The organism is Staphylococcus kloosii (assembly GCF_032139365.1).
GTDB lineage: Bacteria > Bacillota > Bacilli > Staphylococcales > Staphylococcaceae > Staphylococcus > Staphylococcus kloosii_A.
The window spans coordinates 1-57,671 of record NZ_JAVTDB010000020.1; the positions used below are offsets into that span (position 1 = coordinate 1).

Consider the following 57,671-nt stretch of genomic DNA (forward strand, 5'->3'; position numbering starts at 1 on the left):
ACTGTTTTTATAGTGTAAGTGGGTAAATATATATGATAAATATTACGATATCTATTTATTTTTAAATTTATAAAAAAGAGTGGGTTGGTTAATTCATGACTTTTAACATAATGAATCATTTCATTAACAAATATTTATTGCCAATTAGATCGATGAACTTTGACAATGAGGACCAGTTACAACAATTTTTAACGCAGCGCGAGAGACTGAATGCACAAAAACATAAACAACCCGAAAGTTTAAATATAAAGTCTAATTTAGAAAAACAAACTTTTAACGATATGCAGGTGTTTAGGTTTAATTTTAGACATAATAGTAAGCAAAAAATTTTATATCTTCATGGCGGGTACAATGTATTACAACCGTCTGTTTTTCATTGGAGATTTATGGATAAACTAGCGTTAAGTTCGTTGCATGAAATTGTTATGCCTATTTATCCTAAGGCACCGACTTATAATGCTCAAGATACTTATAGTGCAATCAATGATTTATATCAACAACTGGTTTCTGAAGTAGGGGAAGGCAATATAGTTATTATGGGGGATGGCTCTGGTGGTAGCTTGGCACTTAGTTTTGTTCAACAATTGTATGTCGAAAACCTTTCAATGCCCCAAAAAATTTATTTATTATCTCCATTGTTGGATGCGGAATTGGAAAATGACCAAATTACTGAAACATTAATAAAAAAAGATAAGTTGATTCATGTTGAAGGCGTACGTAAAGTCATGAATGTATGGTCAGGCAACTGTGCACTGAAAGATGCGAAAATTTCACCGATAAATGGAAGCATCAATCACTTACCGCCTATTTACATGTTTGGTAGTACACAAGAAGTATATTATCCAGATATGTTGAAACTTGTAGAATTGGGGGAAACGCATCAACAACCCATTCATTTTTATCCATATAAAAAGATGATACATGGCTTTCCATTATATCCTATAAGACAATCACATAAAGCAGTAAGACAAATTGTGCAATCATTAAAAGTTTAAAGTTAAACAAATGCCGTCATTTAATAATGGCGGCATTTTTAACGTGTTACTTGGAAGCAACTAACGTATTGATAGAATCTATTATTAATTTCTGACCTTTTAATGTATATAAATAAGAAATAAACACTGCGAAATTGTCTTTCGGATTTTCCATTTGAGTGAACGTTGTTGTGGTATGCGTATAATCTTCTGATATACCTTGTGCATATTCCTCATAGTGCTTTAAAAAATCTGTTTCATCTTGATAAGCGTCTAATAGTGAATTAAGTGCATCTATCGTTTGTTTTTGGCCACGATAAAAACTAATGTTTAACCCTCTGTCAATGAGCTTGTTATCAGGACCGTTAATAACAAGGGCTTTACTCTGATTAAGTTCGCTCAAAGATACTTTAACTTCATCATGATAATCATAAAGTTGCGTACGGATCATATCTATTAATGACATTGGCATATGAATCACTCCTTATTTTGGTATACCAATACGATGGCCGAGTTGTTTAGGCCATTTTATAGTCGGTTGTTGTGCGTAGTAATGATCTAATTGTTGGTAATATTGTTTGGGGAAAGGACTTACTTTATTCGTATTGCTATCAATACCTAACATCATTGCTTCGTTAGTAGCGGCAAGCGTATCATTTTGCTTATACATAAATGCAAAAAAGTGTGCTCTTTTGACATCATAGTCATACAAATATAATTTTACTTTATATGTTTCATCGAGCTTTAATTCCTGAAGATAACTTGTTTGTTCTTCAGCTGTAAACATAGTGTAATTAAGTGTTGCTCTTTCTTTAAGCGACAAGCCATGTGCGTAATTAAATTGATTGATAATATCACTAAATATATGATTATAATGTGAATCATGCATGTGATTATTATGGTCAATCATGTCAGCTGAAACTTGCTGTGAGACTGTAAATACTGTAGTCATTGTCCTTTCAACTCCTGAATTTCTATTTATAAATTAGTACCATCTACAATTATATTACTAAATATAGTTTAAACATACATCTGTCACGATTCATGGTAAAATAAAGAAAAATAGTTGAGGAGGAAATTTTATGGGGCTGACGATAAATTATCAAACTGGCGACCATCCACTTCAACAAGTTGGTGATGAACAAGCCTTACCCGATGAGGCTGATTTCACATGGTATGATTACGAAAATCCGACATCATTAGAAAATCATCAATTACAAAATGATTTTAATTTTAATAAACTTGAAATTGATGATACAGTTAACGGTACACCAAGAGCAAAATATAAAAAATATGCTTCATATCAATATATTGTTGTTCATGGTATACGTGATGAAGATTACAGACCGACGGCAATTAACTTCTTTATAAAAGATAATGTGTTAATTACATATCACCATACACATGAACAAGCTATTAAAGATATTAATCATTCTTTATGTGAGCACACGACTGACCGTTTAACTGCCAACAGCGTCATGCTATATATTATAGATCAACTTGTAGATTATTATTTTGATTATATTTATGACATAGAAGAAAAAGTTTATGATTTTGAAGATAAACACGTGAATGATACTACAAGTAAAGTCATTATGGATGATGTGTTTAAATTGCGTTCGGATATTATAAAATTAAAGCGGATAGTCTTTCCGATGCATGAACTTATAGTTACACTTAAAGATAGTAAAACGCTATTTAATAGTCATAAAGACTATTTATATATTCAACATATTGAAGATCATATGATTAAACAAGAAAATAGTATTAAAACTTCTGACGAGATGACCAATGAAATAAGAGAGAATTATGAATCATATAGTTCTTATAAAATGAATAATATAATGCAAATATTGACGCTTGTATCTGTGATTTTTTCACCATTAGCGTTAATTACAGGCATTTACGGTATGAACTTTAAATATATGCCAGAATTAAATTGGCACTATAGTTATTTCGCCGTTTTAGTCATTATGTTAATTATTACCAGTATATGTATTTGGTACTTTAAAAAGAAAAAATGGTTTTAACTGTAACTTACAAAATTTAACAAGATGAAAGTAGGGGCAATAGTGAGCGATTCAAAGCGAGAACAAAGAAAGAATGACCATGTGGAAATAGCAATGGCACAAACAGATGCGCCACAGTCAGATTTTGATAAAATAAGGTTTGTACATCATTCCATTCCAGATATAGATGTCAGTGATGTAGATTTGAGTAGTCAATTAACTGATTTTACATTAGACTATCCTATTTATATTAATGCTATGACAGGTGGTAGTGAATGGACAAAAAATATAAATGAAAAGTTAGCAGTCATTGCACGTGAAACTGGTTTAGCAATGGCTGTAGGTTCTACACATGCTGCATTACGCAATGCCAATATGGCATCTTCATTTAGTATCGTGCGTGACACAAATCCTGAAGGTATTGTGTTTAGTAATGTCGGCGCCGATGTACCAGTCGATAAAGCTGAAGAAGCAGTAGAATTATTAGATGCACAAGCATTACAAGTTCACGTTAATTCTCCTCAAGAATTAGTTATGCCTGAGGGAAATAGAACATTTTCAACTTGGATGGAAAATTTAGCATTGATTGTAGAACGTGTACCTGTTCCTGTTATTGTTAAAGAAGTTGGTTTTGGTATGAGTAAAGAAACAATTCAAAGACTACAAGCTATCGGTGTGAGATACGTAGATGTCAGTGGTAAAGGCGGAACAAATTTCGTTGATATTGAAAATGAACGCCGTTCTTTAAAAGATATGAACTATTTATCATCTTGGGGCCAGTCTACTGTTGAATCATTATTAGAAAGTACTAAATTCCAGCAAGATATTAATGTATTAGCGAGTGGTGGCGTTAGGACACCTTTAGATGCAGTAAAATGTTTAGCATTAGGGGCGAATGCAGTAGGTATGTCGCGACCATTTTTAAATCATATTGAAAATTATGGCATAACTTCTACATTAGATTATGTCGAATCATTTATTGATCAAATGAAAAAAATTATGACGATGTTAAATGTTCGAACAATTGAAGAGTTAAAACAAACGCAAATTGTTTTTAGCCCAGACCTTATTTCATGGATGGAACAAAGAGGCTTAACAATTTAAAATTCATTAAAAAACGTTAGTAAGGAAGTCTATCTACTTCTTACTAACGTTTTTTACTTACATTACTTTAAAATATTAATAAATGATGTCACGATTGGCACACCCAATAAATCTATTAAAAAGGCACCTACAATAGGGACAACAAGATAGGCTTTCGGCGAAGCACCAAATTTTTTCGTGATAACGTCTAAGTTCGCCATTGCATTAGGTGTAGCACCTAAACCATGTCCAATAAAGCCGCCGATCATTACTGCAGCATCGTAATTTTTACCTAATCCTCGGAAGACGATAAAGACCGAGAATAAAACGATAAAGACGATTTGAACAAGAACGATAATAATAAGTGGTATAGCTAATTTATAAATGTCTGTTAAATTTATACTCATTAAGGCAATGGATAAAAATAGACTTAATGAAACGTCGCTAATTTTATCGACAATTTTCATATCAATTAATTGTAAATTACCGTATTCAGATATATTTCGAATAATAACAGCGACAAACATTGCGCCAACATACATTGGAATATTAATGCTTGTTAAGTCTGTAAATGTATTGCCGATATAACTGCCGATTGCCATACAAATAGCAACAATAGTAAATTGTAATAAAAAGACAGTTGTCGGTTCCATCTTCTTATGTAAATATTCGTTATAAGCAACAGTACTATAATCTTCTTTTGTACTCTCTGCTTGAGATGGCTTTAAATTATATTTGTTAATTAAGTATTTCACTACAGGACCACCAATGAGTCCACCTGCAACAAGGCCTAAAGTTGCTGCTGCTAATGCGGCTGTAAGAGCAGAATGATAACCAAGTTGTTGAATTGTTTGCCCATATGCCGCAGCGTTACCATGTCCACCTTCCATTGACATTGATCCAGCAGTAATACCTAATAAAGGTGGTATATTTAGTACCTTTGCTAATGAAACGCCGATAACGTTTTGTAGTGTAGCTAATATGCCACAGAAGATAAAATATAAAATAAGCACCTTGCCACCTAATTTTAATAATTTTAAAGATGCACCCAGTCCAATAGTAGTAAAGAATGCTAACATAAAGAAATTTTGAAAGAAATCAGAGTTCAGTTTGATTGTGACAATGCCGAAACTCTGTAAAATCGCAACTAAGATTGCGAATAATAAACCACCTATAACGGGTGCGGGGATACATAATTTCTTTAATATCGAGACATGATTCACAATATAGACACCAAGTAAGTACAAAACACTTGCTAGTGCCAGGGTTGTAATCGCATCTATATGTAACATAATACGTCCTCCTTTTTATATGTACGAGTAACCGCTTACAAAAACACCTAAAGGGCATTATATATGTTAGTAGACAGTAATTGCAATGACTAATATATAGTTTATATAAGGAGAATGATATTTAATTTTTTTACAGTTTAATTAGATGAGTTTGAATTGATGATTTTATATTCATTTTTAGTTACCATGTAATCACGAGTAAATAGATAGAGATAAGGGGTTATGTCATGGAAAATTCACTACGCAGTCAAAAGCAATATGGTGCATTGGCTTTATTACCGCTAGTAATATTTTTAGTGTTATATATTGGCGTAGGTATTACATTTACGATTATGGGCAAAAAAGATGCCTTTGACCAATTACCACGTCATGTTGCAGTGTTTATTGGTATAGTGATTGCATGGACTTGTTATGATCGCAAAACTAAGTTTGCAAAAAAAGTACAAATCTTTACGGAAAATGCTGGTAACTCTGGTATCGTTAATTTAGGACTTATTTTACTATTAGCAGGGGCATTTTCTACAGTTACATCCGATATGGGTGGTAAAGATGCTATGGTTAATATGGGACTATCTGTTATCCCACCGAGTTTATTAATTCCCGGTATATTTATAATGAGTGGTTTTGCTGCATTAACATTGGGAACATCAACAGGGGCTCAAGCGGCCTTCATTCCTGTAGGAGTTGCAGTAGCGCAAGCGGCAGATTTAAGTATAGCTGCAGCTGGTGCGGCAGTCATTGCAGGCGCATATTTTGGTGATAATTTATCCATTATTTCGGATACGACGATAGCTGCAACAAATGGCGTAGGCGCTAAAATGCGAGACAAATTTAAAATGAATGTGCTCATTGCCTTACCGGCAGCTATTTTAACGGCAGTCTGTTATGGCATTGTTGGTGGTACAGGCACAGTGAAAGGTGATTTAAGCTTTAACTTTATCAATATATTACCTTATTTATTTGTGTTAATTGCTGCGATTGCTGGATTAGACGTTATTTTAGTGTTAATTATAGGCATTTTAATGGCTGGTTTATTAGGCATTGTGCAAGGAAATATGGGCATTTTTCAATTTACAAAAGCTATTGGCGATGGCATGCAAAGCATGTTTTTAATTTTCTTAGTTGCCTTTTTAGTTTCAGGTTTAGTTGCTTTAATTCGTTATTATGGTGGTATCGATTGGATTATTCAAGCGATGAAAGCTAAAGCAAAAGGGCGTAAAAGTGCAGAATATGTAATAGGTTTTATGTCTGGTATTTTATCAGCAGCATTGTCACATAATACGTTAGCTATTATAATTTCAGCGCCTATAGCCAAAGAAATCGGTGACGAGTATAAAGTACCGCCAAAGAGAATGGCAAGTTTACTGGATATATTTGCGTGTAGTGCATTAATGGTGCTACCACATGATAGTGGTATGTTAATGGTTGAACAATACGGACATGTATCATATCTTGATGTGTTAAAATATTCATATTATCCTGTTATCTTTATTATATGCACATTAATTACAATACAATTTGGATTATTAGATAAGAATAAAGTAAAAAACTAATAAATTAAAAGGGTCTGGGACATCATATTGTCTTCAGGCTCTACTTTTATATGGTCAGTAGGTGACTGAATTGAAAATGTGCTTATATCAAATTGCTTTCAACGATAATCATCCTTATGGGGGTGGGACTACAAAATTTTCTTATAAAAATAAGATTTTTGTCACGCTCCCGTTTATCATTGCTATTATTATTTCCAAGTTTCATCTGGTGGGAGTATAGCAGATTTTTTTAGTCGTGAAACATAAGGATTTCCTTTAACAGTATAGCGTAAAGGTTTATGGGTCCATTCCCCTTTGTTAGGTATACCAATACGTCCGTCCTCATCTATGGCTCTCGGATATTTTCTATTTTTTGTATCGATTAGTAAATTGCCTTCGTTAAGTCTACTCCCGTCGATATGTCTTGGAATATTGAACGCCTTGGTCCACTTACCCGGACCATTAGTAATTTCATAACCCGTTTTGCCACGGCGGTAAACCATTGTCTCTATACCTTCTTCAGGTTCTACTGCTCGAATAAGTACACCTTCAGGTATGTCGGCTTGTTGCGTGACGAAATTAATTAATAAATGCGTATGCATCACGTGTGCATAAATTGTACCACCTTCTTTATATAAAGATGCTACTTTTGGCGTACGTTTACCATTAAAACCGTGTGCAGCTCTATCATCAAAGCCTAAATAAGCTTCTGTTTCGACGATATAACCTGTAAATGTTTGTTGTTCATCATGATAAATTACTTTAACGCCTAATAAATCTTTAGCAATCGTTATGGTATCACGTTGTAAAAAATCCACGTTTTGTATGCCTCCTAAAAATAAATGTGAAATATAGTAAATATAAACTTTAGTTAGTTTACAAATTATATATATATATTTGTAATAGTATGTTAAACTACATAATACATAAGTTGTAGAAATATTTCGTTCATACATATAGTTTACATTTAAAAAATGACATAATAAAGGAGTTGTATTAAAATGACGTCAAAAGTAGGTTTTGGTACAGCATACAAGTTATTTTGGAAAAACTACGTTAATTTTACTGGTCGCTCGAGAAGGAGTGAATACTGGTATACGTTATTATGGCATATCATTGTTTGTATTCCAGGTATTTTACTGTTAGTTGGGGGTATTATAGGTTTAATTATGGGCCTTATTGATAGTAATGCCAGTACATCAGGAGTAAGTATTTTGTGTCTAATGATAGGTTGGATTTATTTGGCAATTTACGGTTTAGCAACGATTATACCTAATTATGCATTGTTGATAAGAAGGTTTCATGATACGGGTCGTACGATGGTCGTGCCAATTATCTTGTTCGTGTTTTCAATCGTAATTAATGTTGTACCTTCAATTATTTCTGTACAATCATCTGATAACAATAGTTTAACTGGTTCAATTGTTGTATTAATTTTATATTTAGCATACTTTGTATTAACAATTTACCAAATTGTGGTAACCTGTCTTGATAGTCAACGTAAAAGTAATAAATATGGATTAAGTCCCAAATATCAAGGTACAGAAGCTAAAAATCATAGTGGAGTATCTTACGAGAATGATATAAATAACCCATATAATAATTTAAAGTAATAAGTCAATATGAAAAGCCAATCCTCTTTTTAATTCAGTGGATTGGCTTTTATATACTATGATTTTAATCTTTAGATCAGACAGTTAATTTTAATATTTAAATGTAGGATAACGTTGGGTGTTCTCTACCAAGTAAATCATGTAGTGACTTGTATTTATTAAATAAATGTTCATAAGCTTTAACTTTTTCTTGTTCGGGTTGTTTGCGGTATAAAACAGCTTGTTTCATATTTGCTACTGTAGTTTCTAAATCAGTATAAGCACCGCCAACATTAGCTCCTAGCATCGCAGCTCCTAATGCGGTTGCATTGCTAGAATCTAATACGACTACTTCTTTATTTAATACATTGGCATAAATATCAACAAGTAGATGACTTTTCTTTGGAATTCCTCCTGAAGCAAATACTGTATGTACTGGAATATTGTTATTTTCAAATTGTTGCATGATTAGTTTTGTACCAAATGCAGTCGCTTCTAAATGCGCACGATGTACCATAGCGAAAGGTGTTTGTAATGTTAAACCGAAAATACTACCCGTAAGTTGGCTATCACTTAAAATACTGCGATTACCATTGTGCCAATCTAACACTGTTACGTGTTGATCTTCGATTGCAATCTCTTGGGCTAAGTTTTCAAGGTGTTCTAATACGGATATGTTTTGCCTTTCAGCTTCATCAACGATTGCTTTAGGCGCTTGTTGTGCAGAATAATTAAATAAGTCTCCTACGGCTGCTTGACCGGCTTCATAAGCATACAGTTCCGGTATGATCGCATCTTTTACAGAGCCTGTAATAGCCGGGATTGGCGCTTGTTTAGCGTCTAACATTAGGTGACAAGTGCTAGTACCGATGACTGGCGTAAATTCACCTTGATGAATGGCGCCTACACCTAAAACACCAGAATGTGCATCTATAATATAAGGGGAAATTTGAACATTAGCCTTTAATCCCCATAATTGTTGATAGTACGCACTAAGAGAACCGGCGCTTTCTCCGATGTTGACTACTGGTGCTTCACATTTTTCTTTAACGATTTGTGGCAAGCCACTATCTACTGCAGCGAAAAAGTCATAGTTAAATCCTTCTTCTTCATTATAAAATCCTTTAAAACCAATACCACAATTAGAACGTAAATTTTTGTTTGTTAATAAGCTAACGAGATAGTCACCAGCCTCCATGATATATGAAGTAGCTTCTAAAATTTCAGGTGCTTGTTGTTTTACTTCTAATATCTTGGGAATCATCCATTCACAGTTTACACTATGACCATAATTATCTAACCAGTGTTTATTATATTGTGCACTAACTTCATTCATTAAATCAGCCTGTTCTTGCGCGCCATGGTGTTTCCATAATTTTACATAGGCATGTGGATTGTTTTCGTATTGAGATTTAGTATGTAATGGTTCAAAATTATCATCTAAAAAGACAATAGTACAACTTGTAAAATCAATACCAATGCCAATTACCTCATTTGAATCAACTTGGCTATCATTTAATACATGAGTTACACCTTGTTCAAGAATTTGTGTATAATCCTCGGCATGCTGTAAAAAATAATTTTGCGGTAATTTTTGACCGTTTAAGGATCCAGAAATTGTACCATGTGGGTATTCTTTAATATAACTTGATATTATAGCTCCGTTTGAAGTATCTACTAAAAATACTCTTCCAGAAGCTGTGCCATAATCTATGCCAATACTGTAACTCATATCGGGTGAATCCTCCTTATAATAGGTAATTATTTATGTTTGAATTAAAGATTGTAAATTAATGATAGTGCTTACATTTCATGCTGTAAAGTTGTACAACTCGTAAACTTACAGTAAACTGTTCTTTTGTTTACTTGAAAGTGCTATGATGTAATTAGTTTAAGCAGAAGAAATACATAATTATGGACAACAATAGTCTAAAAAGATTGATAAGGAGAAGATGTGTAATGACTCTGCGTATAGAAAACGTAACCAAGAAATATAAAGAGTTTAAAGCTGTAGATAATGTCTCTCTTACACTCGAAGAAGGTAACATGTTAGGCTTTCTTGGACGTAATGGAGCAGGCAAAACGACGACATTTAGAATGATTTTAGGCTTAACGCCCATCACTGAGGGACAAATAACTTATAAAGGTAAAAAGATTGATAAAAAACAATATGATTATGTAGGCTATTTACCTGAAGAACGTGGCTTGCACCCAAAGATGAAAGTGTATGATGAGTTGTTTTATTTGGCTACATTAAAAGGAATGAAGTCAAAAGATATAAAAAAAGCCATTGATTACTGGCTTAATAGATTTGATATTGTTCAAAATAGAGATAAAAAAATCGAAGCATTATCAAAAGGGAATCAACAAAAAATTCAATTGTTAGCAAGCATGATACATCAACCACAAGTATTAATTTTAGATGAACCTTTTAGTGGTTTGGATCCGGTCAATGTTGAATTATTAAAGTCTGCAGTAAAAGAATTAAACGATCAAGGTACGACGATTATTTATAGTTCACATAGAATGGAGCACGTTGAAGAACTATGTGATGATGTGTGTATTTTAAATAATGGTCAGTTAGTCGTGGCCGGTCAAATTGATGAAGTAAAAGCGAATCATGGTAATAAGAGTGTAATGATAGAAGCTACACATGAAATGCCAGAGTTAGAAACGATTAACGGCGTATTAAATGTGGAACGAAACAAACGCGAAATTAAGGTGACGATCGACAATGAAGCAATAGCCGAAAAGGTTTATGAAGTAGTCGTAAAGTATGGTTTTGTTAAGAGATTCCAAGTCGTTGAACCTTCTTTAAATGAAATCTTTATAGATAAAGTAGGTGATTATAATGGATAGATTTTTAGCTACTTTCGCACTTACTTATCGCAACAAGGTAAAAGCCAAATCATTTCTAATTTTCACGGGAATTGTTGTTATTTTAATCTTAGCAGCAGGTAATATTAATAAAATAATTGATTTATTTGATAATGGCGGAGATAAAATAGGTATTGTTGCGAATAATGATAAATTATATAAAGCAATTAAATCTCAAGAAAAGCAACTGAATGATGATGCTACCTATCAAAGAATGTCAGAAAGTAAAGCCAAAAAAGAAATAAAAGATAAAAAGCTAGACGAAGCTTATATTATAAGTTTAGCTGATAACAAATTAAACGGTAAAATTTTAAGTCATGATACGGTATCTGCACAAAAGCAACAAAAGTTTCAGACTATGTTGACGACAATGCAAACACAAATTACGGCATCTAATTTGAAATTAACACCATCAGAATTAAAGTCACTACAAGCGCAAAGTAAAGTGTCGACAGAAATGATATCTGATAATCAACACAATAATAATTTATCAGAGGCACAAAAAACGTTTAATATCATCGTTGTGTATGCCGGAATTATGTTGTTATTCTTTATTATTATCAATTATGCCAATCAAATAGCTATGGAAATTGCTACAGAAAAGACCTCTCGTGTTATCGAAATGATTATAACAAGTGTGTCACCAATGACGCACATTCTCGCTAAAATAGCAGGCATTATAGCCGTAGCATTAACACAAATAGTGATATTCATCATAGTTGCCATTATTTCTTATTTTGCATTTGATGTTAAAGAAATGTTCAAAGGCTTCGATGTGCATCCAGGTTCATTAACTACACAAATTATTATTGTAGGGATGATTAATTTAATCGTCGGTGTATTATCTTATGTATTTTTAGCAGCTATATTAGGTGCAATTACAGCTCGAATCGAAGACATTAATCAATCTATTATGCCAATGTCGTTGTTAGGCATGATTGGATTATATGTATCACTATATAGCGTTTGGAATCCAGATGCGTTAATCACAAAAATTACGAGCTTTATTCCAATGTTATCGCCTTTTATCATGTTTGTACGTTCATCATCTCCGAACGTCGAGGTATGGGAAATTGTAGTTAGTGTCATTATTTCGCTAATTACAGCAGTTGTTCTATTATGGGTAGCGATAAGAAGTTATAAAGATAGTATATTAAGTTTTGATAGAAGTGTAAAAGCTTCAATGAAACGGCTATTAAAACGGAGTTAATTATTTGTGTAAATTTACAATATGTATAGATTTACATTTAGTAAAATTGTTACAATGTAAGTTATAAATATTAGAGTTATAAACAAAATGAGAACATACAGGCATACCCCAACAAGTTTATAATTGCTTGTATGTTTTTTTAAATTGATTGATGTTTGAACAAGGGAACAGTAATTAGCACTATCGACAATGAAATAGTTGACTTACGCAGAATTGATATAGTAAATCATTTTAGTATTTTGATATATCAATTAGCATTTCATCGGCAATATTGTTGTGTTAACAAAATTATTTGTTGATGAAGATGTTTAGTGGGAAAGGGAGTATTTGACATGTTTGCAAAAGTAGAAAAACAGCGTAACGGTATTGAATTAATAAAAATCGACAATCAAGAAACAACAATAGCATTTTCAAATTTTGGTGCGCGTATTATTTCATGGAAATATGATGATAACAGTATTGTATTAGGTAATATTGTTGAAGCGGATGAATTTTATCAAGAGAATCCGTTTAAATTTGGAGCAACGATAGGACGTTACAGTGGCAGAATTGCAAATGCTACTTTTGAGTTAGATGGAAAAACTTATACTTTAGCTCAGAATGATGGCACAAATAATATTCATGGTGGACCTTATGGCCTTGATACTAAATTTTTTGATTATGAAATCCATGAACAAGTGGGGCAAGTCAAAATCATTTTTACGACGACAATTAATAGTGAGGACGATCATTTCCCGGGGAATATTGATTTGAAAGTAACACATACATATAATGTTGAGCATAAGTGGACTGTTGAATACGAAGCTGTTGCTACTGAGAAAACACTATTTAACCCGATGAATCATGTTTATTTTAATTTGAATAGAGACAACAATATTATCGATAATCATTATATTAGTAGTGACAAATTAGCATTGTATCCTTTGGGCGAAGATAATTTAGTAAGTAGTTTAGAAACCATCGATTTAAAAGCATGTTTTGACAATGACAAAATTAAATTTAAAGATATATTTGAGACAACACACCCTATGTTACAACAACAAATGACACGCTATAATGGTTTAGATCATCCTTTTGACATTCATGATGGTCAAATGACGATCGAAAATAAGCACTTTTTATTAAAGGTAGAAACGGATATGCCGAACGTTGTTATTTTTACATTTAATGACACTTCAAGTTGGCAAAGTAATTTTAATATTTATAAGCCGCATTCGGGATTTACACTAGAAACACAATGTATTCCTAATGACATCAACTTGAAAGGTGAAAATGCCCAATCTATCATAGAAGCAAACCAACCTTTCTACTCTAAAACATCTTATAAGATTTTTGAAAAAGAAGTATAAAAAAGTATGGGCCTGCGACATCATGTCTTCAGGCTCTTTTTTATAGAGGCAGTAGATGACTGAATTGAAAATGCACTTGTATCAAGCTACTTTCAATGCTAGTCATCTTTATCGGAGAGGAGGACAAAAGTTTCTTTTAAAATTAAGATTTTTGTCCCATTCCTATACTTTTTAATTGTTATTGCGCGCGTGTTAGTAAACGCTGAAGCTTCTCTTTTCTGTTACTTGTAAGATAAGGGTTTTGGAGTGCATAACTTAGGCGTGAAGCATTTTTACGGTCATTGTAATAAACATCATTAAGTTCATAAACTGATAGTTGCGTATCTTTGTCTGCGGTTTTTATTAATTTAAGATGGTCATCGCTTGATACATATCCCTCTTTTATAACTCGAAAATAAAAGCCTGTTTTGCCTGAGGTAGACATCCGTTTAACTAAGTCGGGAATTTGATATTTCGCTTGTATTTTCCAACAAGGTTCTCTTATTTCAGATATTTCAATAATTGCGTCACCTAATTGATATTGATTGCCAAAATAAGCTTCGCGTTCATCTAAATTAGCAACCGTAAGATTTTCGCCAAACATAGCATAAGTAGGAAGTTCAACAACATCATCTTGCCACATCGTATAATTTGATTTACTAAATAAACAGACAGCTTTATCAGGTCCACCATGATCTTTATACTCTTGTTCATCTTGTGTAAAACCAGTTAGTGATAGCCACATTGAACCACTAAAAGGTGTTTTGTTAAGCGCAGAACGCATTGGTCTTTTGCTACTGTAGTTTAAGTCTTCAATTTTACCTGTAGATATTGCTTCGACTTCATAAATCATTATTTGCCCTTCTTTCCCAAGTTTATGCTAATTATATATGAAATATAATAATTATTGAAGCGTAGAAGTTGGTGATTAGGGGTGACTATTACTTTATTATTAAGTTAAAGAAGGACTTTAGCTATATATTTTTATCATTCTAATGTACAATAAAGATATTACTACTATAGTCATAAAGGGGCAGCATTATGGATAAGAAACAGTTAAAAATAAGTACATTTGACGATGCATTGCAACAAGTAAAAGACGGTATGGTTATTGGAATCGGATCAGGTTCTACGATTGAATTACTAATTCCACAATTAGCAGAAAAAGTTACAACTGAGCAACTCGATATAACGGGTGTATGTACTTCAAATAAAACAGCTTACATAGCCAAAAAGCATGGCATTAAAGTAATAGAAATTAACGATGTTACTAATATTGATCTCGCAATTGACGGTGCAGACGAAGTTGATACAGACTTAAACCTCATTAAAGGTGGCGGAGGTGCATTATTTAGAGAAAAAGTTATAGATGCCATGGCAAATAAATTTGTTGTACTAGCGGATGAATCTAAAATGGTAAGTTATTTAGGTGAAACCTTTAAACTACCTGTCGAGGTAGATAAATTCAATTGGTTACTCGTAGCAAGAAAAATCGAAGCATACGATAATCTTGAGGTAACACGTCGCATGGCAGATGATGTGCCGTTTATTACAGATAATGGTAATTATATATTGGATGTAGTATTACATAGTGGCATTAACCCAGCTGAATTTCACGAATATTTAATTCATTTAATAGGCGTATTAGAAACTGGGTACTTTATCGATATAGCAGACCAAGCAATTGTAGGTACGCAAGATGGGGTACAAATTTTTAATAAAACAAACTAAAAAAGGGAGCCGGAGAAAAATCTTATTTTTATAAGATAATTTTGTAGTCCCGCCCTGGCAAGGGTTGACTAGAATTGAAAACAGCTTGACATAAGCTAATTTTAATTCAGTCATATACTGCCCATATAAAATAAGAGCCTGTGGACAATTAAGTCCCAGGCTCTTATTATACTATCTTCTATGACGTTTTTTGAGTTTTGTAAGGAACGATGTACGGTGATAGTCATTCGTAGCATCATTTTTACGCTCATTGCTTTGTTTACTGTCGTGTGTTTCGTCTGATTCTGCAATGTTTTGAGAAGATTGTTCGTCATTAGTGACATGCTTTGAAGAAGTTGTCGTTTCAGTATCATTAGCCACATTGTGCGCTAAATTTGAATGTCTATCGGCTTCAGATTCATGGTATTCACGATCAGAGTATGAATGCGTTTTTGTTTCATTTGTTGTTTCAAGGTCGTCGTTTTCTGCTGATTCTACTTGATGATGTTTTAAATCATTGTTGTGCGTAATAGGTGCATCTTCAGTGACTAGTGTATCGCCGCTGCTCGTACTATCTTCAGTTACTGGTGTATCGTCATTGTTCGTACTATCTTCAGTAACTGGTGTATCGTCATGAAGTGTTGTATTTTCCATGAGTGGTCTGTCATCGCTGTCACTCATTTGATGAGTTTCATTCGCGCCAGTGTTAGTTGTTGGAGTATCTTCAGTAACGGCTCGTTCATCAACAGCTGTCGTAGCAGTTGCCACAGTTTCTTCATTGTGAAGTGCGTTAGTTGACTCATTATGTTCATTAAACGTAGCTATTTCGTCTTCATCATTAAGATGATCCATGTAGTTATTATCTTCAATTTCATCAAAGTTGCGTCTTGTAAAGAAGTAAAGAATCGCTCTAATAATCATACTTAATATTAAATAAACAAGTCCAACTGCAACAGTTGAATACGCTATAATCTTCATTGCAAAGGTATTACCCAATTCTTCATTAAATAAGAAGACAAGACCAAATGACATAATAAAATGAAAGGCCGTTGCAATATAAATTGTACGTCCTCTCATGCCACGAATGAGTTCGCCAACAATTATAGAAAATGCAAAACCATATAAGAAGCTATATATTCCATAAGTTAAACCGAAACTAAGATTCACATTCCATAGCGCATATAAAAAACCAACTATAATAGATGCGAATAAATTATATACACGGTTTTCCACTATATTTTGTAAATATGAACGGAATGCAAATTCTATTAAAAATGCCATAATCAGCTGACCAATAATTACTGTAATGATTGACACTGATAAATCTTCAGCTTGTAATAAGATAAAACTATCTGCAAATACATTAAAGCTAGTCATTGCTACAATAAAAATCACTAATGGAATAATTAATGCTAATAAAATTCTAACAATTGTATCTAGCCCCAATGTGAATTTTAAACCACTTAATTGGATTCTTCTGCTTCCAAATATAATTAGACATATAAATACTGCAACAAAAGGTGCAATAAAACTCAAGTCAAAAACGAAAGATTTATACGGCACTCTGCCTTGAAAATCTTTAAGTATCGTAGGTAATGCATAGGAAATGATATAAAAGATGAAAATCATCATTGCCCATCTAAAACCAGGAATACGTTGCTTATCCATTTACGTAACCTCCATCTAGGTTTTAAATATTTCATTCGCACCTAATTATACATTTTACATATGTAGAAATAAATTAAATATAGTAAATATCATTGAATTGTAATAGTATAGGGTTAAATTTCACTAAAATTGAGATAGTAAATTGTTATGACCTAATTATTTAATTAATATAGGGGTAATAAAGGAGTATGAATTGAATTCAAAATTATGTAAGCGTATACTTTAAGTGTTCAATTAGGATTAAAGGGGGAAGAGTATGCATAATTTACCAAATGCTGAACTTTGGACAGGTAGAGTTGATAGCGAAACGGATAGTAGCCAGTTTCGCCATTTTCAAACAATTCAATTCGGTAATTTAAATGAGAAGACATCAAAGTCACAACGTGAAGGTGTAGGTATACTCGGTTATGAAGTAGACAAAGGAGTCGAATTAAATAATGGTCGATTAGGCGCGAAAGAAGGTCCAAATGCTATTAAAAGTGCATTTGCGAATTTACCAGTACTACGCGCTAGCCCAATTTATGACTATGGTAATATAGCCCATGATCACGAAACATTAGAAGAAACGCAACAAGAATTTGCACAATATGTAACGCAATCGGTTAATAAACATAAACAAACATTTTTATTAGGCGGAGGGCATGATATTGCTTACGCTCAATACTTAGGCGTTAGGGCGGCAAATCCTGATTCGTCTATAGGTGTCATTAATATTGATGCACATTTCGATACTCGCATTGCTGATGGCTCTACGTCAGGTACAAGTTTCCGACAAATATTAGAAGAAGATGAAAACACTTCATACTTAGTATTAGGTATCCAACAAGGGGGCAATACACAGGCTCTATTTGATTATGCAGAAGAACGAAACATAGACTATGTCTTTTCAGATGAGTTATTGCATCAAGTCTCACCACCAATTAAAGATTTAGTAGATCGATTTGTACATGACCATGACGTTATCATGTTTACAGTGTGTATGGATGTCATTGATAGTGCTTATGCACCAGGCGTTAGTGCCCCAGCAGTGTTAGGCTTATATCCAAATATTGTGTTGGAATTGGCTAAACGTATTATACCAAATGATAAAGTGTCTACAATAAGTATAGCCGAAACGAACCCAGCATATGATATTGATAATAGAACTGCAAAGTTGACAGCCAACTTTATTCATCATTTTTTACGTTAATTTCCCAATAATTTAAAAATACAGAGATTAAAGAAAGTACTCTAGCCGAGTGCTTTCTTTTTTTTAGGTAATTAAGGTAAATCGTACGACCTAATTTGGGTTTAAATTTGACGGCATCTAATTGATTTGTGTTAAATGATTGATAATAAAATCTCGGTATAATGGCATAGCCTAAACCTTTATGGACAAAATTCGTTGCCGCTTCAAAGCGATCAACTTCTAATATGATATTTGGGTGGAGATTTACTCGCTTAAAGTAATCGTCTAAGTGTTGTCTTACTTGTGAACCTTTCTTCGGTAAGATTAAGGGTAAATCATCTATTGTAATATGTTGCTGATTGAATGTATTGCGTGGTGCTAACAGAACGTAAGACTCATCGTATAATGGTGTGGATTGAATCGCTTCGTGTGTAATATTTTCATTTGATAAAGCGATATGCTCTTCAAAATTTAATAAGTGTTCTAAGATATCGTTTTGGTTATGTATTTCGGAAATTAAATAAGTTTGATCGTCGTAAGTTTTACGATGCATTGCTATAACTTGTGACACCCATTGATTGGTTGATTCTAGTATAGAGATTTTAATTTTAGGGGACTCACTCATTTTTAAGTCATGCATTTTTTCCATAGTTTGATGATATTCCTGCACTAACTGTACTGCATAATAGTAAAACTGAATGCCTTTTTCTGTAATTTTGATATCTTTTGTTGTACGTGTGAATAAATCATAACCTAAAGTATGTTCGATTTTTTTGATTGTTGCCGTTAAAGAAGGCTGGCTAATATGTAAAAATTTAGCAGCTTGTGTAAAGTTGTTATATTTAACTACTGCAATAAAGTATTCTAACTGAATAATTTTCATAAAAAACGCCACCTTTGCTATTTATAGTTTTATCCTATTAATGTTTAGTTTATTTATATTGGTAAGTTATAACTAAGCATAATATACTTACACTATAGCGTAAACAAGCAAATGCTTAATTTTATTTAAGTCATGTTAAAAAAGTGAAGTCAGTTTGAGATTTATATCGTATATAGCAATTAAATGAAGGGATGGAGTGATTGTTAATGAGACAAATACAAGCCAAAAAAGGATTAGATATCGAGTGTAAAGGATGGGAACAAGAAGCAGTTTTAAGAATGCTTTATAATAATTTGGATCCGGAAGTAGCAGAAAGACCAGAAGATTTAGTCGTATACGGGGGCATTGGTAAAGCGGCTAGAAACTGGGAGGCTTTCGAGGCGATTGAAAATACATTACGCGATTTAGAAGCGGATGAAACTATGTTAGTCCAATCTGGTAAACCAGTTGCAGTATTTAAAACGCACGAAGAAGCCCCTCGTGTATTAATATCAAACTCAGTATTAGTGCCTGAATGGGCAAACTGGGATCATTTTCATGAATTAGACAAAGAAGGTCTTATGATGTATGGGCAAATGACTGCAGGTAGTTGGATTTATATCGGTTCACAAGGTATCGTCCAAGGGACTTATGAAACTTTTGGAGAACTAGCAAACCAACATTTTGATGGTAGTCTTGCGGGCACTGTGACGTTGACTGCTGGTTTAGGTGGTATGGGTGGTGCGCAACCACTTGCTGTTACGATGAATGAAGGTGTCGTCATTGGTGTCGAAGTTGACGAATCAAGAATTGATAAACGTATTGCTACTAAATATTGTGATGTAAAAACGGATAATCTGGATGAAGCATTGAAATTAGCAGACGAAGCAAGAAAAGAAAAACGTCCTTTATCAATCGGTCTTTTAGGTAATGCGGTAGACATACACCAACAAATATTAGATAAAGGCTTTAAAATTGATATTATTACAGACCAAACAAGTGCACACGATCCGTTAAATGGCTATGTACCTCAAGGTTATTCAGTTGAAGAAGCCAAAACTTATCGTGAGAGTAAGCCGAAAGCATACGTTAAAGAATCTGAGGCTTCTATGGCTAAACATGTTTCATTAATGTTAGATTTCCAAAAGCAAGGCGCTATTGCATTTGACTATGGTAATAATATTCGTCAAGTTGCTTATAATAATGGCATAACAAATGCATTCGATTTCCCAGGATTCGTACCAGCTTATATTAGACCACTATTTTGTGAAGGTAAAGGTCCGTTTAGATTTGCTGCATTAAGTGGCGATCCTAAAGATATCGAACGCGCAGATGAAGAAATGAGAAAATTATTCCCAGATAACGAAAAACTAAATCGTTGGTTAGATTTAGCATCTGAAAAAATTGCATATCAAGGTTTACCATCACGTATCGCTTGGCTAGGTTATGGTGAAAGGGCTAAGATGGGCTTAGCACTTAATAAATTAGTTAGAGATGGTGAAATTTCTGCACCTATCGTTATTGGACGTGACCATTTAGATTCAGGTTCAGTAGCAAGTCCTAACAGAGAAACAGAAGGTATGAAAGATGGTTCAGATGCAGTAGGTGACTGGGCTGTCTTAAATGCCTTAATTAATACAGCAGCAGGCGGTTCATGGATTTCATTCCACCACGGCGGTGGCGTAGGAATGGGGTACTCGCTTCATGCTGGTATGGTAGTTGTCGCTGATGGCTCAGAACGTGCTGATAGACGCTTAGGCAGAGTATTAACTACAGATCCAGGCATGGGTGTAGCACGACATGTTGATGCTGGGTATGACTCAGCAGTAAAAGTTGCCAAAGCGCAAGGCGTCAAAATTCCAATGATAGATAGAAAAGGTGATCAATAATGAATGATTTAATTATACAAAATATTAAACAGCTAATTTTACCTAAATCTACCGATCGACCATTAAAAGGGACAGAATTAGATGAATTGACTACAATTAACAATGGGACTGTTGTAGTTAAAGATGGGAAAATTGTCTATTCTGGTAAGTACACTGATGAATATGAAGCTAAAGAAACAATTGATGCAAGCGATAAAGTTGTATCACCGTCTTTAGTCGAAGCTCACACTCATTTAGTGCACGGTGGTTCAAGAGAACATGAAATGGCACTGAAGAGACAAGGCGTGTCATATCTTGAAATATTAGAACAAGGTGGTGGCATACTTTCAACAGTTGAAGCTACACGTAATACTTCAGAAGAAGACTTACTGAAAAAGGCAGAAAAGCAACTATTAACTATGATGCAACATGGTGTGCTAACCGTAGAGGCTAAAAGTGGATATGGATTAGATAAAGAAACTGAATTAAAACAATTACGTGTTTCTAATCAATTAGCCGACAAGTTTAATTTAGAAATGAAACATACTTTTTTAGGACCTCATGCTATTCCTAAAGATGCTACATCTAATCAAGCCTTTTTAGACGAAATGATTGCTATGTTACCGGAAGCGAAACAATATGCAGACTTTGCTGATATTTTTTGTGAAACGGGTGTCTTTACGATAGAAGAATCTAAAAAGTATATGCAAGCTGCAAAAGAAGCTGGCTATAGAGTGAAAATACATGCAGATGAAATTGATCCACTCGGCGGATTAGAATTAGCGATAAATGAAGGTGCAATTAGTGCCGATCACCTAGTTGCTTCAAGTGAGGAAGGTAAACAAAAATTAAACGACAGCGACACTGTTGCAGTGATTTTACCTGGAACGACTTTCTATTTAGGTAAAGAACAATATGCGGATGCGAGAGGCATGATAGACAATAATGGTGCGATTGCGATTGCAACTGACTTTAATCCGGGTAGTTGTGTCACAAATAATTTACAACTCGTAATGTCTATTGCATCACTTAAATTGAAGTTATCATCAAATGAAATATGGAATGCTGTAACTGTCAATGCAGCCAAAGCAATAGACAGTGAAGCAGGTACAATTAATAAAGGTGATAAAGCGAATATTGTCTTATGGGATGCACCGAATTACGAATATATTTTATATCATTTTGGTATTAACCATGCAGATAAAGTAATCAAAGATGGACGTATTATTTTTGATAATGCGGTATCAGATGCAACAATTAATGTATAACATTATCAATGAGAGCTTGGGACATTGTCTTTAGGCTCTCATTTTATATGGGCGGTCGATGACTGGATTGAAATCGCGCTTATATCAAGCTGCTTTCAACGCTAGTCATCTTTGCCGGGTGGGACTGCAAAAGTTAATAATAAAAATTAGATTTTTGTCCTGACCCCTATTTTGCTTAATAGATTTTAGTTGTCTCAAAAATTCAGAAAATTATGATACGATAGACCTAATGGGGATATTTAAGGGGGAACACTTATGATTAGTCTTGATTACTTAAGACAGTGGCAAGCAAAATATTATAGTAATGATATTATCATAGGTGTCCTTTTAGCATTAGCACTTCTTCCCGGGGCTATCGCATTTTCTTTTATTGCTGGGGTTAGTCCGTCGATGGGGCTATTAAGTACTAGTATGATAATGCTTGTCATTAGTATTACGGGAAGTCGAACAATAATGGTAACTGCGCCTAGCAGTGGTGTGTCATTAGTTGCAGCACCAATCGTAGCTCATCATGGTGTGAAATATTTAATATTAGCCACCCTTGCAATGGGGATTATTCAAATTATTTTTGGCCTCTGTCATTTAAATAAAGTACTAGATTTAATTCCTAATACAGTCGTAATTGGATTTATGAACGCATTAGGTATATTGTTATTTACCTCTCAATTATCAAACATTTTTCATATTTCAAGCATGACCTATGTGGTTGTTATAATTTCATTAATCATTATTTGGCTTGTACCTAAATTCACTAGAATAATACCGTCATCTTTAGTAGCAATCATTGTCTTAACTTTATGTGCTTGGTATTTTAAGCCAAATATTAAATACGTAGCAGACTTATCAACCGTACATATAATGCTACCTAAACTATATCTTCCATTGGATATTTTAACTTTACATAGCGTAGGAGTAATTCTTTTTTATGGATTAATGATGGCAATAGTTGCTACAGTTCAAACTACACTTACTGCACGTTTAATAGACGAGCTCACACATTCTACTAGTAATAAAAATAAAGAATCCATTGGGCAAGGTATCGCAACAATAATTACCAGCTCACTAAGTGGTATTGGAGGGAGCGCCTTAGTCGGCCAGTCTCGATTTATCGTGTCTATGGGTGTAACTTCAAGAATAACAACATGTGTGGCAGGTGTTTTTTTATTTATCAGCCTATTTGCTTTTAGTAATATTATTGGCAAGATTCCAATGGCAGTATTAGCAACGGTACTTATAACTATTTCATTAACTACTTTTGACAGAAGAACGAAATCATATATCGAAGCGGCACCTTTTAAAAATGGAACTGTCATCATAGTAACAATGATTATTATACTAGCAAGCAATAATCTTGCTTACGGTGTTTTATTTGGCACTATATTTTACTATACTTTGAATAATATATTTAAAAATAAAAGGAGTGATACGTAATGCCTAATTTTGACGATTACGTACAATGGAGAAGACATTTTCATCAATATCCCGAAGTGTCTAAAAATGAATATGAAACTACAAAGAAACTTAAAGAAATTTTAACTGCTTATGATATTAAAGTGCTTGATCTACCGTTAGAGACAGGATTAATCGCAGAGGTAGGTCAAGGTGATGAATTTGTAGCAGTGAGAACTGATATCGATGCATTGCCAATCACTGAACAAGTTGATCATGCTTTTAAATCAACAAATGAAGGTGCAATGCACGCATGTGGTCATGATATGCATATGGCAAGTATTTTAGCTGTGGCGACTAAACTTAAAGCAAATGAAGCCGATTTAAAGGGGAGAGTTAGATTATTATTTCAACCCGCAGAAGAAATTGGTTTTGGCGCGTTAAATCTTGTGGATACTGGCGCCTTGGAAGGTGTTAAAGCAGTGTTAGGATATCATAATTTCCCAACGTTAAATATAGGTGAATTTATGGTTAAATCTGGACCAGTCACATCATCTGTTGACCGTTTTGAATTTAAGATTAAAGGTAAAGGTGCACATGCGGCAAAACCAGAACAAGGTAATGATACCGTCATAGTGCTCGGTCAACTTATTAATAGTTTACAGTCAATAGTAAGTCGAAATATATCGGCTTTTGATAATGCAGTTTTAACTATCGGAGAAGTTTCTTCAGGTAATACTTGGAATGTAATCGCCGATGAGGCATACGTGCAAGGGACAGTACGTTCATTTGATCAATCAGTGCGTCAGAAAATTGAAGATAGAATGAAGCAAATTGGTGATGGTTTAGCACAAGCATTTGATTTAGAAATTGAAACATTATATCACCACGTTACCGCAGCCGTAAATAATGACACAAAACTAACAAACGACGCAGTTGAAGTCGCTAAAGAAGTTGGTTATGACGTCTCAATCATGGATGAACCATTGACGATTGGTGAAGATTTCTCTGGCTATTCAACGCATTATCCTAGTGTGTTTGCTTTTATTGGTTCAAATAGTGAATATGACTTACATCATCCTAAATTCGATCCAGACGAGCGTATTTTAGAAACAGTGCCAGATTATTTTGTTACTTTTGTTAATAGATTATTTGATGCGTCATAATTTATAATTATTAATGTGTAACTAATGGTGCTTCTTGGGTATTTATTAGCATAACTTGAATTAAAGGAGTTTTGATTATGCCAAATATAGATCCTAGAAGTAAATATTCAAATGCAGATTTTCCAAAGCAAGAGCAACCTATCCCAGGGTTACAGAGCGAATTAAATCCTCAACCCGATTGCGGAGAAACATCATATACAGGTCATAATAGATTATTAGATTACAAAATGTTAGTAACTGGTGGCGATTCAGCTATAGGTCGTGCTGCGGCTATCGCTTATGCGAAAGAGGGCGCGGATGTAGCTATAAACTATTTGCCAGCTGAAGAAGAAGATGCGCAACAAGTTAAACAAGTCATTGAACAAGCTGGCAGAAAAGCTGTCTTGATTCCAGGTGATTTAAGAAATGAGCAATTTAATTATGATTTAATCGAACAAGCCCAAAAACAATTAGGTGGCTTAGATAATGTAACAATCGTTGCTGGGCACCAACAATACCGCGACAATATTAAAGGTTTTGACACACCTTCATTTACTGAAACTTTTGAAACTAACGTATACCCAATATTTTGGTTGGTTCAAAAAGCGGTAGATTATTTAAAACCAGGCGCAACGATTACAACCACATCATCAGTTCAAGGTTATAATCCTAGCCCAATTTTACACGATTATGCAGCTTCTAAAGCAGCGATTATTTCTTTAACTAAAAGCTTGTCAGAAGAACTAGGTGGCCAAGGTATTAGAGTTAACTGTGTCGCACCAGGGCCATTCTGGTCACCATTGCAAATTTCTGGTGGTCAACCTCAAGAAAAAATACCTCACTTTGGTCAAAAAGAAGTGTTAGGCAGAGCTGGACAACCGGTAGAACTTGCGGGGACATACGTACATTTAGCAGCTGAAGAATCTAGTTATACCACTGGCCAAGTGTACGGTGTTACTGGTGGTACGCAGTTAGATTAATTCAACATTACTTTGTCTGTTAAAGGTAGTTGACGAAATCATCAATATTTTTGTCAAACAATTAAGGTCTTGAATAAAGTAACAGAATGTCATAACCCCATTAAGAATAAGCAGTGGCTAACAGCATTGAAAATGCGCTAATATTTTGCGTATTTTCAATGCTTGGCTTATGTGTAGGAGTGTTATTATGAAACAATTAAATCCACAAGATTTATCAAAACAACAAAATTATAAATTATTAAGTGGTAGTGTCATACCGCGTCCAATCGCTTTTGTAACGACGAAAGATAATTCGGGGAATATAAATGCTGCACCGTTTAGTTTTTTTAATGTCGTTAATAGTGCACCTCCGATGATTATGATTTCAACGGGTAGAAATAATGGAAAGCGTAAAGATACTTCATTAAATATAGAAGAAACAGAAAACTTTGTAGTGCATATTACTGATAGTGATAATGTTGAAGACGTGAATATTACAGCGGCACCTATGGAACGAGAGGAAAGTGAGATTGAGCGTACTCAAATGGAGTTGATAGACTCTATAGTTGTTGATACACCAAGCGTAAAACATGCTAAGGTACGTATGGAATGTAAACTTGAGCGTCTTATTCAGTTAGGAGATGAACTTGAAGGGTCAGATTTAATAATTGGCGAAGTCGTCATGTTCCACATAGATGATCAAGTTTATTTTGAAGATAGTAAAATAATTGCAGAGGCTCTACAACCCATTGCTAGGTTATCTGGTAGTGATTATACACGTCTTGGAGACAAATTTACGCTTGAACGTCCAACTGAATAAAAAGAAATGCTATATTTGCAAACCATTTATTTTTTATGTCAATTTGACTTATAAGTATAAATAGTGTAACGTATACACGAATTTATTTAATTTACTTATAAATGCAAAACACGCAAATGCTTGTAATATGATTTTACAACTATTTAAATGCGGTTCATATTGTAATAGCATGATATAAGTAAATATGACTAACTAGACACTCTTTTCTTCATAATTAAGAAAAGAGTTTTTTATTTTTAAGGGAGTAGGTTGGATATGAAAGAGACACAAAAAGGTAGTTTATGGGCATTATCGCCATTGTTATTATTCGTCTTACTGTTTTTAGGTATAGGTATCATTTCGGGTGATTTTACTACGATGCCACTAAACGTTGCTATAGTGATTGCCTCGGTATATGGATTATTGTTATATCGTAAAGAAACGTTTGCGAAAAAAGTGGAAGTATTTACTAAAGGTGCCGGTCACTCAAATATTGTATTAATGATGATTATCTTTATTTTGGCTGGCGCTTTCTCTCAAACTACTGAAGATATGGGAGGCGTCCAATCAACTGTTAATCTAGGATTGACGTTAATACCACAAAACTTATTGATAGTCGGATTGTTTATTATTTGTATGTTCGTTTCTATTTCTATGGGTACTTCTGTAGGGACAGTTGCAGCAATTGCACCAGTTGGCTTTGGTTTAAGTCAAGCAACAGATGTTTCTGCTGCACTAACGATGGCCACTGTAGTTGGTGGTGCTATGTTTGGCGACAATCTATCAATGATTTCTGATACAACGATTGCTGCCGTTCGTACTCAAAAGACTAAGATGAGTGATAAGTTTAAAGTTAATTTCAAAATTGTCTTACCGGGTGCGATTTTAACAATTATTGTATTATGGTTTATGACGCATGGCACACATATTGATAGCACGAAAAATTATGATTTTAATATCATAAAAGTCATTCCTTACTTAGTAGTGTTAATTTTAGCCCTTATTGGTATCAATGTCATACTTGTACTAATTGGTGGTACTGTATTATCAGCGATAATCGGCTTGATTGACGGTTCATTTAATTGGGTTCACCTATTGAAATCAATATCTAAAGGTATAATGGGTATGGAAGACATTGCTATGATTGCTTTATTAATTGGGGGGCTAGTGGCACTGATTGAATATTACGGTGGTATTGCATGGCTACTGAATTTTATCAGAAGCAAAGTTAAATCTAAGAGAGGGGCCGAATTTGGTATTGCCAGCTTAGTAAGTGTTGCAGACATTTCTACGGCTAATAATACAATATCTATTCTTATGGCCGGAACGCTTGCTAAAAATATTTCAGATGAATTTGATGTCGATCCAAGAAAGTCAGCTAGTATATTAGATATATTTGCGAGTTGTTTCCAAGGATTCGTACCATACAGTCCTCAATTAATTGCAGCTGCTAGTGTAGCAAAAATATCACCAATAGAACTAATGGGCTATAGTTTTTATCCAATTTTATTAGGGATTTGTGGTTTAATAGCGATATTCTTTAAACTACCTAATTTAAATAAAAAGAAAAAACAAAATACAGCATATTAATACAGCTAAAACTGACTAATGATTATATAATTATTTATACGTAATATTGACGTGAGAGAAAAATTTCCAGTAAAGTTGTTAGACGGTATTTTTTATCTAATTAAAGCAATAATTGTTTAGCATAGTTAAATAATAAGTTAATATAAATACAAGAGGGAAAGTAGGTGACGAATATGGCCAAATATAATATAGAAAACGATAACGTTAATGTGAACCTAGAAAGGTTATTTAAATCTTCTCCCGAGCTTTTATATCGTGCATGGACGGATGAAAGATTACTTAAACGTTGGTTTATGACTTCAGAAAGAACAAATCAACTTATTAAAATTGATGCTCAAGAACAAGGTTCTTATGAAATTATAGATATACGTAAAGGAAAAGAGAATAAAGTGCAAGGCCGATTTGAGTCATTAGAAGAAAACGAATATATAGAAATGACGATAGGCATGCCTGAAATTAGCGAAGCGGAAGATAAGATTAATGTTGAAATTTTTGAAAGAGAAGCCGGTATTACACAGATGATTTTTAATTATAATGCGGTAGTACCTAAAGAAAGAAGACTTTCAAATTTAGAATATAAGCAAAAGAAAAAAGAATATCATGATTCAACTGCACATGGTTTTGAAATGATGTTCGATAAATTACAACAAGTTGTAGCAGATGAACGTGAAAATGGTTCAAATTAAATAATTAAAAGCTAGGATGAAGCAATTGCCCATCCTAGCTTTTTTAATTGCTAATTTTAAATTAAAGCGTGCCAAATTCGATACGTTCATTAAACTTTCTTACAACAGTTTCGAAAAAGATATGATAACTAATGAAACTTGAATAATCAGTGCCATCATGTAGATAAAATGTATTACTAGAAACATAAACATTATAATTAGCTTTTTGAGCTAAGTTGTTGTCCTTTAATGTCGTTACTGAAATAAAATATTGTTGTTTAAGTTGTAGCGCGTTTGTGATTTCCGGTATTTGATAAGATTCTCCAGATAAAGAAATAATGAAGAATAAATCTTGAGGCGTCGACTTGTTTAATATCATTTTTAATTCATGTACATCGTGTAGAACGATAATATTTTTGTGTATTGTTAATAATACACGTTGTGCTTCTTGAGCGACATTTAATTGCGCTAATCCCGTGCCGTAAAGATAAATTGTCTCTGCTTCTAATAATTTGTCCGTAATGAGCTTATAGTCAATACGTTCTAAATAGGCGAATGTATTTTTAATTTCTTGTTGAAATCCTTCGATTGAATCTGAAGGTAATTGTTTCACTTGTTCAGTTTCAAACTTTATGTATGATTTAAAATCGCTATAACCATCGAAGCCTAATTTTTTAGTAAATCGATGTATAGATGCATTAGAAGCATGTGTTTGTGCGGCAAGTTCTTGAATTTTCATCGATTTACATGCGTGAATATGTGTATTAATAAATTGGGCAATATGTAAATCATTATCGTTAAGCTTATCGAAATTTTTATTTAGCCGTTCATCTAAAAACAAGTTAGCACCTCATTTACTTGAAAACATTTTCGGTTTTTGAAAATATAATCTGATTATACAAAACATTTCAAAATAACGTCAAACTGTTGTTTAAATGTAAGCGTTTACTATAACATATGATTAAGTAAAAAATTGAAAAAATAGCTGTAAAGCATTATACAATCAATTTTTATAAAAAGTATTGGGGTGTCTATATGAATGCAATTAAACGTTTTGGTAGTGCTATGATTGTACCTGTACTTATGTTTGCTTTCTTCGGTATAGTTTTAGGATTTGCGACTTTATTTAAAAATCCAGCTATAATGGGAAGTATTGCGGATAGTGGTACGGCTTGGACTAAAGTTTGGACAGTAGTTGAATCTGGTGGTTGGACCATTTTCAATCATATGGAAATCGTTTTTGTGGTAGGATTACCCATTTCTCTCGCTAAAAAAGCATCGGGACATGCGACATTAGCAGCATTAATGGGATATTTAATGTTCAATACGTTTATTAATGCCATATTAACGCAATGGCCACATACTTTCGGGGCTAACTTTAATAAAGGTGTAGAAAATGTTACAGGATTAAAAGCTATTGCCGGTATTGATACATTGGACACTAATATTTTAGGTGCTATCATTATTTCTAGTATAGTAACTTGGATACATAATAAATATTACAGTAAAAAATTACCTGAGATGTTAGGCATTTTCCAAGGATTGACTTTTGTTGTAACGATTTCTTTCTTTGTAATGTTACCTATTGCGCTAATTACATGTATTGTATGGCCAACAGTGCAAGATGCGATTTCGTCACTACAAGGTTTCATTATAGGATCTGGTTATATAGGAGTTTGGCTATATCACTTCTTAGAAAGAGTACTTATACCTACAGGTTTACATCACTTCATTTATGCACCAGTTGAAGTTGGACCAGTAGTAGTCAATGATGGCTTAAAAGCTGAATGGTTCAAACATGTAAATGAATTTGCTAAAAGTACTAAACCGTTAAAAGAACAATTCCATTATGGCTTTATGTTACAAGGGAATGGTAAAGTATTTGGTGCTATCGGGATAGCATTGGCGATGTATTCTACTACGCCTAAAGAAAATAAGAAAAAGGTTGCAGCATTATTAATACCAGCAACATTAACTGCAGTAGTCGTAGGTATTACTGAACCATTAGAGTTTACGTTCCTATTTATTGCACCATATCTATTTGTAATACATGCGATCTTATCTGCAACAATGGATACTGTAATGTATGGATTTGGACTAGTAGGTAACTTTGGCGGAGGGCTAATCGACTTCTTTGCCACTAACTGGATACCGCTAGGACAAAACCATTGGATGACATACATAATCCAAATTATTATTGGTGTAATATTTACTGGTATTTATTTTGTAGTATTCAGATTTTTAATTTTGAAATTTGATATACCTTTACCTGGACGTAAAAAGGAAGAAGAAAATGTGAAGCTTTATAGTAAAAATGACTATAAAGAAAGTAAAGGTGAAGCGGCTACTACTTCTAGCGGTAACGAATATGAAGATAAAGCTGTCTACTACTTAGAAGGTTTAGGTGGAGCTGAAAATATTAAAGACGTGACAAATTGTGCAACAAGATTACGATTAACTGTTAATGATCCTGAAAAGGTTGAAGGTAATGATTACTTTATTCACAATCAACAAGCTCATGGATTAGTTAAAAGTGGTAAGAATGTACAAGTTATCGTTGGAATGTCAGTGCCACAAGTCAGAGAAGCATTTGAAGAAATATTAAATAGTAAAGAAAGTATTAATTGAATAATATTAAAAAGCATGCATAAGCTGATTACGTCTTATGCATGCTTTATTATATTATTTCAATAATGACCGTAATTAAGATATACGCTCTTTACGAATACTAGCGACTTTAGGGCAATATACTGCATTAAGTATATCGACATTTTTTGTTGCTAATTGGAAGATGAGTTGGCCAAATGTTGCTACAGAGCAGTTAACATTTAGTGTGTTTCTAGACATAGTATATACGATAGACTCAGATGTAGATAGCATATTCATGATGTCGATGATTTTATCTTTAATAAATGCATCGCTTAAACCGTCTATGTGAATTTCAAAACGTTTAGATGCTCTAGGTAATTGTTCTGAATCAATGAGTGTGCTAACTTTCGAAGATTTAACTACTTGATAAATAGTATAATTATTAAAACTTAAAAAACTTAATAAGAAAGGTAATTGTTGTTTCGGTAGTGTAGTTTCTAAAGCATAAATATGTTTATACTTTGCAATTGTATAGTTTAAATCACTACAAAAGTTAATTTGACGACATAATTTTAAGAGTTGTTTACGGTTTTTTCGTTTATTTAAACCATCAATATTTAAAATAAACGTTTCTGTTTTATCAATAAACATCTGAGTCCTCCCATTCTATATAATAAATTTTAGCAGTACATTGACGTTGGTAATGTTAGGCTTGTTCTAATTCTATTAAATTGTACCACTCTTTTTTTGTAATAGCACTAGGTCTTTGGGATGAACCGTTAGTATTTTAAGAAATAAAAAATTAATTAAGTAATTCTTTAGAATTTTCTGAAAATATATTGAGGTCATTACGAAAGTGTGATACATTTTTCTGTATTACATAATTAAGGGAAGTGTTTAAAGATGTTAACAAAAGTAAGCAGATTTGCAACAAACACATTCTTGTTTTGGATGTTAGTCGCAGCTATTATTGGGTTTGTTTTTCCAACTGAATTGGCTCAGATAAGTAAATATGTACCCTATTTATTAGGTATTGTGATGATCGGAATGGGTTTAACGATTGATCCGAAAGATTTCAAAATAGTGTTTCAAGCACCACGTTCAGTTATTATTGGGGTTATTTTACAGTTTACAATTATGCCAGTTACGGCTTTCGTTATCGCTAAAGTTTTTCAATTGCCACCTGAAATTGCAATTGGGGTTATTTTAGTAGGATGTTGTCCGGGTGGTACGTCTAGTAACGTGATGAGTTACTTAGCAAACGCTAACGTAGCGCTTTCTGTCGCAATTACAAGTGTTTCTACGTTGCTTGCGCCAATCGTTACACCAGCGCTAATTTTCTTATTTGCGAACCAATGGTTAAAAGTTTCTTTTGGGAGTATGTTATGGTCAGTAGTCCAAGTGGTGCTAATTCCAATTATCATTGGTTTTATTTTACAAAAAGTGTTTAAAAACTTTGCCGCTAAATCTGCTACGGCGCTACCTATAGTATCTGTCATTGCTATTTCATTGATTCTAGCCTCTGTTGTAGGTGGTAGCAAATCTCAAATTTTACAAACAGGTTTGTTAATATTCGCGGTTGTTATTCTACATAATATTGTTGGTTACACTTTAGGTTATGTCTTAGCTAAATTATTAAAATTAGAAAGAGCCGATAAAAAAGCTGTTTCTATTGAAGTGGGTATGCAAAATTCAGGTTTAGCTGTTTCCTTGGCAACCGTGCATTTCAACCCTTTAGCAGCTGTTCCTGGAGCTGTGTTTAGCTTAGTGCACAATATTACAGGACCTATTCTTGCTAGATACTGGTCCAAAAGGTGACAACATAGAAACTGAGGGACGTCAGCGTATCTCAGTTTCTTTATGTCTTATAAAAATATTATGTGATAAACTGTGTAGTAATAAAATATAGTAGACACAGGTTATGGGGGATAAAAATTGTATAAAGCGGTAGTATTCGATTTTGACGGGACAATTATAGATACTGAACAACATTTATATGACATCATAAACAAACATTTAATCAAGCATAATCATGAACCTTTATCGTTAGATTTTTATACAGGCTCAATTGGTGGCGCTGCCAATGATTTACACGAATATTTAGAGGATAAACTAGGTAAAGAACAAAAAGAAGCAATCTATATTGAGCATCATAATACGAGCAAAGATTTACCAATATTTGTAGAGATAAAAAAATTAATGCAATATTTAAAACAACGCCATATTCCTATGGCAATAGCAACAAGTAGTTATAGATCTTCTATCGAGCCTGCATTTCAACAATTAGCGCTAGAAAATTATATTGATGTAGTCGTAGGTAGAGAAGACGTCAAAGAAGTAAAACCTAACCCAGAATTATATTTAACAGCTGTACAAGCTTTAAATTATAACCCAGTTAATTGTCTGGCATTAGAAGATTCTGTGAATGGTGCGACGGCAGCAATCACTGCAGGTCTTGATGTGATAGTTAATACAAATAAAATGACTGAAAATCAAGATTTTGCAAATGTGGCTTATTTAAATAAAGATATGAGTACTGCAAACATTATTGCTAACTATTTTGCAGTATAACGTAAAGAAGGGTGCTTAATATGACTGTAAATTTAATATTATTCTTTTTAGCAGGTCCTATTATTTTAGCTATTGGTAACCTTATACTTGGACCCATTTTTAATAAGAAGATACCTTTTAGCATTCAAGTAAGGTCATTTATAGTAAGTACAATCATTTATTTGATTTGCGCCGGACTACTTTATCATTTTTTCTTATCTAGTAAATTTTAAATTTAACAAGAGATTGTTTTAGGCACCACTTTAATTTAGTAATGTTTATTAAATTATACGTGCGCGTCTTATTTTTTAGTAGTTTAATGTAAAATCATATATGAATATGAGATATTTTAGTGAGACGCATGACTCTAAGAAAGAGACCAAAAACACAAAGTATTGAATAAAAAAGAAGCACTTCGATGAATTAAATGCAATTCATCTGAGTGCTATTTTTCTAATATATATGTCCCAAACGCTTTTAGAGATGTTAACTATTTTAGAAATTGAAAAATTAATGTTGCTATGACTAATACAAGCAAAAGGGCGTCAACACCTATCATCATTTTGAAACGCGTGCTTTTTTGACCGGCAAGTTTGCTTTTTTTTGCAGCGCGCATGTTTGGTATTAAACTCACTAATAATAAAATAATTATTACTATACCTAAGAAGATAGTCATTTAGGGCCACCTCCTTGTTTGAGTTTATCGATATAAACCCATATATAACCAGCGATAACACCTAAAACAAGACCTGCAATAATCGCTATTTTTAAAGCGGATAAAATACCACCAATAATTACACAAATAAGCATTGCAATCGGAATAGTCGTTCCAAATTTAAATTTAAGTTCAGGCGTGTGCATCATCGCAAATAAAGTGAAATATAGCACACCTAAAACGACTGCAGCTAAAATAGATTTACCTACTAAATCAGGAATATCTCTATCATGTTGACCGAAGTAATTTAGTATAAAAAACAAGATGCCAAAAATAATAGTAATAGTAATGGTACGACTGAATAAATTTTTGTTCATAGTGAACTCCTTTTTGTAAATATAGAGAAAATTATAGCATATTGCATTATTTTATTATAACGAGAAAACAATAGTGCCATAAAGGATTTGATTTTTTGACAACATAATAATTTTAACTAAAAAGAAAAATACCTTTTGCAATTTTAATGAAAGTATCATAGAATATATAAGGGGTTTTGAAAGCCCTTACATTTTGAAAACTGTGTTTTTTATGAAAAATTTATAGTATAATAACCAGATATAACATTTAAATGTTCGTTTATTTTCAAGAGAGAGATGGGGTTAGAATTAAATGAATGATGAAACAGAATTACATAGGGGGCTGAGTGCTCGTCAAATTAGAATGATTGCACTTGGCGGTACTATCGGTGTCGGATTATTTATGGGGGCAACGAGTACGATTAAATGGACTGGACCTTCAGTTATATTTGCTTATTTAATTGCAGGTTTATTTTTATTCTTAGTAATGAGAGCGATGGGTGAGATGGTTTATCTATATCCAACAACAGGCTCGTTTGCTAACTTTGCAAGTGATTACATACATCCAGTTGCTGGTTACTTAACAGCATGGAGTAATATATTCCAGTGGATTGTCGTCGGTATGAGTGAGGTTATAGCCGTCGGTGAGTATATGAATTTTTGGTTTCCGAATTTACCTCAATGGATCCCAGGTGTTATCGTTGTTTTATTATTATTAGGAGCTAATTTAGTTTCTGTAAAAGCATTTGGTGAATTTGAATTCTGGTTTGCTATGATCAAAGTAATAACAATTATTTTGATGATTGTCGCAGGTTTAGGTTTAATATTCTTTGGCTTCGGCAATGGTGGTCATGCAATTGGTTTATCTAATTTATGGTCAAACGGTGGCTTCATGCCCAATGGTTGGTTAGGCTTCTTCTTTGCATTATCAATTGTTATTGGATCATATCAAGGGGTTGAACTCATCGGTATATCTGCCGGTGAAACAAAAGATCCTCAAAAAAATATAAAAAGTGCAGTTAATGGTATTATTTGGCGTATTTTAATTTTCTACTTAGGTGCAATTTTCGTTATTGTTACTGTTTATCCTTGGGATGAACTTGGTAATATCGGTAGTCCATTTACAGCTACATTTGCTAAAGTAGGCATTACATTCGCTGCAGGATTAATCAACTTTGTAGTATTAACAGCTGCTATGTCTGGTTGTAACTCAGGTATTTTTAGTGCAAGTAGAATGACTTTCACTTTAGCTCAAAAAGGGCAAATGCCTAAAGTATTCTTAAAAGTAATGAAAAATGGTGTGCCAGCATATACAGTAATTGCGATTGCGATTGGTATTTTAATTGGTGCCTTATTAAACGTAATCCTACCTTTATTTATTAAAGGGGCAGATAGTGTCTTCGTATATGTATATAGTGCATCAATCTTACCTGGTATGGTGCCATGGTTTATGATATTAATTAGTCATTTAAGATTTAGAAAATTATATCCTGAAAAAGCAGAAGGACACCCATTCACAATGCCAGGTGGTAAATTTGCTAGCTATGTGACTATTTTATTCTTTTTATTAGTACTTATTGGTATGTTATTTAATAAAGAAACTGTAGTATCCGTAGTTATCGGTATTGTATTCTTAGCATTTATGACAATTTTCTATTTCGCAAAAGGTTATCATAAATTAAATAAAAAAGATCAAATTTAATATATTTGATTATAAGGACATGTTCAATTCAGTTTGAATAGGTCCTTAGTTTAATGTAAAAAACACTTCATAGTAGCCTAGACAAGGCTTCACTATGAAGTGTTTTATTAATGCTTAAATTTAATATTTGATAAATGTTTATGATAATTATCTAAAGCCATTTTGGATTGCGTAATAGAGTCTAACGCTTCACGATAATGTAGTGATATATAACGATAATATAATACATCAACAGTAAAAAGTTGTGCAAACAATGAAGTGGTAGCTGCCATACGTAATTCATTTTCATCCGTTGAACCATAAACAATTGTATGGTTCGACATATTAGCTATAGGGTTAGAATGTGTGCTCGTTATTGTAACGATAGGTATTTGATAGTCGTTTGCTACCTTAGCCATAGATTGCATTTCACTATGATGACCTTGATTCGTCACGAAAATAATACAATCATTTGCGTCATGTGTTGCTAGTGTAGTCATAAATAAATGTGTTTCTTCCATCAAACGAACATTCAAACCAATTCTAGATAACTTTTGAAATAAATCATTCACGATAACTGAAGAAGCACCATAACCAAAAAGAAAAATCGTACGTGACTGTTTTAATACATTACATACATCATCAATAGTATCATTGTCGATTTGTTGAGCTGTATATGTCATTGTGTCCGTGGCACGTGTTAACATCTTACTCTTTAACGTATCGACTGCTTCGTTATTAATAATTTCCATGTAATTATTTTTCGTCGTATCCGATGGTAAATAGCGGGATACGTAAATTTTTAATTCTTGAAAACCTTGATCCGTAATCTTTTTGCTGAAACGAACGATTGAAGCGGTACTCGTATTTATTTCTTTGGCTAAATCTTGCACTGACATTTTTATAATAAGGTGCGGACACTTTAATATAAAATCAGCAATTTTCTTTTCACTTTTTGTGAAATCTTGATATTTACTCTCTATTTGATGAAGTACATTTTTCATAGTTAATCACCTAAATGATCAGATTCTCGCATAGCTTTATTTGTACCAAAAAAATAAGTGAATACAAAGCCACCTATATATGCTGCGAGTAGTCCTGCAATGTAACCTAAATACATATGGTCAGATATTAATGGTAAAAGTGATATACCACTAGGTCCAATTGCAGTAGCGCCTATATGTCCGATACCGCCGACCACTGCACCTCCAATGCCACCACCGATACAAGCTGTAAAGAATGGTCTGCCTAAAGGTAAAGTGACACCGTAAATAAGTGGTTCGCCGATACCTAAGAAACCTATAGGTAACGCACCTTTAATTGTATCACGTAATGTTTTATTGTTACGACATCTAAACCATAACGCAATAGCCGCACCAACTTGGCCAGCACCTGCCATTGCTGCTATGGGTAATAAATAAGTTGCTCCTGTTTGGTTTATCATTTCGATATGAATAGGGGTAAATATATGATGCAATCCTAACATAACCAATGGTAAGAAAAAAGCGCCTATAATAAAGCCACTAAAGATACCACCGATACCAATCACCCAGTTTATAACTGAAACAAGTCCTGTTGATACAAATCCTGCTAAAGGCATTATGATAAATATAGTCATCAAACCAATGACTAACAGTGTTAAAGTCGGCGTAATAATGATGTCTATAGCGTTGGGTACAATTTTATGTAATCTTTTTTCAACTAAACTAAGTAACCAAACTGCAAAAATTACACCAATAATACCCCCTTGGCCTGCTTGTAAATGTTCACCAGTAAATATATTGGTAATTGCATTTTTATCAGTTAAACCAGTTAACAATGTAGTACCACCAATAACGCCGCCTAATCCAGGTGTTGCACCGAATTCTTTCGCTGCGTTAATACCTGTAAAGATGGCTAAATAAGCCAACATACCGTCTTTAATCACGTTAAAGACAGTTACAAGTTGTGTAACCCATTCTCCGGATATTTGACCACCCTGCATTAAGTTGCTTAATACTGCACCAATTCCTCCAATTAAACCGGCACCGATAAAAGCAGGAATTAAAGGAATAAAAATATTAGCAATTATTTTTAATAATTTATTAAATTTACCACGTTTTTGCTTACTTTGAAATTCTGATTTGTTTTGAGCAGCTTTAGACTCTGCCGCTTCTCTATATGTTTGTTGCTGGTGGGGGATAGTATCACCTAATTTTACGCCACTTTGTTCTGCCATATGGTTAGCAACTTTATTAACAGTTCCTGGACCAACAACTACTTGCACACGATCGTCGTTAACGACGCCGAGCACACCTTCAATTGACTTTAATGTATCATAGTCTACGACACTTTCATCGATAACTTTGATGCGTACTCTTGTCATACAATTAATTATATTATCTATATTATCCATACCACCGACTGCGGAAATAATTTGATCAGCTAAAATTTGTTCTTTTGACATATGACTAACCACCTTTATTGTTTATTTGATAGCTTCTTTAATAATGCCATTATTATTTTGTAACTTGTTTGTAGCTGCATCGGCATCTAAATTACACAAATACATGACGACAGCTACTTTTAAGTTTTGATGTGCCTTGTCATAGAGGTTTTTTGCTATTTGAGCATCGATATTACATATTTCTTGAATTATATTTATCGCTCTGTCATTTAATTTATTATTCGTTGGCTTCACGTCTACCATAAGATTACCGTAAACTTTACCTGCACCTACCATAGTAATGGTAGAAATCATATTTAAAATTAATTTTTGTGCGGTGCCTGACTTTAATCGTGTTGAACCTGTTAGTACTTCAGGTCCCACATTTACTTCGATAGGGAATTGTGCATAATGGCTAATTTCAGCGTTTGTGTTACATGCGATAGCTACAGTGTGAGCGTTAATAGACTGTGCATATTTTAAACCACCTTTAACATAAGGCGTTCTACCACTTGCAGCGATGCCAATAACTACATCCGATGAAGTTAAATTAATACTTTGTAAATCGTTTTGAGCACCGATTTCACTGTCTTCAGCGCCTTCAATAGCTTGAGTCATAGCTTCTTGACCACCTGCGATAAGTCCAACCACTTCTTCTGGTGTAGTATTGAAAGTAGGTACACATTCTGCCGCATCAAGTACACCCAAGCGTCCACTTGTACCAGCGCCAATATAAATAATTCTTCCGCCTTGATTAAATTGTTGTGTAGTTAAGTTAACGACTTCAGCAATTTGAGGTAATAACTGTTCAATACATAAAGCTACTTTTTGGTCTTCTCGATTCATAACTGTAAGTGCTTCTTGAATGGACATTTCGTCTAAGTTTTGTGTAGAGTCATTTCTTTTTTCTGTAGATAAATGATTCACTGTATTCATCTCCTTTTATTTATGTTGAATGAAAATGTATAGTTACCTTTTATGCAATGTATTAAAGCAATATCGTCTTCGTCAATATGACCCGCGACATTGACATGTTTGTGACTAGGTAAGTTAGACTTCATCATTTGTAATTCCCCCTCATATCTGCCATTCAAATGATTATCAATCGTAATGTCACCTCTATTTCTCTCGACGGTATTTAACGGTATGATACGCGAATTGCAATAAGACCTGGCTTCTTGTGACCGAATACTGGTCGCAGGATTATCAGGTCTCGCCGTATGTTGGTGTTGAAAAATTTGTTCATATTGCTCATCAAACAACGTCACATTTAAAGCAATATGTTGTTTATGTAAATAATCACTTAACAGAGATGCGTCATGATAATTTACTGCGCTGTCTCCAATGAGGACATTATTTATGCCAGTTGCTAATAAGTTATGAGCGTTTATAATTGGGTTGCCAAAACGTGCTTCTTCTAATGTTGGCAAACCTTTATGTAATGGTCCTCTTGTTGTACTTCCCGGTACAAAACCATAAATAACTGCTTGGTTGTTAAACGATAAAATTAATTTATTTTGATGTGCGACGTTGTTACTATCCAGTCCAGTATCTGGTCGAGGATAATAATTATGGCAATAAAGAATCTGATCAAAGTTTGTCACTGAGTGATATAAGTCATTTAACAAATGATAAGAGACAGTACTAGCATTTAAACAACATTTGAAACCATGTTTGATAATATCATTTACGACTGTCTTAGAAGTGTCGTTATCAATGCGTATTACAATATTGGCATTTGGAAATGATAAATCATTATATAATGATTCAGTGAGTAATAGAGGATTTATATCTATAATATAAGTTACGTTCGTATGTTGTAAGAATGTTAAAAGAGACGTTAAATATTTTGTTTTAGTAGCATCGTTTTCCTCTGGTATCTGCAGCGACGTGAAAATGGTGTCATAATTCAAATCAATCATAGTTTGAATATAATTTTCGTTTATATTTTGGCCTAAATAAACAGCAAAACCGTGCATTATCTTCACCCTCCATTCTTATGTAATCGATTACATTATACAATATATGAAATAGTATTACAATTTGACATTTAATATTAAATCTAATTGAAATATTATTTCAATATAAAGGTGATACTTTCGTGTAACAAAAGCAACCTTTTTTGAATGTCTTCAATGTATGCTTTAGTATTTCCATTGTCTAAAGGTTCAATTGGATTGTGATAACAGTCACTTAAAAAATTAAAAACTTATAATGCAGAAGAGAAGTATGTATGATTGGTCGTTTCTTTAAATCGTTATATAGGTTATGAACATTTTTATTTACGCTGTTTTGGTAAATAGTAAGTTTTTTATCATTGGTAATATAGCCAAATTTAAAAAGTTCAATATCATTTAATAGGTTGTTGATTTGTTGTTCTAATTTTATTAATTGTTGTAGTATCATTAAATATATACATTCCTTTCAAATAAGAGAGATTAGTGAGAAGCAATGTGAGTGATAAGTAGGATAGAGCGAGGTACAACGATGTGGAAAAGTGAGCAGTATAGAAAAGTTAAAATAAATAAGATTGATTTTTTAGTAATCCCAATACTTATCGTTGCGATGATTACTTTTATATTATTAGGTTGGGTTTATTCCAGTGCAGTGGTTGAGGATTTATCTGAAAGTGAACATGTCATGTTAGGCGCATTTGTACAACTACTTGCTTATACGGCAACCATAGTTTGTTATTGGGTTATAAAAAGAAAAAGTTTTGTGGCAAGGTTTAATGCAAATTATAAGTACATAGTAAAACATTGGAAATTTATTATGCTAGTATTTGTTATTACTTATCTACTTTCATACATATATAATTACGGCGTTCAGTATTTACCTGGAGACTTAGGTTTCGAGGAAACGCAAAATGAATTATCGTTACAAGTCATTTTTAGTAACTCAGCATTTTTACCAATAACTTTTATACTAATAGTAATTGTTGGTCCTTTTATTGAAGAATTATTTTTTAGGCACCTTTTAATCGGGGAGTTAGGAAAAAAATTCAATTTCAAAATAATGGGAATCATATCTGTCGTTGCATTTAGTTTAATGCATGTTACAAACGCAGCATCGCCGCTAGAATTTGGAAGTTATTGCATTATTGCGATTGGTATCGTCTATGCCTATTTAAAATCCGGAAGAAAATTAGGAGTTAGTTTAAGTTTACATATGTTGAATAACTTAATAGCATTTGTTATCACAATTTTAATGTAGTGATAAATAACAAAAATCCAACTGGAGTTTAGACTTCAGTTGGATTTAAAAATTCACGATAGTTTTTAATAGATATATCTTGCGTTTTTATTTTTTTCTCAAATGAGTAAGCTATATCTTGGATATTTGAGATAGGAATCTCACTCGTACTACCAAGTCCTATCTCGAAAACGACCGCTTTCCAAAGTCCATTTTCACAAATTAATCCAATGAAAATAACATTTTCTGTAAATAATTGTTCCCCATCAAAGTATTCCATAGACATTACATTACGTTCAGTACAATAAATTAATAAATCGGAAAATAGTGAAGGTAATGCTACATGTTCATGTTGCTCAAATTTGATATAACGATCTAATCGTTTAAGTGTCTTTCTCATTTTACTATACGGTAAGTTTAAACATTTTTTAATTATTGCTGATATTTCTTCTTTATAAGGTAACGTGGAAATTGATTGGCTTTCATTTAACACAAGAAATAGAGCAGATAATTGACTTTCAGTAAGTTCAATTGCGTAATTATGTTGAGATTCTTGTAATTGATAACCGCCCAACTTGCCATGTTTAGCTAAAATTTTAACACCTTGGTCTTCTAAATCTTGTATATCTCTTAATATAGTACGTTTGGAAACTTTGAGATTGTTAGCTAATTCAGCTGCAGTTATTTGTTTATTGTGATGAATCGCATTTACAATCATATTTTGTCTTTCGCGTTTGTTCAAAGAAAGTCACCTCCCAAATCATTACATATTACATTTATTATAGCATAAATACGATGATGACGATATTCAGGCAGGTTTTATTAAAAAAAATTAAGAAAACGCTTACATTTTTGTGCGACTTATGTTAATATATTAATCAGTAACAAAGGGGATAGCATTAAAGAAAAACAAAGGGGTAGCTATATACATATAGTTTTGTTGAATATTTAATTGCTTTAGTTACTATTCGAACATCTTCAATATTTATTACTTACTTTCCTTTCTAATGCCGACTAGTTAAACTAGTCGGTTTTTTTGTTACGTTTTAGAGAGGCAAAAGTATGATAGTTGAAGAAAAGGATATATGGTAGAATGAAGAAAATTAGGCAAAGGTAAAAAAGTGTTGAGAGGTGTAATGATGGAAAAAGAAGACTTACTACAAATAGATAAACATATAAGTGACTGGTTAAGCACATTAGATACTGTTATACCACAATTAATTAATGAAATGAAAACTACGACTAAAAAGAATAGATTTGATTTAGTTACGAACGTTGATAAAACAATCCAACAACATTTTGACCAATTTCTAAGCAAAAACTATCCGCAGCATCAACTTTTTGCAGAAGAAAAAAATAATGACGAGGTTAAGCCAAAGGAAGGTCATGTTTGGATAATGGATCCAATCGATGGAACAACTAATTTAGTTAAACAACAATATGATTATTGCATTATTTTAGGGTATTTTGTTGATGGTATACCAACACTTTCATACATATATGATTATCCAAATCAAACTTTACATAAGGCCATAAAAGACCAAGGCGCATATACGAATGAAGCTCGAATTAAAAAACCTGAACCTCAACCCCTAAAAGATTTAATTATTTCATTTAATTCACAAGTAATGAATAATGATACGATTAATGCCTTATACGATGCAGCATTTAGCTACCGGTTTATTGGGTCATGTGGTTTAGACTCAGTAAGAGTAATACATGGACAATTTGGTGCACATATTAATACAAACCCAAAACCATGGGATATTGCAGCACAGTTTTTATTTGCACAAGAATTAGGACTTAAAATGACGACATTAAGCAACGAAAAACTTGATTTTGCTACGAGTGGACCATTTATTATTAGTAACGAAGGTTGTCACGAGGAAATTTTGAATATATTAAATAGCGGAAATGGTTATGAAAAATTTTAACTAATTAATTCTATATAAATTAAAATATAGGTCTAAAGCACTATGCTTTTATATAACGTTTAATATATAATATTTGATAAGTAATTAAAAAAAGAATAAAAGAATAGGAGTGATGTGAGTGAATCGCTCAGATTACTATACAAAGAAAAAGATGAGTGCGCCGAAAAAAGCTATTTTATGGATAATTGGCATACTTGCAATACTAGCTGTTATTGCAGTAATTTATTTGGGGTTTAAAATACTGTCAGTAGGAAACGCAATACATAATCCTTTAGACAGAAATAAGTCATCATTAAGAAGTAGCGATGTAAGTTTAAAAAAGGGTGACCCGTTCACAATCGCATTTTTTGGCGTAGACTCAGACGCTAAACGTGCTGCTAATAACGGTGGTCAACGTAGTGATTCAATTATGGTCGTATCGATGAATCCTAAGAAAAAAACTTCCGAAATCGTAAGTGTTCCTCGTGATACACAAGCTAAAATAGTAGGTAAAGGGACAACTGAAAAAATCAACCACGCATATGCTTATGGTGGTCCTAACATGGCTGTTAAATCTTTAGAAAAATTATTAAATGTACCGATTGATCATTATGCTACAATTGATATGGATGGTATGAAAGAAATGATTGATACACTTGATGGTGTAACAGTTGTAAGTAATAGTACTTTCTCATATGATGGTCAAAGTTTTGAAAAAGGACAAAAAGTTCATCTAAATGGTAAGCAAGCTATGGCATTTATCAGAAGTAGAAAAGAAAGTGGTGCAGGTGGAGACTTCGGTAGACAACAAAGACAACAAATTGTTATGGAAGCCCTAGCAAACAAATTAACAAGTGTTAAATCTGTAACACACTTCAATACTTTAATGAATCACGTCGAAGATAATGTTAAAACTGACTTATCAATTGGTGACATTAACACAATTAGAGGCAAATACAAAAAGGCAAATGACACAGTAAATAGACATCAATTAGACGGTCAAGGTGGCATTCAAGATGATGGATTGTATTACTTTGTGCCAAGTGATGATTCATTAAAAAGTATTAAATCAGCTATAGATAGTAATCTAGGCATATAAGTTCACAACTCCACAATATAATGATTGAGATAGAGACCTTCTTTTAATAGTTGGTCTCTTTTTAATACATTAAGCTATATTACTCTTCATTATAGACTTTATTGATTTTTGTTTGAAATAGTTGTAATACGATTTAAATTTCATAAAAAAGAATGTGAAAAATATTGTGAAATACCTTAACATTTTAGTTTATTGGGTATACACTAAATATAATTCTATCTTTAATGAGTGTGGGGCTTATTAAAATAGAAAAATGTCACCTTTGTCAGTCGGGCATCAAATAATAAAAGGGGCTGTTGTAATGCAAACACATTTAATTATTACGCTAGATGGGAAAGACTATTTAGTTGAACCTGGTACAAACTTACTTGAATTTATTAAATCTCAAGATATTTTCGTACCGTCAATTTGTTATAATGAATCATTAGGTCCTATCCAAACGTGTGATACATGTACTGTAGAAATAGATGGTCAAATTGCTCGTGCATGTAGCACAACAATTAATAAACCTATGGTTGTAAACACACAAAATGATAGAGTCCAAACAAGTCAAAAAGAAGCGTTAGACAGAATTTTAGAGAAACATCAACTATACTGTACCGTTTGTGATTATAATAATGGAGATTGTGAAATTCATAATACGATGGATCAATGGGGTCTTGAACATCAAACATATGAATATAAAGAAAAGCCATATGAAAAAGATTATGGTCCATTTTATCGTTATGACCCAAATCAATGTATTTTGTGTGGTCGTTGTGTAGAAGTTTGTCAAGATGTTCAAGTCAATGAAACATTAACGATTGATTGGGAACGCCAACAACCGAGAGTAATTTGGGACAATGACACTACTATCAATGACTCATCTTGTGTTGGTTGTGGCCAATGTGCAACGGTTTGTCCGTGTAATGCAATGATGGAAGTGAATATGGAAGGTAATGCTGGTTATATGACAGATATGGAACCAGGTTCACTTGCTGCGATGATTGATTTAACTAAGAAAGCAGAACCAGGTTATGGTCCGTTGTTTGCAGTCTCAGATTCTGAAGCGGCAATGCGTAAAGAACGCATCCAAAAAACTAAAACAGTATGTACATATTGTGGTGTTGGATGTTCATTTGATGTATGGACAAAAGACCGTGAAGTTTTAAAGGTACAACCACAACCTGAATCTCCAGCAAATAAAATTTCATCGTGTGTTAAAGGTAAATTTGGTTGGGATTATGTTGATTCTGACGAACGTTTAACTAAACCTTTAGTACGTAAAGATGGTGAATTTTATGAAGTGGAATGGGATGAAGCTTTAAAAGTAGTATCTGATAACTTCAATAAAATAAAAAAAGAAAAAGGTTCAGATGGTTTAGCATTTATTTCATCTTCTAAAGCAACAAATGAAGAATCTTATTTAATGCAAAAACTTGCACGTCAAATTATAGGAACGAATAACGTTGATAACTGTTCACGTTATTGCCAAGCGCCAGCTACTAAAGGCTTATTTAGAACGGTAGGTCACGGTGGTGATTCAGGCTCTATTGATGATTTAGAAAAAGCAAGTATGGTTGTTTTGATTGGTACTAATACTGCCGAAGCGCATCCAGTTATCGCGTCTAGAATTAAGCGCGGTCACAAGTTATATAACAACAATTTAACTGTTTTTGATATTAGGAAACATGAAATGGCAGAGCGTGCCGATTATTTCTACCAACCTAAACCAGGTACTGATTTAGTATGGATTTCAGCAGTAACGAAATATATCATTGATCAAGGATTACAAGATCAAATATTTATCGATAAATGGGTAGATAATTTCAATGAATATTATGAATCTCTAGCACCATTTACAATGGAATTTGCTGAAGAAACAACGGGTATTCCTAAAGAAGATCTAATTGCCTTTGCACATCAAGTTGTTGATGCAGAAGCGGTCTCAATTTGTTGGGCTATGGGTGTTACACAACAAGATATCGGTAGCGATACCTCTACTGCTATCTCTAATTTATTGTTAACAACTGGTAACTATAGAAAACCGGGGTCAGGTGCATATCCTTTACGTGGTCACAATAACGTACAAGGTTGTAGTGATATGGGTAGTATGCCAGACCAATTCCCAGGCTATCAATTAGTAACAGATGATAAAGTTCGTGCCAAATTTGAACAGGCATACGGTACAGAATTACCAAGTAAAGCGGGTAGAGATAATCACCAAATGATGGAAGGCATCCACAATGACGAAATCGGCGCATTATATTTATATGGTGAAGATACAGGGATTGTTGACTCTAATATTAATTTCGTACAAGCAGCACTAGAAAAAGTTGAGTTCTTAGTCGTACAAGATGAGTTCTTTACTTTTACAGCTACTTATGCCGACGTAATATTACCAGCAAGTCCATCACTTGAAAAAGAAGGTACATTTACAAATACCGAACGTCGTATTCAACGTTTGTACCAAGCCTTCGATCCAAAAGGTGACTCTAAACCGGATTGGCAAATTATCCAGCTCGTAGCAAAATCATTAGGTTATGATTGGAATTACAACAATCCAAGTGAAATTATGGATGAGATAGCTAGATTAACGCCATTATATTCTGGTGTGAGTTATGACCGCTTAGAAGGATATAATAGTTTACAATGGCCAGTAGCTGAAGATGGTACAGACCAACCCATATTATATTTAGATGGTTTCAACTTTGAAAACAAAAAAGCTAAGTTCTTCCCATTGTCATTTGATAACTTCTTTAAAGAAAATGAAGTTTATGATTTACATGTTAACAATGGTCGTTTATTAGAGCATTTCCATGAAGGAAACATGACTTATAAAGTACCAGGCCTAGAATATAAAATGCCTAATACTTTTGTAGAAATTTCACCTGAGTTAGCTGAAGATCGTGGCATACATGAAGGTGCCGAAGTAAAACTAATTTCCGATACGGGTGAAGTTGAAATTGTCGTTCATGTAACAGACCGAGTTAAAGGTAAAGAAATTTACATTCCTTTAAATAATAATGCGATGTTACATGGCGATAATGGTGCTATTAACTTATTAACGAATAGCGACGTAGATAAAGATACCGATACACCGTCTTATAAACGTACAAGTTGTCGTATGGAAGTTAAAACACGCCGTGGGAAATCACCATTAAATCCAACAAACTTCCGTGTTGACAAACAACGCAAACCACAATATAGCGTTCAAGTACAAAAGAAATGGGAACGTGGCGACTATATTTTCCCAGGAAATCAGGTGGATAAATAATGGCTGAAAGAATTAGTAAAATTAATCGAATCGAAAAGTCAGAAGAACAAATTAAAGCAGAGAGCCTGAGCGAAGTTACAGATGCGATAGCTGAAAACAAAGATAGTATTTTAAAAGCAATTAACTTAGTTAAAGCATTAGATGATGCTAAGCTTTTAGATGCTATGTCTGGTGCTGTGAATGGTAGAGGTGTTATCGCTAACAAATTTGCTGTGGAATTAAACAAAGAACAATATACTGGATTAATATCTAACATGGCTTCACTCGTCTTTTTATTAGGTGATTTAAATGTTGATGATTTAACGACAATGTTAAACAAAGTTTCAAAAGGTTTACGTGTTGCCAATCAAGCTAATCCTAATCAAAAAACGTCAATTACAGGTTTAATGGGCGTATTACGAGACGACGAGATGAACAAGAGTCTTACGTACATGTTAAATATGCTACGAGGTATGTCTAGAGAATAATATTAATTTTAATAGCATACACCATTTGAACATTATCGCACGTGTTCAGATGGCTGTATGCTATTTTTGTTGTCTCATTGTCATATAGCTTTAGGTTAAATTATGGTACAATTTGAATTGTTGCGTCATCATAAGACGTGGAACTAGATAAAGGAGTGGACTGCTTATCAATCCAAATATCATTAAAATAATGGCTATATTTTCTAATATATTACTCGTTATAGGAATTATTTTATTAATTTTAATGAAGCTCATACCGGCAATAGCTATGTTTGTAGCGTCATTAGCGATTAGTTTAGTTATTTTTAATGCTTTATTTAGAGACAATAAAGGTATGAGAATTGCGGTAAATGTTTCATTTATCATTGTCATATTTGTTATTGTTATAGCATATAAAATATTAACCTAATTAATCTGTAGGGGGATTTTAATACGATGGACAAGCGCATTAAAAAGCGCATTCCAACAATAATGTTAATTGTTATATTAGTGGTTTTTGCCATTTTATTAATTATTAATGAAACGAATTTATTTCATAACGAAAGAAATTATACGTTTAAAGAAGCGGTAAACAAACAAGTTGGTAATGGCGCTATAAATACAAAGGCTACGCGTAGTGGTTTTGAGGATGCATCGAAAGCAGATGTTAGTCAGGCAATGAAAGTAGATGATAAAAACGATTATATTAACCATATGCAAATTACAGAAAAAGTAGCCTTGTCAAAAAAAGAAGTTAATCATATGTTGCGTGATAAGGGCGTATTTAAAAATAAGGGACAAGCATTTTTAGATGCTCAAGATAAATATGATGTAAATGTCATTTACTTAATTAGTCATGCACTTGTCGAAACTGGTAATGGTAAATCAGAATTAGCACAAGGTTTAAAAGATGACGGTGAACGATATTATAACTTTTTTGGTATAGGTGCTTTCGATGAGAATGCTTTACATCATGGTAGTAGTTACGCAAAGAAAGAAAAGTGGAACTCACCGGATAAGGCAATTATGGGTGGTGCAAAATTTGTCAGAGAAAATTATTTTGACAATAATCAATTATCTTTATATCAAATGAGATGGCATCCTGCAGATCCTGGTAAGCATCAATACGCGAGTGATATTAAGTGGGATGATAATATCGCTCAAGTAATGAAACATTATTATGAACAACTAGGAATTAAAAAAGATCATATTAATAAGCATCATTATTTGTAAGTAAATAAATAAGTATTGGCATCATAATATAATTTTCATAGTTTATTATATATTACATCAATTTTAGATTTGAGGTGCAAGGAAAATGAAAATAGCAATTATTGGTGCAGGTATAGGTGGCTTAACTGCCGCAGCTTTATTACAAGAACAGGGACATGAAGTAGAAATATATGAACGTAATGAGACGATTGAAGAATTAGGTGCTGGCATAGGTATAGGTGGTAATGTACTTGCTAAATTAGCAGGTCATGATTTAGCTAAGGGTATTAAAAATGCAGGTCAACTGATACATGCGATGGAAGTGTTAGATGATAAAGGCAAAACACTGTCGAAGGCAACTTTGAAAGCAAATACCATCAATTTAACGTTACGTCGTCAAACGTTGCTAGACGTAATTAAATCTTATGTTGAACCTTCTTCTATATTTACAAATCATAACGTAACGCGTGTTGAAAATAATAGTGATAAAGTAGATGTACACTTTGCGCATCATGAAAGTAAATCATTTGATTTATGTATTGGCGCTGACGGCTTACATTCACATGTTAGAGCGAGTGTTGAACCAGAAAGTAAACCTCTTTATCAAGGTTATACTGTCTTTCGAGGATTAGTACAAGATATTCATTTAAAAGAACCACATGTAGCTAAAGAGTATTGGACTAAAAAAGGGCGAGTAGGTATCGTACCACTGATTAATAATGAAGCATATTGGTTCATTTCTGTTAATGCTAACGAACAAGATGAGAAATTTAAATCTTTTGCAAAACCGCATTTGCAGGCTAGATATAATCATTTACCAAATGCAGTGAGAACGGTCTTAGATAAACAAGAAGAAACTGGTATCTTATTACATGATATTTATGATTTAAAACCGTTAAAAACTTTTGTTTATGAACGTACGTTGTTATTAGGAGATGCTGCACACGCCACGACGCCCAATCTAGGGCAAGGTGCTGGGCAAGCGATGGAAGATGCAATCGTGTTAGCAAATTGTCTTAAATCTTATGATTTTGATGTAGCATTATCACGATACGATGAATTACGTGTAGGACATACAAAAAAGGTTGTTAAAAAATCGAGATCAATAGGTAAAATAGCACAAAGTTCGAATGGATTAGTTATTAAGTTGAGAAATTTTATTACGAAGTTGATACCAAATAAATTAATCTCTAATCAAACTAAGTTTATTTATAAAACGAAAGACAAGTAAGAGTAGAAATACAAAAAACCAATTAACATGTTTGAAACTTAAATGTGTTGATTGGTTTTTTATGTATATTTTGGTTTGTAATAATTATTATTTTGAGCTGCGCTTTCCTACGGGAAAGGCTCGAGCCTGTAGTCTCGAGACTCTTTCTATTCCGTTAGGCGTCTTGCTCAAAATAAAAGGGTTCATGGTTATAAAGAGCGTGAACTTTATTGTGAAAAAATAAATTCTATAAATACTAATATATTAAAAAAATGTTAATCATCCATTTTTCTATTGTTTTGTGAAGTGGTGTGATGAATAGAATTATAATTATTTTGAGCTGCGCTTTCCTACGGGAAAGGCTCGAGCCTGTAGTCTCGAGACTCTTTCTATTCCGTCAGGCGTCTTGCTCAAAATAAAAGGGGTCTTGAGTAGGAAAAAGATAGGTCTGGGGTATTAGCTTGTACTATTTCATTAAAAGTCTCGCCAATAATAATAATAAACGAATTAGATTTTAAATTCATTGACTGGCACTCTTTAAGTAGCTATTCGGAAATATTAATATAATGTCTTTTAATGTAAAGTTAAGTGTATATAAATAAAAAATGACGATTACAATGGGATTCCCATAGTAATCGTCGTTTTGTTGTTAACGATTAAAAATATTTGATGTATTTTGTTAAGCTGTTTAGTTTACTTTAAATTGAGGTTCGTCACCGAATAGTTTACTAATCGTATCGTTGGCTACAATTTTAGACATCATATCGCGTGCTTCAAATGTAGCATTACCTATATGTGGCGTTATAACAACATTGTCTAATGTTGTTAGCTCATCATTTATTTCAGGTTCAAACTCAAATACATCTAGCGCAGCACCTTCTATTTCTTTTGTCTTTAAGGCATCCACAAGTGCTTGTTCATTCACAATTGGGCCCCTTGATGCATTTATTAAATAACTTGTAGGTTTCATCATTTCAAATTGTTGTTTATCAATTTGGTGATGTAACGAAGGGTTGTATGCTGCATTGATAGTTATAAAATCAGCATTTTTCAATAAAGTTTCTAAATCTACATACTTAGCACCAATTTCGCGTTCTTTTTCTGGCTTTTGATGCGGACCTGTGTACAAAACATCCATATCAAAGGCTTTGGCACGACGCGCAACGGCGCTACCAATTTCGCCTAAACCGATAATACCAATCGTTTTTTTCGATACTTCACGTCCTCTAAAGAATAAATGTGCCCAGCCATCAAATCCAGTAGTACGACATAATTTGTCGCCTTCAGGAATTCTTCTAGCAACTGATAAAATTAATGCAATTGTTAATTCAGCAGTTGCATCTGTTGAAGCTTTAGGTGTATTAGTAACATCGATATTGTTTTGTCTTGCGTAATCAATATCAACATTATTAAAGCCGGCACCATAATTTGCAATGATTTTTAAATTTTTTCCAGCGTCGATGATTTCTTTATCAACATTAGTAGAAAGTAAACTAACTAAAGCATCAGCATCTTTGACGCCATCTTTTAATGTTTGTTGATCTATTATACCAGTACCTTCATAAACAGAAACTTCAAAATGTTGTTCGAGCAAATCTAAACCTACTTGTGGTATTGCTCCAGCAATAAATACTTTTGACATTTGTGTTCACATCCTTTACCTATAGTATAATAAAGATGTTAAAGAGTCACAAACAGTAGTGTTTTAACTTATTAATTTTAATCCTATAACAGCTACTATGATTAAGCCTATAAAGAAAATACGTGCGATGCTTTTAGATTCATTGTAAAACAACATACCAACAATAGTGCCACCGCCAGTACCTATACCACTCCACACAGAGTAGGCGGTGCCCATAGGAATATGAAGCATAGCAACTTTTAATGTGCTAAAACTACAAATAAAGGCAATGGCAAGTGCGACAATCAATGACTTACTATTGTGCTTTGTCAGTTCATTTAAAATAACAACACCAACGATTTCCATGCAACCTGCTGCGACTAATATTAACCATGCCATTAAGCTTCACCTTCATTCGTAGTTAATTTAAGACCGATAATTCCAATGATTAATAATGCTATTAAGATAATTTTTAATAAATTAAATGGTTCATGGAAAAAGAATATGCCGACTAATACTGTACCGATGGTCCCCATGCCTACGAAAACGGCATATACTGTACCTACAGGCAATGTTTTACAAGCGGCTATAACTAAATAAAAACTTAAAACAATAAAAATCGCGACGATGAACCACGCAAACAATGAGTCGGCTTTATTCAAACCAGTCACCCAAATAACTTCTACCAAACCAGCTAAAAATACTTTAAGCCATTGCATAGTAGACCTCCTTAAATATGTAATAAACGCCACCATTTTCTCAGAAACTATGATGTCACGCAATGCGTATGATTTTTCGACAAAAAAATAACAAATGACCGCAGTCATTTGTTATCTATATATTTATAATAAGTTTAGTTTTATTTTACGTGAATATAATTATAAGAACCAGCTTCACTAGCTGAGATAGTACGGTTACTTACAGAGTATGGTCCGCCACTATAGTTCATTTCTGATACTTCTACAGAACCGTCGCTGTTTACATTTTCAACATATGCCACGTGGCCCATAGCGCCTTCGCTTGATTGTAAGACTGAACCAGCTGAAGGTGAGTGGTTTACTGTATAACCTGCTGCAGATGCTGCAGATGCCCAGTTATTTGCATTTCCCCAAGTAGAACCAATGCTACTGCCAACTTTATTATAAACATACCAAGTACATTGACCTGAAGTATATAAATTGCCACTAGCGCTTTGTGTACTAGCTGATTGCGTTGATTGTTGAGTATTTGCAGTTTCTGCTGCATGAGCTTCATGTCCATGATCTAAACCTACGATTGCTGCTCCGATTCCTGCTGTTAAAGTTGTAGCTGTTACTAATTTTTTCATAATAAAAATATCCTCCCAAAAATTTCTATCTTTATATTTCTAAGCGATTGACTGAAATGACTTTATTCTAATGTCGCATTTATACTGCTAGCGATTACGACAAGTAATACTTTATCAAAAGAAAACGTGTTTGTGTGGTTTGTTATTGTTTTGTAAACGAATTAAAAAAACCTCACATATCGTTGTAATAAACGCTACATGAAGTTACAAAATGATATCATCCCAATAATAGGAATTGAGCCGATAATAATAATACTTTTATGAAATTGTGGTATTACTTTATTACAAGGCTTTGTAAATTGTCATAATATTGTGTTTATCTTATTTGATAAATCTTATAGATAAAGGCGGTAAATAATGTTCACCATTGCTAGCTTTGACTATGGCTATGATTGTGAAAATTAAATTTAAGATAGCTACAATAGGTAATAAAACAAAACCGATTAAAATAAATATAAGTACCGTAGAAACGACTGTCCAGATAATATAAGAAATTAAGAAGTTAAAGTAGTCCTTTCCCCCACGGTCAATGAAAGGCGATGCTTCACGTCTAATTAACCAAATAATTAATGGGCCTATAAATGAAGTGAAGAAACTTAAGATATAAATTAACATGACCATTAAACGTTCATCGCTCGTCGTTTTTAAAGTTTGTTTCACGTCCTCGTACTCGTATTGATATGCGTCGTTATTAGTCATATGATTCCTCCTTTAAGAGGATTGTAACAAACTATTGAAAAAATTAATATATTGTGTAGCAAATACTTAGCTAATATGATAGTTTACAATGACGTGGTTTATATATTAAATTGAATTGCGGCAAGTTAAATCCTAGTAAAGAAAGAAGTGATAAGCATGAAAATAGCAATCGTAGGATCAGGTAATGGTGCGGTTACGGCTGCGCTAGATATGATAACAAAAGGTCATGAAGTAAAGTTATATTGTAGAAACCAATCTATTCATAAATTTGAAACGGCAATTAATAATGGCGGCTTTCATTTTAATAATGAAGGCGCAGAACAATTTGTAGCATTTACAAATATTAGTGATGATATGGAATATGTATTAAAAGATGCAGAAGTGATACAAATTATTATTCCATCTTCTTTTATAGAACATTATGCTAAAACAATGGCCGAATTTTTAACAAATGACCAACTTATTTTATTTAATATGGCAGCAGCAATGGGTGCAATTAGATTTATCAATGTACTCGAGGATATGCATATCGAAACGATGCCACAATTTGCTGAAGTCAACACATTAACGTATGGGACAAGAGTTGACTTTGACAAAGCAGAAGTCAATTTATCTTTAAACGTGAGAAAAGTTCATTTTTCTACTTATGATAAATCTTATTTAGCAGACAGTTTTAAATTAGTAGAGGCCCTTTATCCATATATTGTTAAAGAAGAAAGCTTGTGGAAAACTAACCTTGAAAATGGGAATCCTGAAGTACATCCAGGACCTACTTTACTAAATGTAGGACGTATAGATTATGCAGATGAGTTTGCATTATATAAAGAGGGTATAACATTGCACACAGTTAAATTGTTGCACGCAGTTGAATTAGAAAGATTAACTTTAGGTAGAAAGTTAGGTTTTGAATTAAATACTGCGAAAGGCGCCAGAATAGAGCGTGGTTATCTGTCTGAAGAGGATGAAGATATGCCACTGCATAGATTATTCAATTCCAGTGAAGTATTTTCACAAATAAAGGGACCGAACGAAGTTAAAAATCGTTATTTGACTGAAGATATTGCATTTGGTCTTGTATTATGGTCTAGCTTAGGCAGGGTGTTAGACGTTGCAACACCAAATATTGATGCCATAATCGTTATTGCATCTACGATATTAGAACGAGACTTCTTTGACGAAGGACTTACAGTCGAAGAATTAGGTCTAGAGAAATTAGGATTAGATTAAAATAATTGTTTAGTAAATAAGGTGTAAAGGGGAATTGCATGACGAGAAAACCTACATTTTTAGAATCTATTTCTACTATTTTAGTGATGGTTGTAATTGTAGTAACAGGTTTTATTATTTTTAATATACCTATTCAGGCATTACTCATCCTATCATCTGCATATGCAGCGTGGATTGCTAGGAGAGTCGGTTTAAATTGGACAGATCTTGAAGAGGGTATTACAAAAAGGCTATCCACAGCGATGCCGGCGTTGTTCATTATATTAGCCGTAGGTATTATTGTTGGTACTTGGATGTATTCAGGGACTGTACCTTCATTAATATATTATGGTTTAGAATTTTTGAATCCTCACTATTTCTTAGTGTCGGCATTTATCATTAGTGCAGTGACATCTGTTGCTACTGGGACTGCTTGGGGTTCTGCTTCTACTGCAGGGATTTCATTGATGGCTATAGGTACACAATTAAATATTGATAGTGGAATGGCCGCTGGGGCAATTATTGCCGGCGCAGTATTTGGAGACAAAATGTCGCCTTTATCAGATACGACTAATTTGGCGGCGCTTGTTACAAAAGTAAATATTTTCAAACATATTAAAGCGATGGTTTGGACTACAGTGCCAGCATCGATTATAGGTTTAGTCGTGTGGTTTTTTGCAGGCATGGGCTATAAAGGTAATACGAATACATCACAAATGAAAAGATTATTATCAGAGCTCGCACAAATTTATAATATCAATTTTTTCGTGTGGATTCCTATTATCGTTATAGTAGTTTGTTTATTATGCAAGATTTCAACTGTGCCAGCGATGTTAGCATCAAGTTTAAGTGCAATTTTAGTCGGCACTTTTAACAATCATTTTAATATAGTAGATGGTTTTAAAGCGAGTTTTGACGGCTTTAAAGATACGATGCTAGTAAATAGTAGTGGATTGTCAGAAAAGACGATTGCTCTTGTGCAACAAGGTGGCATGATGAGTATGACTGAAATCATCGTTACCATTTTTACGGGTTATGCTTTTGCTGGAATAGTAGAGAAAGCGGGTTGTTTAGATGTTATTCTGGAAAAAATAGCTAAAAATATTAACTCTGTTGGGCAATTAATTTTAGCTACAATTATCGGTGGTATTATTATGGTATTAGCTGCCGGGGTAGCATCTGTAGTTATTATTATGGTCGGCGTCTTAATGATGGACATGTACAATAAAATGGATTTAGATCGTTC

The 57,671-nt window shown here is 33.4% G+C and carries 55 protein-coding genes (1 of these 55 running past the window's edge); 33 read left to right on the forward strand and 22 right to left on the reverse strand.

Translation table 11 applies throughout. The features are described 5' to 3' along the window. Positions 1 to 95 precede the first annotated feature (95 nt). On the forward strand, positions 96 to 995 hold the full coding sequence (locus RPL90_RS02025) for an alpha/beta hydrolase (protein WP_313542111.1): 900 nt from the start codon (positions 96 to 98) through the stop codon (positions 993 to 995). A 46-nt stretch (positions 996 to 1,041) separates the two neighbouring features. Here RPL90_RS02025 and RPL90_RS02030 read toward each other — a convergent pair whose 3' ends face one another. Further along, the gene (locus tag RPL90_RS02030; RefSeq protein ID WP_313542114.1) at positions 1,042 to 1,446 is read right to left on the reverse strand and encodes a hypothetical protein; all 405 of its coding nucleotides are present in this window, start codon (positions 1,444 to 1,446) and stop codon (positions 1,042 to 1,044) included. Positions 1,447 to 1,458: 12 nt separating this feature from the next. Then, positions 1,459 to 1,926, reverse strand: coding sequence for a thioesterase family protein (locus tag RPL90_RS02035; protein WP_313542117.1), 468 nt, complete (start codon positions 1,924 to 1,926; stop codon positions 1,459 to 1,461). A gap of 130 nt (positions 1,927 to 2,056) precedes the next feature. Here RPL90_RS02035 and corA point away from each other — a divergent pair, with 130 nt between their 5' ends. After that, positions 2,057 to 3,004: a magnesium/cobalt transporter CorA gene (corA, locus tag RPL90_RS02040; protein ID WP_313542120.1), complete on the forward strand. Its 948-nt coding sequence runs from the start codon at positions 2,057 to 2,059 to the stop codon at positions 3,002 to 3,004. A gap of 42 nt (positions 3,005 to 3,046) precedes the next feature. Then, positions 3,047 to 4,087 carry a type 2 isopentenyl-diphosphate Delta-isomerase gene (gene fni, locus RPL90_RS02045; protein WP_313542123.1) on the forward strand — a complete coding sequence of 347 codons (1,041 nt, stop codon included), beginning with the start codon at positions 3,047 to 3,049 and terminating at the stop codon, positions 4,085 to 4,087. A gap of 62 nt (positions 4,088 to 4,149) precedes the next feature. Here the strand turns inward: fni and gltS are convergent, their stop codons facing one another. After that, the gene (gene gltS, locus RPL90_RS02050) at positions 4,150 to 5,358 is read right to left on the reverse strand and encodes a sodium/glutamate symporter (protein WP_313542126.1); all 1,209 of its coding nucleotides are present in this window, start codon (positions 5,356 to 5,358) and stop codon (positions 4,150 to 4,152) included. A gap of 227 nt (positions 5,359 to 5,585) precedes the next feature. Here gltS and RPL90_RS02055 point away from each other — a divergent pair, with 227 nt between their 5' ends. Beyond that, positions 5,586 to 6,911 carry a Na+/H+ antiporter NhaC family protein gene (locus tag RPL90_RS02055; protein WP_313542129.1) on the forward strand — a complete coding sequence of 442 codons (1,326 nt, stop codon included), beginning with the start codon at positions 5,586 to 5,588 and terminating at the stop codon, positions 6,909 to 6,911. A gap of 188 nt (positions 6,912 to 7,099) precedes the next feature. Here the strand turns inward: RPL90_RS02055 and RPL90_RS02060 are convergent, their stop codons facing one another. Next, positions 7,100 to 7,708, reverse strand: coding sequence for a DNA-3-methyladenine glycosylase (locus RPL90_RS02060; RefSeq protein ID WP_313542132.1), 609 nt, complete (start codon positions 7,706 to 7,708; stop codon positions 7,100 to 7,102). A 183-nt stretch (positions 7,709 to 7,891) separates the two neighbouring features. Here RPL90_RS02060 and RPL90_RS02065 point away from each other — a divergent pair, with 183 nt between their 5' ends. Further along, a complete protein-coding gene (locus RPL90_RS02065; protein WP_313542135.1) occupies positions 7,892 to 8,503 on the forward strand; it encodes a DUF805 domain-containing protein in 612 nt (203 codons plus the stop codon). A gap of 97 nt (positions 8,504 to 8,600) precedes the next feature. On the opposite strand, the gene RPL90_RS02070 is transcribed toward RPL90_RS02065, so the two are convergent. Then, complete coding sequence (locus RPL90_RS02070) at positions 8,601 to 10,214, reverse strand: ribulokinase (protein WP_313542138.1); 1,614 nt, start codon at positions 10,212 to 10,214, stop codon at positions 8,601 to 8,603. A 227-nt stretch (positions 10,215 to 10,441) separates the two neighbouring features. Between RPL90_RS02070 and RPL90_RS02075 the strand changes: the two genes are divergently transcribed. From RPL90_RS02075 to RPL90_RS02085, 3 genes are all read left to right on the forward strand, one after another. Beyond that, positions 10,442 to 11,341 (forward strand): ABC transporter ATP-binding protein, encoded by a 900-nt coding sequence (locus tag RPL90_RS02075; RefSeq protein WP_313542141.1) that lies wholly within the window; start codon positions 10,442 to 10,444, stop codon positions 11,339 to 11,341. Then, positions 11,334 to 12,569, forward strand: a complete 1,236-nt coding sequence (locus RPL90_RS02080; protein ID WP_313542144.1) for an ABC transporter permease — start codon at positions 11,334 to 11,336, stop codon at positions 12,567 to 12,569. The genes RPL90_RS02075 and RPL90_RS02080 overlap by 8 nt, the downstream gene beginning before the upstream one ends. Positions 12,570 to 12,901: 332 nt before the next feature. After that, entirely contained in the window at positions 12,902 to 13,918 is a 1,017-nt protein-coding gene (locus RPL90_RS02085) for an aldose epimerase family protein (RefSeq protein ID WP_313542147.1), read from the forward strand. A 178-nt stretch (positions 13,919 to 14,096) separates the two neighbouring features. Here the strand turns inward: RPL90_RS02085 and RPL90_RS02090 are convergent, their stop codons facing one another. Continuing rightward, positions 14,097 to 14,750, reverse strand: coding sequence for an MOSC domain-containing protein (locus RPL90_RS02090; protein ID WP_398573845.1), 654 nt, complete (start codon positions 14,748 to 14,750; stop codon positions 14,097 to 14,099). A gap of 185 nt (positions 14,751 to 14,935) precedes the next feature. Between RPL90_RS02090 and RPL90_RS02095 the strand changes: the two genes are divergently transcribed. Beyond that, entirely contained in the window at positions 14,936 to 15,628 is a 693-nt protein-coding gene (locus RPL90_RS02095; protein ID WP_313542276.1) for a ribose 5-phosphate isomerase A, read from the forward strand. A 171-nt stretch (positions 15,629 to 15,799) separates the two neighbouring features. Here RPL90_RS02095 and sdpC read toward each other — a convergent pair whose 3' ends face one another. Next, on the reverse strand, positions 15,800 to 17,275 hold the full coding sequence (gene sdpC / locus RPL90_RS02100; protein WP_313542150.1) for a peptidoglycan release complex CPBP-like subunit SdpC: 1,476 nt from the start codon (positions 17,273 to 17,275) through the stop codon (positions 15,800 to 15,802). Positions 17,276 to 17,531: 256 nt separating this feature from the next. Here sdpC and hutG point away from each other — a divergent pair, with 256 nt between their 5' ends. Continuing rightward, the gene (gene hutG / locus RPL90_RS02105; RefSeq protein ID WP_313542153.1) at positions 17,532 to 18,464 is read left to right on the forward strand and encodes a formimidoylglutamase; all 933 of its coding nucleotides are present in this window, start codon (positions 17,532 to 17,534) and stop codon (positions 18,462 to 18,464) included. On the opposite strand, the gene RPL90_RS02110 is transcribed toward hutG, so the two are convergent. Beyond that, complete coding sequence (locus tag RPL90_RS02110) at positions 18,442 to 19,326, reverse strand: LysR family transcriptional regulator (protein WP_313542156.1); 885 nt, start codon at positions 19,324 to 19,326, stop codon at positions 18,442 to 18,444. The genes hutG and RPL90_RS02110 overlap by 23 nt on opposite strands. 206 nt (positions 19,327 to 19,532) lie before the next feature. On the opposite strand from RPL90_RS02110, the gene hutU reads away from it, so the two are divergent. The 8 genes from hutU to RPL90_RS02150 all read left to right on the forward strand — a co-directional run bounded on the left by hutU (position 19,533) and on the right by RPL90_RS02150 (position 29,009). Further along, complete coding sequence (gene hutU, locus RPL90_RS02115) at positions 19,533 to 21,194, forward strand: urocanate hydratase (protein ID WP_313542159.1); 1,662 nt, start codon at positions 19,533 to 19,535, stop codon at positions 21,192 to 21,194. Then, positions 21,194 to 22,441, forward strand: coding sequence for an imidazolonepropionase (gene hutI / locus RPL90_RS02120; RefSeq protein WP_313542162.1), 1,248 nt, complete (start codon positions 21,194 to 21,196; stop codon positions 22,439 to 22,441). The genes hutU and hutI overlap by 1 nt, the downstream gene beginning before the upstream one ends. Before the next feature lie 255 nt (positions 22,442 to 22,696). Next, positions 22,697 to 23,872 (forward strand): SulP family inorganic anion transporter, encoded by a 1,176-nt coding sequence (locus tag RPL90_RS02125; RefSeq protein ID WP_313542165.1) that lies wholly within the window; start codon positions 22,697 to 22,699, stop codon positions 23,870 to 23,872. Further along, entirely contained in the window at positions 23,872 to 24,996 is a 1,125-nt protein-coding gene (locus RPL90_RS02130; RefSeq protein WP_313542168.1) for an amidohydrolase, read from the forward strand. The genes RPL90_RS02125 and RPL90_RS02130 overlap by 1 nt, the downstream gene beginning before the upstream one ends. Positions 24,997 to 25,073: 77 nt before the next feature. Then, entirely contained in the window at positions 25,074 to 25,955 is an 882-nt protein-coding gene (locus RPL90_RS02135; protein ID WP_313542171.1) for an SDR family oxidoreductase, read from the forward strand. A gap of 187 nt (positions 25,956 to 26,142) precedes the next feature. Continuing rightward, positions 26,143 to 26,754 (forward strand): flavin reductase family protein, encoded by a 612-nt coding sequence (locus RPL90_RS02140; protein WP_313542174.1) that lies wholly within the window; start codon positions 26,143 to 26,145, stop codon positions 26,752 to 26,754. A 255-nt stretch (positions 26,755 to 27,009) separates the two neighbouring features. Further along, the gene (locus RPL90_RS02145; protein ID WP_313542177.1) at positions 27,010 to 28,323 is read left to right on the forward strand and encodes a Na+/H+ antiporter NhaC family protein; all 1,314 of its coding nucleotides are present in this window, start codon (positions 27,010 to 27,012) and stop codon (positions 28,321 to 28,323) included. Positions 28,324 to 28,496: 173 nt separating this feature from the next. After that, the gene (locus tag RPL90_RS02150; protein ID WP_313542180.1) at positions 28,497 to 29,009 is read left to right on the forward strand and encodes an SRPBCC family protein; all 513 of its coding nucleotides are present in this window, start codon (positions 28,497 to 28,499) and stop codon (positions 29,007 to 29,009) included. Between the two features lie 61 nt (positions 29,010 to 29,070). Here RPL90_RS02150 and RPL90_RS02155 read toward each other — a convergent pair whose 3' ends face one another. Next, positions 29,071 to 29,829, reverse strand: a complete 759-nt coding sequence (locus RPL90_RS02155; RefSeq protein ID WP_313542183.1) for a MurR/RpiR family transcriptional regulator — start codon at positions 29,827 to 29,829, stop codon at positions 29,071 to 29,073. 194 nt (positions 29,830 to 30,023) lie between these two features. Here RPL90_RS02155 and RPL90_RS02160 point away from each other — a divergent pair, with 194 nt between their 5' ends. Then, complete coding sequence (locus RPL90_RS02160; RefSeq protein ID WP_313542186.1) at positions 30,024 to 31,616, forward strand: alpha-glucoside-specific PTS transporter subunit IIBC; 1,593 nt, start codon at positions 30,024 to 30,026, stop codon at positions 31,614 to 31,616. Between the two features lie 75 nt (positions 31,617 to 31,691). On the opposite strand, the gene RPL90_RS02165 is transcribed toward RPL90_RS02160, so the two are convergent. After that, positions 31,692 to 32,228, reverse strand: a complete 537-nt coding sequence (locus RPL90_RS02165) for a hypothetical protein (protein ID WP_313542189.1) — start codon at positions 32,226 to 32,228, stop codon at positions 31,692 to 31,694. A gap of 252 nt (positions 32,229 to 32,480) precedes the next feature. Between RPL90_RS02165 and RPL90_RS02170 the strand changes: the two genes are divergently transcribed. The 3 genes from RPL90_RS02170 to RPL90_RS02180 all read left to right on the forward strand — a co-directional run bounded on the left by RPL90_RS02170 (position 32,481) and on the right by RPL90_RS02180 (position 34,360). Further along, positions 32,481 to 33,395: a bile acid:sodium symporter family protein gene (locus tag RPL90_RS02170; RefSeq protein ID WP_313542192.1), complete on the forward strand. Its 915-nt coding sequence runs from the start codon at positions 32,481 to 32,483 to the stop codon at positions 33,393 to 33,395. Between the two features lie 117 nt (positions 33,396 to 33,512). Next, positions 33,513 to 34,148 (forward strand): HAD-IA family hydrolase, encoded by a 636-nt coding sequence (locus tag RPL90_RS02175; RefSeq protein WP_313542195.1) that lies wholly within the window; start codon positions 33,513 to 33,515, stop codon positions 34,146 to 34,148. A gap of 20 nt (positions 34,149 to 34,168) precedes the next feature. Beyond that, positions 34,169 to 34,360, forward strand: a complete 192-nt coding sequence (locus RPL90_RS02180; protein ID WP_313542198.1) for a hypothetical protein — start codon at positions 34,169 to 34,171, stop codon at positions 34,358 to 34,360. A gap of 257 nt (positions 34,361 to 34,617) precedes the next feature. On the opposite strand, the gene RPL90_RS02185 is transcribed toward RPL90_RS02180, so the two are convergent. Both RPL90_RS02185 and RPL90_RS02190 read right to left on the reverse strand, forming a co-directional pair. Continuing rightward, on the reverse strand, positions 34,618 to 34,803 hold the full coding sequence (locus RPL90_RS02185; protein ID WP_313542201.1) for a hypothetical protein: 186 nt from the start codon (positions 34,801 to 34,803) through the stop codon (positions 34,618 to 34,620). Continuing rightward, positions 34,800 to 35,159 (reverse strand): hypothetical protein, encoded by a 360-nt coding sequence (locus RPL90_RS02190; RefSeq protein ID WP_313542204.1) that lies wholly within the window; start codon positions 35,157 to 35,159, stop codon positions 34,800 to 34,802. The genes RPL90_RS02185 and RPL90_RS02190 overlap by 4 nt, the downstream gene beginning before the upstream one ends. 292 nt (positions 35,160 to 35,451) lie before the next feature. On the opposite strand from RPL90_RS02190, the gene RPL90_RS02195 reads away from it, so the two are divergent. After that, the gene (locus RPL90_RS02195) at positions 35,452 to 36,840 is read left to right on the forward strand and encodes an amino acid permease (protein ID WP_313542207.1); all 1,389 of its coding nucleotides are present in this window, start codon (positions 35,452 to 35,454) and stop codon (positions 36,838 to 36,840) included. A 107-nt stretch (positions 36,841 to 36,947) separates the two neighbouring features. On the opposite strand, the gene RPL90_RS02200 is transcribed toward RPL90_RS02195, so the two are convergent. The 4 genes from RPL90_RS02200 to RPL90_RS02215 are packed head-to-tail and all read right to left on the reverse strand — an operon-like array spanning position 36,948 to position 41,223. After that, positions 36,948 to 37,823 carry a MurR/RpiR family transcriptional regulator gene (locus tag RPL90_RS02200; protein ID WP_313542210.1) on the reverse strand — a complete coding sequence of 292 codons (876 nt, stop codon included), beginning with the start codon at positions 37,821 to 37,823 and terminating at the stop codon, positions 36,948 to 36,950. A 2-nt stretch (positions 37,824 to 37,825) separates the two neighbouring features. Beyond that, the gene (locus tag RPL90_RS02205; RefSeq protein ID WP_313542213.1) at positions 37,826 to 39,265 is read right to left on the reverse strand and encodes a PTS transporter subunit EIIC; all 1,440 of its coding nucleotides are present in this window, start codon (positions 39,263 to 39,265) and stop codon (positions 37,826 to 37,828) included. A gap of 21 nt (positions 39,266 to 39,286) precedes the next feature. Next, entirely contained in the window at positions 39,287 to 40,171 is an 885-nt protein-coding gene (gene murQ / locus RPL90_RS02210; protein WP_313542216.1) for an N-acetylmuramic acid 6-phosphate etherase, read from the reverse strand. A 5-nt stretch (positions 40,172 to 40,176) separates the two neighbouring features. Further along, entirely contained in the window at positions 40,177 to 41,223 is a 1,047-nt protein-coding gene (locus tag RPL90_RS02215; protein WP_313542219.1) for a MupG family TIM beta-alpha barrel fold protein, read from the reverse strand. Positions 41,224 to 41,731: 508 nt separating this feature from the next. On the opposite strand from RPL90_RS02215, the gene RPL90_RS02220 reads away from it, so the two are divergent. Further along, positions 41,732 to 42,457: a CPBP family intramembrane glutamic endopeptidase gene (locus RPL90_RS02220; protein ID WP_313542222.1), complete on the forward strand. Its 726-nt coding sequence runs from the start codon at positions 41,732 to 41,734 to the stop codon at positions 42,455 to 42,457. Between the two features lie 28 nt (positions 42,458 to 42,485). Here RPL90_RS02220 and RPL90_RS02225 read toward each other — a convergent pair whose 3' ends face one another. After that, a complete protein-coding gene (locus tag RPL90_RS02225) occupies positions 42,486 to 43,178 on the reverse strand; it encodes a helix-turn-helix transcriptional regulator (protein WP_313542225.1) in 693 nt (230 codons plus the stop codon). Positions 43,179 to 43,575: 397 nt separating this feature from the next. Between RPL90_RS02225 and RPL90_RS02230 the strand changes: the two genes are divergently transcribed. From RPL90_RS02230 to RPL90_RS02260, 7 genes are all read left to right on the forward strand, one after another. Then, positions 43,576 to 44,370: an inositol monophosphatase family protein gene (locus tag RPL90_RS02230; protein WP_313542278.1), complete on the forward strand. Its 795-nt coding sequence runs from the start codon at positions 43,576 to 43,578 to the stop codon at positions 44,368 to 44,370. 151 nt (positions 44,371 to 44,521) lie between these two features. Beyond that, the gene (locus RPL90_RS02235; protein WP_398573846.1) at positions 44,522 to 45,448 is read left to right on the forward strand and encodes an LCP family glycopolymer transferase; all 927 of its coding nucleotides are present in this window, start codon (positions 44,522 to 44,524) and stop codon (positions 45,446 to 45,448) included. Positions 45,449 to 45,749: 301 nt separating this feature from the next. After that, positions 45,750 to 48,704 (forward strand): formate dehydrogenase subunit alpha, encoded by a 2,955-nt coding sequence (gene fdhF, locus RPL90_RS02240; RefSeq protein ID WP_313542231.1) that lies wholly within the window; start codon positions 45,750 to 45,752, stop codon positions 48,702 to 48,704. Beyond that, positions 48,704 to 49,171, forward strand: coding sequence for a helical membrane plugin domain-containing protein (locus RPL90_RS02245; RefSeq protein WP_061853531.1), 468 nt, complete (start codon positions 48,704 to 48,706; stop codon positions 49,169 to 49,171). The genes fdhF and RPL90_RS02245 overlap by 1 nt, the downstream gene beginning before the upstream one ends. A 190-nt stretch (positions 49,172 to 49,361) precedes the next feature. Then, on the forward strand, positions 49,362 to 49,580 hold the full coding sequence (locus RPL90_RS02250; RefSeq protein WP_313542241.1) for a hypothetical protein: 219 nt from the start codon (positions 49,362 to 49,364) through the stop codon (positions 49,578 to 49,580). Positions 49,581 to 49,606: 26 nt separating this feature from the next. Then, positions 49,607 to 50,383 (forward strand): N-acetylglucosaminidase, encoded by a 777-nt coding sequence (locus RPL90_RS02255; RefSeq protein ID WP_313542244.1) that lies wholly within the window; start codon positions 49,607 to 49,609, stop codon positions 50,381 to 50,383. Between the two features lie 85 nt (positions 50,384 to 50,468). Next, positions 50,469 to 51,593: an FAD-dependent monooxygenase gene (locus RPL90_RS02260; RefSeq protein ID WP_313542247.1), complete on the forward strand. Its 1,125-nt coding sequence runs from the start codon at positions 50,469 to 50,471 to the stop codon at positions 51,591 to 51,593. 667 nt (positions 51,594 to 52,260) lie between these two features. Here RPL90_RS02260 and RPL90_RS02265 read toward each other — a convergent pair. The 5 genes from RPL90_RS02265 to RPL90_RS02285 form a co-directional block, all read right to left on the reverse strand. Then, positions 52,261 to 53,214, reverse strand: coding sequence for a 2-hydroxyacid dehydrogenase family protein (locus tag RPL90_RS02265; RefSeq protein WP_313542250.1), 954 nt, complete (start codon positions 53,212 to 53,214; stop codon positions 52,261 to 52,263). Between the two features lie 63 nt (positions 53,215 to 53,277). Beyond that, the gene (locus tag RPL90_RS02270) at positions 53,278 to 53,592 is read right to left on the reverse strand and encodes a DMT family transporter (RefSeq protein WP_313542253.1); all 315 of its coding nucleotides are present in this window, start codon (positions 53,590 to 53,592) and stop codon (positions 53,278 to 53,280) included. Further along, positions 53,592 to 53,912, reverse strand: a complete 321-nt coding sequence (locus RPL90_RS02275) for a DMT family transporter (RefSeq protein ID WP_313542255.1) — start codon at positions 53,910 to 53,912, stop codon at positions 53,592 to 53,594. Before RPL90_RS02275 ends, RPL90_RS02270 begins: the two co-directional genes overlap by 1 nt. 140 nt (positions 53,913 to 54,052) lie before the next feature. Continuing rightward, complete coding sequence (locus tag RPL90_RS02280; protein WP_313542258.1) at positions 54,053 to 54,520, reverse strand: CHAP domain-containing protein; 468 nt, start codon at positions 54,518 to 54,520, stop codon at positions 54,053 to 54,055. Positions 54,521 to 54,841: 321 nt separating this feature from the next. Next, entirely contained in the window at positions 54,842 to 55,219 is a 378-nt protein-coding gene (locus tag RPL90_RS02285; protein ID WP_313542261.1) for a DUF4870 domain-containing protein, read from the reverse strand. A 156-nt stretch (positions 55,220 to 55,375) separates the two neighbouring features. Here RPL90_RS02285 and RPL90_RS02290 point away from each other — a divergent pair, with 156 nt between their 5' ends. Together RPL90_RS02290 and nhaC are read left to right on the forward strand one after the other, a co-directional pair. Beyond that, positions 55,376 to 56,446: an NAD/NADP-dependent octopine/nopaline dehydrogenase family protein gene (locus RPL90_RS02290; protein ID WP_313542264.1), complete on the forward strand. Its 1,071-nt coding sequence runs from the start codon at positions 55,376 to 55,378 to the stop codon at positions 56,444 to 56,446. A gap of 38 nt (positions 56,447 to 56,484) precedes the next feature. Beyond that, a protein-coding gene (nhaC, locus tag RPL90_RS02295) for a Na+/H+ antiporter NhaC (protein WP_313542267.1) crosses the window boundary here: on the forward strand, positions 56,485 to 57,671 show its 5' portion. 238 nt of this gene lie beyond the right edge of the window; the window shows 1,187 of its 1,425 coding nt (coding positions 1–1,187); it begins with the start codon at positions 56,485 to 56,487; its stop codon lies beyond the right edge, outside the window.

What these genes read in the sequence shown, in the direction of transcription:
- corA (WP_313542120.1), top strand. Translation starts at nt 2,057, where the DNA reads ATGGGGCTGACGATAAATTATCAAACTGGCGACCATCCACTTCAACAA.
- RPL90_RS02285 (WP_313542261.1), bottom strand. Translation starts at nt 55,219, where the DNA reads ATGACTAATAACGACGCATATCAATACGAGTACGAGGACGTGAAACAA.
- RPL90_RS02250 (WP_313542241.1), top strand. Translation starts at nt 49,362, where the DNA reads ATGGCTATATTTTCTAATATATTACTCGTTATAGGAATTATTTTATTA.
- hutG (WP_313542153.1), top strand. Translation starts at nt 17,532, where the DNA reads ATGCATAATTTACCAAATGCTGAACTTTGGACAGGTAGAGTTGATAGC.
- RPL90_RS02290 (WP_313542264.1), top strand. Translation starts at nt 55,376, where the DNA reads ATGAAAATAGCAATCGTAGGATCAGGTAATGGTGCGGTTACGGCTGCG.
- RPL90_RS02230 (WP_313542278.1), top strand. Translation starts at nt 43,576, where the DNA reads ATGGAAAAAGAAGACTTACTACAAATAGATAAACATATAAGTGACTGG.
- RPL90_RS02170 (WP_313542192.1), top strand. Translation starts at nt 32,481, where the DNA reads ATGTTAACAAAAGTAAGCAGATTTGCAACAAACACATTCTTGTTTTGG.
- RPL90_RS02110 (WP_313542156.1), bottom strand. Translation starts at nt 19,326, where the DNA reads ATGAAAATTATTCAGTTAGAATACTTTATTGCAGTAGTTAAATATAAC.
- RPL90_RS02035 (WP_313542117.1), bottom strand. Translation starts at nt 1,926, where the DNA reads ATGACTACAGTATTTACAGTCTCACAGCAAGTTTCAGCTGACATGATT.
- RPL90_RS02030 (WP_313542114.1), bottom strand. Translation starts at nt 1,446, where the DNA reads ATGCCAATGTCATTAATAGATATGATCCGTACGCAACTTTATGATTAT.
- RPL90_RS02220 (WP_313542222.1), top strand. Translation starts at nt 41,732, where the DNA reads ATGTGGAAAAGTGAGCAGTATAGAAAAGTTAAAATAAATAAGATTGAT.
- RPL90_RS02125 (WP_313542165.1), top strand. Translation starts at nt 22,697, where the DNA reads ATGATTAGTCTTGATTACTTAAGACAGTGGCAAGCAAAATATTATAGT.
- RPL90_RS02165 (WP_313542189.1), bottom strand. Translation starts at nt 32,228, where the DNA reads ATGTTTATTGATAAAACAGAAACGTTTATTTTAAATATTGATGGTTTA.
- RPL90_RS02190 (WP_313542204.1), bottom strand. Translation starts at nt 35,159, where the DNA reads ATGAACAAAAATTTATTCAGTCGTACCATTACTATTACTATTATTTTT.
- RPL90_RS02140 (WP_313542174.1), top strand. Translation starts at nt 26,143, where the DNA reads ATGAAACAATTAAATCCACAAGATTTATCAAAACAACAAAATTATAAA.
- RPL90_RS02180 (WP_313542198.1), top strand. Translation starts at nt 34,169, where the DNA reads ATGACTGTAAATTTAATATTATTCTTTTTAGCAGGTCCTATTATTTTA.
- hutI (WP_313542162.1), top strand. Translation starts at nt 21,194, where the DNA reads ATGAATGATTTAATTATACAAAATATTAAACAGCTAATTTTACCTAAA.
- sdpC (WP_313542150.1), bottom strand. Translation starts at nt 17,275, where the DNA reads ATGGATAAGCAACGTATTCCTGGTTTTAGATGGGCAATGATGATTTTC.
- RPL90_RS02080 (WP_313542144.1), top strand. Translation starts at nt 11,334, where the DNA reads ATGGATAGATTTTTAGCTACTTTCGCACTTACTTATCGCAACAAGGTA.
- RPL90_RS02200 (WP_313542210.1), bottom strand. Translation starts at nt 37,823, where the DNA reads ATGAAAAATGTACTTCATCAAATAGAGAGTAAATATCAAGATTTCACA.
- RPL90_RS02185 (WP_313542201.1), bottom strand. Translation starts at nt 34,803, where the DNA reads ATGACTATCTTCTTAGGTATAGTAATAATTATTTTATTATTAGTGAGT.
- RPL90_RS02025 (WP_313542111.1), top strand. Translation starts at nt 96, where the DNA reads ATGACTTTTAACATAATGAATCATTTCATTAACAAATATTTATTGCCA.
- RPL90_RS02085 (WP_313542147.1), top strand. Translation starts at nt 12,902, where the DNA reads ATGTTTGCAAAAGTAGAAAAACAGCGTAACGGTATTGAATTAATAAAA.
- gltS (WP_313542126.1), bottom strand. Translation starts at nt 5,358, where the DNA reads ATGTTACATATAGATGCGATTACAACCCTGGCACTAGCAAGTGTTTTG.
- RPL90_RS02150 (WP_313542180.1), top strand. Translation starts at nt 28,497, where the DNA reads ATGGCCAAATATAATATAGAAAACGATAACGTTAATGTGAACCTAGAA.
- RPL90_RS02195 (WP_313542207.1), top strand. Translation starts at nt 35,452, where the DNA reads ATGAATGATGAAACAGAATTACATAGGGGGCTGAGTGCTCGTCAAATT.
- RPL90_RS02055 (WP_313542129.1), top strand. Translation starts at nt 5,586, where the DNA reads ATGGAAAATTCACTACGCAGTCAAAAGCAATATGGTGCATTGGCTTTA.
- RPL90_RS02235 (WP_398573846.1), top strand. Translation starts at nt 44,522, where the DNA reads ATGAGTGCGCCGAAAAAAGCTATTTTATGGATAATTGGCATACTTGCA.
- RPL90_RS02265 (WP_313542250.1), bottom strand. Translation starts at nt 53,214, where the DNA reads ATGTCAAAAGTATTTATTGCTGGAGCAATACCACAAGTAGGTTTAGAT.
- RPL90_RS02075 (WP_313542141.1), top strand. Translation starts at nt 10,442, where the DNA reads ATGACTCTGCGTATAGAAAACGTAACCAAGAAATATAAAGAGTTTAAA.
- RPL90_RS02275 (WP_313542255.1), bottom strand. Translation starts at nt 53,912, where the DNA reads ATGCAATGGCTTAAAGTATTTTTAGCTGGTTTGGTAGAAGTTATTTGG.
- RPL90_RS02130 (WP_313542168.1), top strand. Translation starts at nt 23,872, where the DNA reads ATGCCTAATTTTGACGATTACGTACAATGGAGAAGACATTTTCATCAA.
- RPL90_RS02205 (WP_313542213.1), bottom strand. Translation starts at nt 39,265, where the DNA reads ATGTCAAAAGAACAAATTTTAGCTGATCAAATTATTTCCGCAGTCGGT.
- RPL90_RS02160 (WP_313542186.1), top strand. Translation starts at nt 30,024, where the DNA reads ATGAATGCAATTAAACGTTTTGGTAGTGCTATGATTGTACCTGTACTT.
- RPL90_RS02135 (WP_313542171.1), top strand. Translation starts at nt 25,074, where the DNA reads ATGCCAAATATAGATCCTAGAAGTAAATATTCAAATGCAGATTTTCCA.
- RPL90_RS02255 (WP_313542244.1), top strand. Translation starts at nt 49,607, where the DNA reads ATGGACAAGCGCATTAAAAAGCGCATTCCAACAATAATGTTAATTGTT.
- hutU (WP_313542159.1), top strand. Translation starts at nt 19,533, where the DNA reads ATGAGACAAATACAAGCCAAAAAAGGATTAGATATCGAGTGTAAAGGA.
- fdhF (WP_313542231.1), top strand. Translation starts at nt 45,750, where the DNA reads ATGCAAACACATTTAATTATTACGCTAGATGGGAAAGACTATTTAGTT.
- RPL90_RS02090 (WP_398573845.1), bottom strand. Translation starts at nt 14,750, where the DNA reads ATGATTTATGAAGTCGAAGCAATATCTACAGGTAAAATTGAAGACTTA.
- RPL90_RS02145 (WP_313542177.1), top strand. Translation starts at nt 27,010, where the DNA reads ATGAAAGAGACACAAAAAGGTAGTTTATGGGCATTATCGCCATTGTTA.
- RPL90_RS02260 (WP_313542247.1), top strand. Translation starts at nt 50,469, where the DNA reads ATGAAAATAGCAATTATTGGTGCAGGTATAGGTGGCTTAACTGCCGCA.
- RPL90_RS02270 (WP_313542253.1), bottom strand. Translation starts at nt 53,592, where the DNA reads ATGGCATGGTTAATATTAGTCGCAGCAGGTTGCATGGAAATCGTTGGT.
- RPL90_RS02070 (WP_313542138.1), bottom strand. Translation starts at nt 10,214, where the DNA reads ATGAGTTACAGTATTGGCATAGATTATGGCACAGCTTCTGGAAGAGTA.
- RPL90_RS02280 (WP_313542258.1), bottom strand. Translation starts at nt 54,520, where the DNA reads ATGAAAAAATTAGTAACAGCTACAACTTTAACAGCAGGAATCGGAGCA.
- RPL90_RS02215 (WP_313542219.1), bottom strand. Translation starts at nt 41,223, where the DNA reads ATGCACGGTTTTGCTGTTTATTTAGGCCAAAATATAAACGAAAATTAT.
- RPL90_RS02245 (WP_061853531.1), top strand. Translation starts at nt 48,704, where the DNA reads ATGGCTGAAAGAATTAGTAAAATTAATCGAATCGAAAAGTCAGAAGAA.
- RPL90_RS02065 (WP_313542135.1), top strand. Translation starts at nt 7,892, where the DNA reads ATGACGTCAAAAGTAGGTTTTGGTACAGCATACAAGTTATTTTGGAAA.